At 34.3% G+C, this 57,671-nt stretch carries 49 protein-coding genes (1 of these 49 running past the window's edge); 21 read left to right on the forward strand and 28 right to left on the reverse strand.

From position 1 onward, the window contains the following. Positions 1-222: 222 nt before the first annotated feature. Both H6F32_RS02750 and H6F32_RS02755 read right to left on the reverse strand, forming a co-directional pair. Entirely contained in the window at positions 223-471 is a 249-nt protein-coding gene (locus H6F32_RS02750) for a helix-turn-helix domain-containing protein (RefSeq protein ID WP_190367814.1), read from the reverse strand. A gap of 306 nt (positions 472-777) precedes the next feature. After that, a complete protein-coding gene (locus tag H6F32_RS02755) occupies positions 778-1,908 on the reverse strand; it encodes an aldo/keto reductase (protein ID WP_190367815.1) in 1,131 nt (376 codons plus the stop codon). A 497-nt stretch (positions 1,909-2,405) separates the two neighbouring features. On the opposite strand from H6F32_RS02755, the gene H6F32_RS02760 reads away from it, so the two are divergent. The 3 genes from H6F32_RS02760 to H6F32_RS02770 are packed head-to-tail and all read left to right on the forward strand — an operon-like array spanning position 2,406 to position 9,499. Continuing rightward, positions 2,406-7,712 (forward strand): DUF4157 domain-containing protein, encoded by a 5,307-nt coding sequence (locus H6F32_RS02760; protein ID WP_190367816.1) that lies wholly within the window; start codon positions 2,406-2,408, stop codon positions 7,710-7,712. A 9-nt stretch (positions 7,713-7,721) separates the two neighbouring features. Next, positions 7,722-8,360 (forward strand): SMI1/KNR4 family protein, encoded by a 639-nt coding sequence (locus H6F32_RS02765; RefSeq protein WP_190367817.1) that lies wholly within the window; start codon positions 7,722-7,724, stop codon positions 8,358-8,360. A gap of 23 nt (positions 8,361-8,383) precedes the next feature. Further along, positions 8,384-9,499, forward strand: coding sequence for a YbjN domain-containing protein (locus tag H6F32_RS02770; RefSeq protein WP_190367818.1), 1,116 nt, complete (start codon positions 8,384-8,386; stop codon positions 9,497-9,499). Positions 9,500-9,762: 263 nt separating this feature from the next. Here H6F32_RS02770 and H6F32_RS02775 read toward each other — a convergent pair whose 3' ends face one another. Continuing rightward, on the reverse strand, positions 9,763-10,260 hold the full coding sequence (locus H6F32_RS02775) for a bifunctional nuclease family protein (protein ID WP_190367819.1): 498 nt from the start codon (positions 10,258-10,260) through the stop codon (positions 9,763-9,765). A 503-nt stretch (positions 10,261-10,763) separates the two neighbouring features. Here H6F32_RS02775 and H6F32_RS02780 point away from each other — a divergent pair. Then, positions 10,764-11,435 carry a riboflavin synthase gene (locus H6F32_RS02780; protein WP_190367820.1) on the forward strand — a complete coding sequence of 224 codons (672 nt, stop codon included), beginning with the start codon at positions 10,764-10,766 and terminating at the stop codon, positions 11,433-11,435. A gap of 79 nt (positions 11,436-11,514) precedes the next feature. Here H6F32_RS02780 and H6F32_RS20220 read toward each other — a convergent pair whose 3' ends face one another. Next, positions 11,515-13,455 carry a M23 family metallopeptidase gene (locus H6F32_RS20220; RefSeq protein WP_199294452.1) on the reverse strand — a complete coding sequence of 647 codons (1,941 nt, stop codon included), beginning with the start codon at positions 13,453-13,455 and terminating at the stop codon, positions 11,515-11,517. A gap of 145 nt (positions 13,456-13,600) precedes the next feature. Continuing rightward, entirely contained in the window at positions 13,601-14,422 is an 822-nt protein-coding gene (locus H6F32_RS02790) for a biotin--[acetyl-CoA-carboxylase] ligase (protein WP_190367821.1), read from the reverse strand. Positions 14,423-14,600: 178 nt separating this feature from the next. Between H6F32_RS02790 and pgeF the strand changes: the two genes are divergently transcribed. Continuing rightward, the gene (gene pgeF, locus H6F32_RS02795; RefSeq protein ID WP_190367822.1) at positions 14,601-15,380 is read left to right on the forward strand and encodes a peptidoglycan editing factor PgeF; all 780 of its coding nucleotides are present in this window, start codon (positions 14,601-14,603) and stop codon (positions 15,378-15,380) included. A 151-nt stretch (positions 15,381-15,531) separates the two neighbouring features. Here the strand turns inward: pgeF and H6F32_RS02800 are convergent, their stop codons facing one another. Further along, on the reverse strand, positions 15,532-15,906 hold the full coding sequence (locus H6F32_RS02800) for a cytochrome c (protein ID WP_190367972.1): 375 nt from the start codon (positions 15,904-15,906) through the stop codon (positions 15,532-15,534). Between the two features lie 218 nt (positions 15,907-16,124). Between H6F32_RS02800 and petG the strand changes: the two genes are divergently transcribed. After that, positions 16,125-16,238: a cytochrome b6-f complex subunit V gene (gene petG / locus H6F32_RS20370; RefSeq protein WP_190367823.1), complete on the forward strand. Its 114-nt coding sequence runs from the start codon at positions 16,125-16,127 to the stop codon at positions 16,236-16,238. A 416-nt stretch (positions 16,239-16,654) separates the two neighbouring features. Here petG and rsmD read toward each other — a convergent pair whose 3' ends face one another. Together rsmD and hisH are read right to left on the reverse strand one after the other, a co-directional pair. Further along, positions 16,655-17,200 carry a 16S rRNA (guanine(966)-N(2))-methyltransferase RsmD gene (gene rsmD / locus H6F32_RS02810; protein WP_190367824.1) on the reverse strand — a complete coding sequence of 182 codons (546 nt, stop codon included), beginning with the start codon at positions 17,198-17,200 and terminating at the stop codon, positions 16,655-16,657. Between the two features lie 114 nt (positions 17,201-17,314). Next, positions 17,315-17,950 (reverse strand): imidazole glycerol phosphate synthase subunit HisH, encoded by a 636-nt coding sequence (hisH, locus tag H6F32_RS02815; RefSeq protein WP_190367825.1) that lies wholly within the window; start codon positions 17,948-17,950, stop codon positions 17,315-17,317. Positions 17,951-18,086: 136 nt separating this feature from the next. Between hisH and H6F32_RS02820 the strand changes: the two genes are divergently transcribed. The 4 genes from H6F32_RS02820 (at position 18,087) to H6F32_RS02835 (ending at position 21,990) form a co-directional block, all read left to right on the forward strand. Continuing rightward, positions 18,087-18,632: a peptidase C15 gene (locus H6F32_RS02820; protein WP_190367826.1), complete on the forward strand. Its 546-nt coding sequence runs from the start codon at positions 18,087-18,089 to the stop codon at positions 18,630-18,632. 39 nt (positions 18,633-18,671) lie between these two features. Then, positions 18,672-20,039, forward strand: a complete 1,368-nt coding sequence (locus tag H6F32_RS02825) for a DUF3370 domain-containing protein (RefSeq protein ID WP_190367827.1) — start codon at positions 18,672-18,674, stop codon at positions 20,037-20,039. Between the two features lie 578 nt (positions 20,040-20,617). Next, positions 20,618-21,037, forward strand: coding sequence for a plastocyanin (gene petE / locus H6F32_RS02830; protein WP_190367828.1), 420 nt, complete (start codon positions 20,618-20,620; stop codon positions 21,035-21,037). Between the two features lie 137 nt (positions 21,038-21,174). Continuing rightward, positions 21,175-21,990: a prohibitin family protein gene (locus H6F32_RS02835; RefSeq protein ID WP_190367829.1), complete on the forward strand. Its 816-nt coding sequence runs from the start codon at positions 21,175-21,177 to the stop codon at positions 21,988-21,990. Positions 21,991-22,096: 106 nt separating this feature from the next. Here the strand turns inward: H6F32_RS02835 and H6F32_RS02840 are convergent, their stop codons facing one another. The 5 genes from H6F32_RS02840 to H6F32_RS02860 all read right to left on the reverse strand — a co-directional run bounded on the left by H6F32_RS02840 (position 22,097) and on the right by H6F32_RS02860 (position 26,303). Next, complete coding sequence (locus H6F32_RS02840) at positions 22,097-22,501, reverse strand: hypothetical protein (protein WP_190367830.1); 405 nt, start codon at positions 22,499-22,501, stop codon at positions 22,097-22,099. A 119-nt stretch (positions 22,502-22,620) separates the two neighbouring features. Further along, a complete protein-coding gene (locus tag H6F32_RS02845; RefSeq protein ID WP_190367831.1) occupies positions 22,621-23,136 on the reverse strand; it encodes a DUF1634 domain-containing protein in 516 nt (171 codons plus the stop codon). A gap of 1 nt (position 23,137) precedes the next feature. Further along, positions 23,138-23,974 carry a sulfite exporter TauE/SafE family protein gene (locus H6F32_RS02850; RefSeq protein ID WP_190367832.1) on the reverse strand — a complete coding sequence of 279 codons (837 nt, stop codon included), beginning with the start codon at positions 23,972-23,974 and terminating at the stop codon, positions 23,138-23,140. 184 nt (positions 23,975-24,158) lie between these two features. Next, a complete protein-coding gene (locus tag H6F32_RS02855; protein ID WP_190367833.1) occupies positions 24,159-24,806 on the reverse strand; it encodes a cadmium resistance transporter in 648 nt (215 codons plus the stop codon). 33 nt (positions 24,807-24,839) lie between these two features. Then, positions 24,840-26,303, reverse strand: coding sequence for an APC family permease (locus tag H6F32_RS02860; RefSeq protein WP_190367834.1), 1,464 nt, complete (start codon positions 26,301-26,303; stop codon positions 24,840-24,842). 733 nt (positions 26,304-27,036) lie between these two features. Here H6F32_RS02860 and H6F32_RS02865 point away from each other — a divergent pair. Continuing rightward, on the forward strand, positions 27,037-27,690 hold the full coding sequence (locus tag H6F32_RS02865; RefSeq protein WP_190367835.1) for a hypothetical protein: 654 nt from the start codon (positions 27,037-27,039) through the stop codon (positions 27,688-27,690). Positions 27,691-27,744: 54 nt separating this feature from the next. Here the strand turns inward: H6F32_RS02865 and H6F32_RS02870 are convergent, their stop codons facing one another. Beyond that, positions 27,745-28,413 carry a phosphatase PAP2 family protein gene (locus H6F32_RS02870; RefSeq protein ID WP_190367836.1) on the reverse strand — a complete coding sequence of 223 codons (669 nt, stop codon included), beginning with the start codon at positions 28,411-28,413 and terminating at the stop codon, positions 27,745-27,747. Between the two features lie 348 nt (positions 28,414-28,761). Here H6F32_RS02870 and H6F32_RS02875 point away from each other — a divergent pair, with 348 nt between their 5' ends. Continuing rightward, positions 28,762-29,559, forward strand: a complete 798-nt coding sequence (locus H6F32_RS02875; RefSeq protein ID WP_190367837.1) for a sulfite exporter TauE/SafE family protein — start codon at positions 28,762-28,764, stop codon at positions 29,557-29,559. Between the two features lie 15 nt (positions 29,560-29,574). Here the strand turns inward: H6F32_RS02875 and H6F32_RS02880 are convergent, their stop codons facing one another. Then, complete coding sequence (locus tag H6F32_RS02880) at positions 29,575-30,231, reverse strand: cadmium resistance transporter (RefSeq protein ID WP_190367838.1); 657 nt, start codon at positions 30,229-30,231, stop codon at positions 29,575-29,577. Positions 30,232-30,547: 316 nt separating this feature from the next. Between H6F32_RS02880 and H6F32_RS02885 the strand changes: the two genes are divergently transcribed. Further along, a complete protein-coding gene (locus H6F32_RS02885) occupies positions 30,548-31,219 on the forward strand; it encodes a cadmium resistance transporter (protein ID WP_190367839.1) in 672 nt (223 codons plus the stop codon). A 15-nt stretch (positions 31,220-31,234) separates the two neighbouring features. Here the strand turns inward: H6F32_RS02885 and cysK are convergent, their stop codons facing one another. The 3 genes from cysK to H6F32_RS02900 all read right to left on the reverse strand — a co-directional run bounded on the left by cysK (position 31,235) and on the right by H6F32_RS02900 (position 33,139). Next, complete coding sequence (gene cysK / locus H6F32_RS02890; protein WP_190367840.1) at positions 31,235-32,197, reverse strand: cysteine synthase A; 963 nt, start codon at positions 32,195-32,197, stop codon at positions 31,235-31,237. A 29-nt stretch (positions 32,198-32,226) separates the two neighbouring features. Further along, entirely contained in the window at positions 32,227-32,709 is a 483-nt protein-coding gene (locus H6F32_RS02895; RefSeq protein ID WP_190367841.1) for an Rrf2 family transcriptional regulator, read from the reverse strand. A 184-nt stretch (positions 32,710-32,893) separates the two neighbouring features. Then, positions 32,894-33,139: a hypothetical protein gene (locus H6F32_RS02900; RefSeq protein WP_190367842.1), complete on the reverse strand. Its 246-nt coding sequence runs from the start codon at positions 33,137-33,139 to the stop codon at positions 32,894-32,896. Between the two features lie 358 nt (positions 33,140-33,497). On the opposite strand from H6F32_RS02900, the gene H6F32_RS02905 reads away from it, so the two are divergent. Then, complete coding sequence (locus H6F32_RS02905; RefSeq protein ID WP_395939575.1) at positions 33,498-34,100, forward strand: Crp/Fnr family transcriptional regulator; 603 nt, start codon at positions 33,498-33,500, stop codon at positions 34,098-34,100. Between the two features lie 59 nt (positions 34,101-34,159). On the opposite strand, the gene H6F32_RS02910 is transcribed toward H6F32_RS02905, so the two are convergent. Then, complete coding sequence (locus H6F32_RS02910; protein WP_190367843.1) at positions 34,160-35,668, reverse strand: UbiD family decarboxylase; 1,509 nt, start codon at positions 35,666-35,668, stop codon at positions 34,160-34,162. 380 nt (positions 35,669-36,048) lie between these two features. Here H6F32_RS02910 and H6F32_RS02915 point away from each other — a divergent pair, with 380 nt between their 5' ends. Then, on the forward strand, positions 36,049-38,529 hold the full coding sequence (locus H6F32_RS02915) for a vWA domain-containing protein (RefSeq protein WP_190367844.1): 2,481 nt from the start codon (positions 36,049-36,051) through the stop codon (positions 38,527-38,529). A 306-nt stretch (positions 38,530-38,835) separates the two neighbouring features. Here the strand turns inward: H6F32_RS02915 and H6F32_RS02920 are convergent, their stop codons facing one another. Beyond that, the gene (locus H6F32_RS02920) at positions 38,836-39,666 is read right to left on the reverse strand and encodes a sulfurtransferase (RefSeq protein WP_190367845.1); all 831 of its coding nucleotides are present in this window, start codon (positions 39,664-39,666) and stop codon (positions 38,836-38,838) included. Between the two features lie 102 nt (positions 39,667-39,768). Here H6F32_RS02920 and H6F32_RS02925 point away from each other — a divergent pair, with 102 nt between their 5' ends. The 5 genes from H6F32_RS02925 to H6F32_RS20840 all read left to right on the forward strand — a co-directional run bounded on the left by H6F32_RS02925 (position 39,769) and on the right by H6F32_RS20840 (position 43,443). Continuing rightward, the gene (locus H6F32_RS02925; RefSeq protein WP_190367846.1) at positions 39,769-40,647 is read left to right on the forward strand and encodes a tRNA (5-methylaminomethyl-2-thiouridine)(34)-methyltransferase MnmD; all 879 of its coding nucleotides are present in this window, start codon (positions 39,769-39,771) and stop codon (positions 40,645-40,647) included. 227 nt (positions 40,648-40,874) lie between these two features. Further along, positions 40,875-41,324, forward strand: coding sequence for a DUF2214 family protein (locus H6F32_RS02930; RefSeq protein WP_190367847.1), 450 nt, complete (start codon positions 40,875-40,877; stop codon positions 41,322-41,324). A 127-nt stretch (positions 41,325-41,451) separates the two neighbouring features. Then, on the forward strand, positions 41,452-42,450 hold the full coding sequence (gene galE, locus H6F32_RS02935; RefSeq protein WP_190367848.1) for a UDP-glucose 4-epimerase GalE: 999 nt from the start codon (positions 41,452-41,454) through the stop codon (positions 42,448-42,450). A 368-nt stretch (positions 42,451-42,818) separates the two neighbouring features. Next, complete coding sequence (locus H6F32_RS02940; protein ID WP_190367849.1) at positions 42,819-43,277, forward strand: DUF29 domain-containing protein; 459 nt, start codon at positions 42,819-42,821, stop codon at positions 43,275-43,277. 34 nt (positions 43,278-43,311) lie between these two features. Beyond that, positions 43,312-43,443: a hypothetical protein gene (locus H6F32_RS20840; protein ID WP_277875028.1), complete on the forward strand. Its 132-nt coding sequence runs from the start codon at positions 43,312-43,314 to the stop codon at positions 43,441-43,443. Between the two features lie 399 nt (positions 43,444-43,842). Here H6F32_RS20840 and H6F32_RS02945 read toward each other — a convergent pair whose 3' ends face one another. The 4 genes from H6F32_RS02945 to H6F32_RS02960 form a co-directional block, all read right to left on the reverse strand. Further along, positions 43,843-44,493, reverse strand: a complete 651-nt coding sequence (locus H6F32_RS02945) for a hypothetical protein (RefSeq protein ID WP_190367850.1) — start codon at positions 44,491-44,493, stop codon at positions 43,843-43,845. After that, on the reverse strand, positions 44,468-45,706 hold the full coding sequence (locus H6F32_RS02950) for a sulfite exporter TauE/SafE family protein (RefSeq protein ID WP_190367974.1): 1,239 nt from the start codon (positions 45,704-45,706) through the stop codon (positions 44,468-44,470). Before H6F32_RS02950 ends, H6F32_RS02945 begins: the two co-directional genes overlap by 26 nt. A 689-nt stretch (positions 45,707-46,395) precedes the next feature. Then, positions 46,396-48,276, reverse strand: coding sequence for an ABC transporter ATP-binding protein (locus tag H6F32_RS02955; RefSeq protein ID WP_190367851.1), 1,881 nt, complete (start codon positions 48,274-48,276; stop codon positions 46,396-46,398). Positions 48,277-48,333: 57 nt separating this feature from the next. After that, positions 48,334-48,798 carry a hypothetical protein gene (locus H6F32_RS02960; protein WP_190367852.1) on the reverse strand — a complete coding sequence of 155 codons (465 nt, stop codon included), beginning with the start codon at positions 48,796-48,798 and terminating at the stop codon, positions 48,334-48,336. Between the two features lie 329 nt (positions 48,799-49,127). On the opposite strand from H6F32_RS02960, the gene H6F32_RS02965 reads away from it, so the two are divergent. Next, on the forward strand, positions 49,128-51,200 hold the full coding sequence (locus tag H6F32_RS02965) for a serine/threonine-protein kinase (RefSeq protein ID WP_190367853.1): 2,073 nt from the start codon (positions 49,128-49,130) through the stop codon (positions 51,198-51,200). Between the two features lie 162 nt (positions 51,201-51,362). Here H6F32_RS02965 and H6F32_RS02970 read toward each other — a convergent pair whose 3' ends face one another. The 4 genes from H6F32_RS02970 to H6F32_RS02985 form a co-directional block, all read right to left on the reverse strand. After that, positions 51,363-53,465, reverse strand: a complete 2,103-nt coding sequence (locus tag H6F32_RS02970) for a pentapeptide repeat-containing protein (RefSeq protein WP_190367854.1) — start codon at positions 53,463-53,465, stop codon at positions 51,363-51,365. A 635-nt stretch (positions 53,466-54,100) separates the two neighbouring features. Then, a complete protein-coding gene (locus H6F32_RS02975; protein WP_190367855.1) occupies positions 54,101-55,744 on the reverse strand; it encodes an acetolactate synthase large subunit in 1,644 nt (547 codons plus the stop codon). 214 nt (positions 55,745-55,958) lie between these two features. Further along, positions 55,959-57,323 (reverse strand): NAD-dependent succinate-semialdehyde dehydrogenase, encoded by a 1,365-nt coding sequence (locus H6F32_RS02980; protein ID WP_190367856.1) that lies wholly within the window; start codon positions 57,321-57,323, stop codon positions 55,959-55,961. A gap of 118 nt (positions 57,324-57,441) precedes the next feature. Continuing rightward, positions 57,442-57,671 carry the 3' end of an ABC transporter permease gene (locus tag H6F32_RS02985; protein ID WP_190367857.1) on the reverse strand. Its footprint extends 796 nt past the window's final position, so 230 of the gene's 1,026 nt are visible here — the last part of the coding sequence; the start codon falls outside the window, past its right edge; the stop codon is at positions 57,442-57,444.

The raw sequence follows: 57,671 nt of genomic DNA on the forward strand, positions 1-57,671 counted from the left end.
GACTAAAAAACTTAGCTTACAACACAGGTCAAACTATTTATCAAATTAAGCATAATTTGCTTTCTAATTATTTAATAGGACAACTAAAACGTCCAGATATTGCTATGTCAATGGTTTAGTCTTTAGGCGCTCGGTGCGGCTACGCCGCACCATCGCTTGTGCCAGTTGCGTAAGTCCTAACAGTATTGGCGGCATTAAAATCAGTAATTTTAATTAGAATAACTACCTCTCTTTGTTATATGTGAGCAAATTTTCAATAAAACTCAATGGATCTATTTCCATAACTTGAGACAATTGTAAAAATTCAATCAAGTCAAGACGACGCTCCCCACGTTCATACTTCGATACATAGGATTGTGGACGCTCTAATTTTGCTGACAACTCTGCTTGGGTAAGGTTAGCAGCTTTACGAGCTTCTATCAACATTTTGCGAAACTGATTGTATTCTTCAGTGAAAACGGATTTAGACACTTGAACCGATGGTGATCTTGATAACAGTTAGAGTATATTGTCTAACTATGTTCCATCCTAAAACCGAATATAGGATAAACCCAAAACAGGTTTTTCCTAGAGTATCAACATTTCGTTAGAACCGAAAAAATATGAATTTGCTATAGCACAGATGAAAACAGAACATTATATTTATATTTATATTTATATTTATATTTATATTTATATTTAATCATTGCCCAAATAAAAACCAAAAATCCAACCGCAACCTAATTAAACATTTACCAAATGTATTTTATGCGATCGTAAACAGAGAATCTTAATATATTATCCCCATAATCTTCTTTTTTCCTTACCTTGTAACCTCTCATGTCCATCTTTCAATAACTTAGGAATATCCAACTTTTCAGGACATTTAGGTAAACAATCTCCACATTCTGTACATCTATTGGCCTTCATTCCAGGAAACCAATGACCAGCATTTTCAAACATTCCATAACGATATTTACCATAATCGCTCATATCGTAAGCTACAGCTAAATTACGCAACCTTAAAACTTCAGGAATATGAATATTTTCAGGACAAGGTAAACAAGCATAACATTGACTACATTTATCACTTTGTAAAATATAATCTTGCTGATTTGATAATCTTTTAAAAATTTTCATTTCCTCTTCATTTAATTCTGTAACATCATCAGCAATTTTTAATGGTGCAATTAATTCCTCTGGTTTTCCCGGTCCTATACTTAAAGTAGTAATGCGTTCATCACTTAATAAAAACCGATAATTTAATGCTAATGGAGTTAAAGGTTGACAAAGTTCTATTAATGTTTCTGGAGGTGTATATAACTTTCCACCTTTATCAGCAGGAGAAATAATAAAAACTCCCATATCTTTCTGTTTTGCTAATGCAATAGCAGGCGCATTTCTTTGAAAAAAATAGTAATAGTGGAGATTCACAAATTGAAATAGATCTGTATTTATAGCTGCTAAAATTACATCTAAAGAACCATGAGTAGAAAAACCCAGATGTTTAATTTTACCCTCATTGATAGCTTTTTCCACAGCTAATATACAACCATTTTTATTTGCTATCCATTGAAAATGTTCCCAAGTATTAACACCATGAATAGCTAAACAGTCAACATAATCTATATTTAATCTTGCTAAAGACTCATCAATATATTGACTCATACTATCCATATCTGGAGTAGGGGAAATTTTTGTAGTAATATATATTTGATTTCTTGCTAATGATAAACCTTCTTTAATGACTTGACCTAAATATTTTTCACTATCACCATAACCTCTAGCAGTTTCTATGTGATTTATTCCCAAAGATAAGGCAGTTTCAATAGTATTTTTAACATTTTCTATCTCTGTTAAATAACGCATTGTTCCTAAAGAAAAAACCGAAAGAAATAAGTTTGTTTTACCAAAACGACGATATTGCATACTAAGAGTTAGAATAATTCAGGGTAACTCGATAATTTTACTACTAAACAACCAATCATTCAAGATTCGTGAAAAATAAAAAATATTAATACATATTTACTAATTAAGTGAAAACAAATGTACAATCTTGCTTATTAATTTGACTTGTACCTGTTTACTATTTAAAAGATTCCTGTACAAGTACTAAAAAATAAAAGATTAACCATTGCAGAATTTATCACCATAGCCAATTATGGCATGATTAATGGTAACTTTGAAATGGATTTTAATGATGGAGAAATTCGCTACAAAACCAGCATAGATGTAGATGGAGATAAATAGAGTCTTACCTTAATTAAACATCTAGTTTATACCAATGTCACCATGATGGATGAATATTTACCAGGAATTATTAATGTGATAGAAACATAGAATGTAAACTTTCTTATACAAACACAAAATGATTCCTCACTATGGTATAATCAGGACATTCTCCTAACGAAAACGTGGGTGTAATCATGCACAGTCGCATCTCCAATACCAGTAAAACCAGCCAAAATAGCAGTCTTCCCACAACAGCCAGCATATTGCAGCCAAGAGACTTTGGTATAGATACCCCACAACCAGAAACCTTAACAGAAGAAAGAGACTTAGACGCAGAATACGAATATGCCAAAAAAATGTCCAGATGTAGGGCAGATATTCCCACATTTCCACCAGAAACACCACCAAATATACAAGCGAAACTATCTGTAGGAAAACCTAACGATAAATATGAGCAAGAAGCGGATAATGTGGCCATAAAGGTAGTAAATGAAATTAATACACCATCATTTACAGAAAATCCTATTCATGCCTATCCTTTAATTCAAACTCCATATATTAATACTCCTAGAGAATACAACAGACCAAAATTACAAAGAGTAGAAAATCCTGCACTATTACCACAAGAAAACCGTTATCATGTAGGATTACATCCCCATACCATAGAGAATTATTTACGTAGAAAACAAGCAGAACAACAGCAATCAAAAATATCCACAAATAACCAAGATTTAGAAAACACAATTCAAAGTAAAAAAGGCAGTGGACAAGAAATAGCTCCAAATGTGAGAGAGCCGATGGAACAGGCATTTGGTGCTGATTTTAGTGGTGTGAGAGTACATACAGATGGCGAATCAGATCAATTAAATGAATCATTAAATGCTAAGGCATTTGCTACAGGAAAAGATGTATTTTTTAGGCAGGGAGCGTATAATCCTACCAGTAGAGATGGGCAACATTTATTGGCGCATGAATTAACTCATGTAGTGCAGCAGAATGGCAATACATTACAACCAAAATCATTAACTAAAATTGCCAGAAAAGAAAATAAAATTGAATCCAAAATTGCAGAAAATTCTCAAGAACAAAAAGAAGAAGATAATGAATCACAAGTAGAAAAATCAACTTTACAAACATCATCCTCCTTAGATGATAATACCGATAAAACCTCTCAGACAGTAACAGCAAAGTCAGATAAAGCCAGTTATGAAAATGTAGCAACTGCCAAAGAGAGTAATGAAACTGCTGAAAATGCGGATACCCCAGCAGATGAACAAGGAAAAGCCAGTAGCACAACAAAATCCAGCAAAAAACTAGCTGCTACTGAAGCAACAGACACCACAGACAACTCCAATAATAGCCCAACCACAAGTATCAATGAATCTGCAAATACAGCTATAGCAAGTAATCGAGCAAAAGCTCCAGCTTCAGCAGAACAAGATCCAGAATTTCAAGCAGTAGTTGGTAAATCTAAGACATTGGCTGGACAACATAAGCAACATGATCCTGCTCAGTCCAAATCTCAACAAGCCCAAGCCGCAGCTCAACCTCCCAGCAATGAAGTAGAAAGCAAAGCCCAAAGTAATCATGTTGACGACATGGGAGAAGCAGAAACACCCGCCTTTGACGCAGCAGCTTTTAAAGCTAAATTGATGGAACGCATTGCGGATATGGCTCCCAAGAGCTTACAAGAAGCTGATGAATTTAAAAATAACAACAAAATAGACTCCATGAAAGGAGAGTTAAGTGGGCAAGTTAAAGAAGAACAGAAAAAATCTCAAGGGACATTAGAAGAAAAAACCCAAGAACCACCAAATACCAATGGTATTGAAGCCAAACAAGTCACACCACTACCACCACCAGAACCAGGAACACCACCATCAAATATTGGCGCAGATAAAGCAGCACCTAAACCAAAAACACAAAGTGAAGTAGAAGCACCACTACAACAAGACAGTAAAAAACTTGACCAACAAATGGCTGATGCCAAAGTTACAGATGAGCAGTTAGCAAATTCCAACGAACCCGAATTTCAAAGTGCATTAGCCAGCAAAAAACAAGCCCAAACCAGCGCAGCACAAGCAGGACCACAATATCGTCAACAAGAGCAAAATTTAATTACCACAGCCAAAACCACGGCCGAAGCCACAGCACAACAGCATTTACAACAAATGCAAACTGTGAAAACACAAAATATCACTCAGGTATCCAGTGAACAAGTTGCCACAAAAGGTAAAGATGAAGAAGCACGAACGAAAATAGCAGGTGATATTAATAAAATTTATGAAACTACTAAAACTAAAGTAGAACAAACTCTCAGTGGTTTAGATAGTAAAGTACAGCAAGCTTTTGATACAGGTGCAGCTAACGCTAAAAAAGCCTTTGAGGATTATGTTGACAAGAAGATGAAGGCTTACAAAGATGAGCGTTATAGTGGCTTTTGGGGTCCTGGAAAATGGCTGGTTGATAAGTTGTTAGGTATGCCATCGGAGGTAAACGCATTCTATCAAGAAGGAAGACAGCTTTACATTAACCAGATGGATGGTGTAATTAATCATGTTGTAGGTATTGTCAGTGAAGGATTAACCCAAGCGAAGGCAGAAATCGCTAATGGGAAACAAGAAATTCAACAATATGTCCAAAAACTTCCCCAAGAGTTACAAGCAGTTGGACAAGAAGCCGCAACAGATATTCAAGGCAAATTTGATGAATTACAACAGAGTATTGACGATAAACAAGGGGAATTAATTGATTCTTTAGCTCAAAAATATCAAGAAAATCTGCAAGCGGTAGATGCCAAAATTGAGGAAATGAAAGCCGCAAATAAAGGTTTAATTGATAAAGCTCTGGATGCTGTCGTGGGAGTTATCAAAACCATTATTGAACTCACGAAAATGCTAATTCAAGTATTAGCAAGAGCAGCCGCAGCAGTGGGCAATATTATCAAAAATCCCATTCAATTCTTAGGTAATCTGATTGCCGCAGTAAAACAGGGATTCTTAAACTTTGTTAAGAACATTGGTAAACACCTACAAACAGGATTAATTGCTTGGTTAACAGGTACAATGGATGGAGCAGGAATTACCATACCAGAAAATTTTGATCTCCAAGGAGTATTCAGTTTAGTAACACAAATATTAGGCTTAAGTTACGACTTTATTCGTAGTCAAGCAGTAAATAGATTAGGAGAAGAAAAAGTTAGTTACCTAGAAAAAGGTGAAGAAACATTTAAAATATTAGCTACAGAAGGATTACCAGGAATTTGGCATTTACTACAAGATAAAGTTGGCGATATCAAAACAATGGTAATGGATGGAATTACGGATTTTGTCACTAATACCATTGTGCAAGCAGGCATAGAATTTGTGCTGAGTATGTTAACACCAGCATCCGCATTTGTCAAAGCCTGTAAAATGATTATTGATGTTGTCAAATTCTTTATTGAACGCGCTCAACAAATAGCTGATTTGATAAATGCTATTATAGATTCAGTAACAGCCATTGCCAGTGGAGCAACAGAACAAGCAACTCAAGCCATAGAAAATGCCCTAGCTAAGTCATTACCAGTAGCATTAGGTTTTTTAGCTAGTTTATTAGGTTTGGGAGGTATTACTCAGAAGATTCAAGCCATCATTCAAAAAGTCCGTCAACCAGTGGTTAAAGCAGTAAATTGGGTGATAGATAAGGGTGCAAAAGTTGCTAATAAAGTTGGAGGTAAGTTTAAAAATAGTAAGGTTGGGAACAAAGTAGTTAAGGCTAAAAAAGCGGCTGAGAAAAAATATCAAGCAGGTAAGAAATATATTGAAGATAAAAAAGCCGCAGGACAGAAATATTTTGATGAGAAAAAACAAGCAGTTCACCAATCAATTGAAAAGCGGAAAAATAAGTTTGCTAATACTAAGGCAGGTAAGGCATTAACTAGGGTTAATGATGCGGCAAATAAAAAATTAGATGCTTTGGAGAAAAAGCGTCAGGCGTTTAATAATAAGATTGAAAAAGTGAAGGAATGGCCAGGTAAACAGTTAGAGAAGGTGGAGAATAAGGCGGCAGAATGGAGAGCAAAGGCTAAGGATAAGTTGGTAAATAGTAAGTTAGGTAAAAATGTTAGCCAGAAGTGGGATAAAGCTAAAGATTGGGGTAGTAAAAACAAAGATGCTTTTAAGGATAAGGTTGATAAGTTAGAAGGTAAAGTTCAGGATAAATTGGGGCTTGGTAAGGATAAGGAGAAAGCAAAGGAAGATCAAAACAGTAAGGAGAATACATCACCAGATAAACGATCTGATGATGTTAAAAAGAACGATTTAGCATCTGCTGAGAAAACATTAAAGGAAATTATTTCCAAATCTGAAAGTACAAAAGAAGTCGAACGACATTTTCCTGCTATTAAGAAAGAATTTGGACTCAAGAAGCTTGAATGGGACAAGTTGGGTACACCCTCGGCTTCGATAGTCATGGAAATTAATCCTAAAGCAACCATTGATTTGACTGGAACACCTTTATTACTGAACCAAGGAGATACATCACACAGTAACAAATTTACACAAGAGGTTATTTTTAAAGAAGGTAAAATCAATGGTCACACAGTTGGAAACGTGATGGAAGCCAAAAAATTAGGACCTAATCACCCACAAGGAGGTTCACCAGGTGGAAGCAATCTCAAACAAATAATGCAACATTTACAGACAGATCCTAAATTAAGTAATGAAAACAAATATATAAAAGGTCATCTTCTAAATGATAACCTTGGGGGACCTGGAGAAGACATCAATCTTTATCCGATTACTGCTAATGCAAACAAAGTGCATGAAAATGAGGTAGAATCTCAAGTAAAAGATTGGGTTAATAATGATGGTTATTGGGTTTATTACAAAGTAGAAGTCAAGGAAAACAAAGTTGACCTCCTTAACGGAGAAATTAATGCTGATTTAATTTGTGAGGCAAATAAACTTGATGCTGATGGAAATAGAGCAAAGTCAGGCGCTTTCAAAACGATCATTCACTCGGAATATAAGGCTAACCAGATTTCAACACGTGATAAAGACGTTTATTTTGATTCAGAAGCCAAATCTCCCACACAAGACCCTAATTTTAAGAAAGATCAAGTCGAATGGTCGTCAACTCGTACAGGTACACCAATCCAAAACTTGCCGGGAGATATAAGTTTACTTATATCCACTAATAAACAAGCTCTAGATAAAATTGTACCTACCGCAAGAAGATCGCTGAGGAGATCCTCAGTCCCAGACCGTTCTGCTCACTTTTATTATAAATCAAGTTTGTCTGTAGAAGGTGAGTTGAAAAATAATCTCTTGACTATTCCAGGGTATAGCTTTGAGGAATATTATCAATCAGAGGACAAAAAACTGGAGGAAGCAAAGAGCGTGTGGAACGGACAGATTACTAAAATAAACAAAGATAAAGATGGGATTATCAATAAATTAAAAACGGCATTACAAAAAACAAATGATAAACTTAGCTCCCGTAGATACAAACCTTACTAAATAAAACTGATGAAAACTCCAAGTATTGTACAGCAATTTCATTCAATGGTAGCTAGTCTTAAAAATAATCCTGCCATTGATGTTTATCTATGTAATTTTAATTCTCCAGCAACAGAAGAGGAATTAAAAGAAGCACAAAGTAAGTTTAATCTTACCCCAGCGATGATTGATTTTTATAATGAAGCAAATGGTATCAGTATTCAATGGGAAAAGCTAGGAGAAAAGGAAGTTCCAGGAGGAGGATTAATAGCTGGAATGATTGATTTATTGCCAGTTCAGGAAGTATTTAGGGATTGGAAAGATAATATTTATTTTGAAGAAGATGATCCTTGTAAACCATTACATCCTCTAGACTACTTTATTGGTAATGCTTGTGCTGCACTTTATTTAGATGGCTCAGATAATCCCGAAGTCTATTATTATTATCGTGGAGAAAGAATGAGACCATTAGGTGTAGATTTTGAAGGTTATATTCAACTGTTACTTAAATCTCGCGGTTTTTGGTATTGGCCTCTAGCTATTGCTGGTTCTGAAGATGCTAATCCTTCTGCACCTATGTCTAGAGAAGAAAGAAATTTTAGAGAAATTATGCCACAACTTTTTCCAGATTTTGACGCTTCTGATTTTCAAAGATTGAATAATAAATAAATTTATTATATAATTAATTTTGCATGAATACAACAACAGAACATTATCAATTAGACAGCAAACTAACCCTACACAACTCCTCTCAAAAACGCCTAACCGTTTGCACCATTTCTCTAAACTTCATCAAACAAGAAGAGCAAATCATCGAGTGTCGTCTCACATTCCCGGTAAACCGAGAACTCTATCAACGCATTGACAAAGATGCTCTATTCAATCTTAAACCAGAAATACGTAGCCCTTTTATTGGCGGTAAATTCCTCTGGGAAACTGATATTACCATCGAAATTACACTTCAACCTGACTTACTCCCACAACTACTAGAAAATGCTAATAACATTGAACAAGCAGCTACATATCTTTTAAACCTTAGTCAACAATTCAGGGAAAATCAAGAAAATATCAATCCTTTATTAAATACCGAAAATTGGCTATGTTTATCAGTTAAACAAACTCAAAATAACCAAGAAATTGGTTATAATACCTTTTGGAATTACCTTAACCCTGCTACTATCAATAATCCTGATAAAATTAGTGAAGGAATAGTTAATTTTTTCCAAGAATGGACACAAGCCAATTTATCAACAACTAATCAAAATCTGACAACAGAAATTATAAATAATAGTATTAGTGATATTTTCAAGAATTTCGCTGATGAGATTTTTGGAGAAACAAATAATAATTTTACTAATCAAACTATGCTAACAACAATAATTAACTTTTTCTTAGAAGATGATTGGACATTTACCAAAATCGAAGGAGAAACTAGTTTAAGACTAGGTTTTCAAGGAGATAATGGTACATGGACTTGCTACGCTAAAGTTAGAGAGGAACAAAAACAATTTGTATTTTATTCTATTTGTCCTTTCAAAGTATCAGAAGATAAAAGATTAACCATTGCAGAATTTATTACTAGAGCAAATTATGGCATGATTAATGGTAACTTTGAAATGGATTTTAATGATGGAGAAATTCGCTACAAAACCAGCATAGATGTAGATGGAGATAAACTGAGTTTTGCCCTAATTAAAAATCTAGTTTATACCAATGTCATCATGATGGATGAATATTTACCAGGAATTATTAATGTGATAGAAAATAATCAAACACCAGAAATAGCTATTAAAGAAATAGAAATGTAAACTTTTTATCCAAATACCAAAATATGAACACACCAAGAGATCCTAAATGGTGAAAATAAATGTTCAAATTGATCAAGAACAAAGGGATTTCCAGGACAGTATATGATTTATTGTAACTCATCCCACAAAAATTCTGACTTTTACTAATACCAATTTACTCCCAAGTAAAAATATGAAAAATATGCAGGCAAAATGCCTGCACTACAACAGAATATTAATTATTTCCAGTGGTGATCTTTTTGTTCATAGCTGATAGCTAATAGTTAACTATCTCCGTTACCAAAACGCTTAATTAAGTCCTCTGGCCGCAGGTTAGAAACAAATTCACGAAATGCTTCTTGTTCGGCTTCATCCGCATCACGATCCACTGGTATGGAAGCATCAGCAACAACTTCTTCTACTACCCAAATAGGTGCATTCGTACGTAAAGCAATAGCGATCGCATCACTTGGACGAGCATCTATTTCTTTTTTTACTTCTCCCTGCTGCACAATTAACGCAGCATAAAAAGTATCCTTTTGTAAAGAATGAATAATTACCTTTTCCAAGGTCATATTCCATACTTCTAAAATATTCACAATTAAGTCATGTGTTAAAGGTCTAGGCGGCTTTTGATGCTCCATAGCGGACATAATAGCCTTAGCTTGATCCTGACTAATATAAATTGGTAAAGCTCGACGATCTAAGCCATCCTTGAGAAGTACAATAGGACTGCGACTGATCGCATCTAACGCTATACCAGCTACTTTCATTTCTATCATTGGTTTGTGCCTCTAAAATTCTCTAATTGCTTGTGTCCCATGCCGGAAATAACATGGTTTTGCGTTTTTTGGCAGAAAATAAACATATCGCTGTTCTTGTCTATAAATTTCTTCTATTAAACTCCGAAATTTTGATGAATACTAGAGTAAGTCAACCTAAGACAGAAGTTTGAAAGTTGATATTTGGCATCATCTATAAACATTCTTACTCAAGTATGCCTTAAGATTGATGCTCTCATGTTATATCAGCTAAAAGTAACATGGAACAACCACAATATCCTACGTGGAAAATATTTTATTTTTAACCTTAGTTTCCTCATTAGCTTATATCCTCAGATAGATGATTTTATGTTAATATTCATTTACAATAACGGCAAAAATGAAGAAATTACTGTTTGGCAAAATGTTTACATAATATTGACAATTTTTTTCATAATTTATGCTAAATATTAACTAATTTACGTCAAAATTAAACAACAAGTAGAGTTTATTTTACAAAAGCTGTGTTTACAGGAATAATTCAAGGTTTAGGCACAATAAAATCTTTACCAGCTGATTTTTGGCAGATTAATTTTATCAATCAGTCGACCATCATCAGTCAAGATTTAGCATTAGGTGATAGTGTAGCGGTAAATGGGATATGTTTAACAGTGGAAGAAATCCTGAAAAATGGGTTTATCGCTACAGCTTCCCCGGAAACATTAAATCGCACTACATTAGGTAAAGATGAAACTCAACAAATATATGTTAACTTAGAAACATCCTTACGAGTAGGGGGAAAAGTAGGTGGTCATTTTGTCATGGGTCATGTGGATGGAATAGGCCAGTTAGTATCGGCCGTGGAAACGGCCACATCTTGGGAAATGAGCTTTACAGCGCCAGAGGCGATCGCTCGATATATCGTTCCCAAAGGAAGTATCGCTGTCAATGGTATCAGTCTGACAGTAGCCCATTATCAACCCGATGATGCTCAATTTACCGTTGCCGTGATCCCTGTCACTTACAGAGAAACTAATTTAAGTCATTTAGTCCCAGGGAGTTGGGTAAATTTAGAAGGCGATATTTTGGGTAAATATGTGGAGAAATTGATCACTTCTCATAACACTTCTACATATCACCATCAAAAACCCGAAGAAATTACCCCTGCATTTTTAGCAGAAAACGGATATTTGTAGGCAGTCGGGAGCGGGGAGCAGGGATCACAGGTGAAAATTCTCTATTCTGACTCCTTGATCTCCCGACTCCTTGATCTCCCTAATTCTGCACCGGAGGTAAACTATCTACCACTTGACTAATAGAACTGGGATCTTTTACCTCTCGACTGATAGAACTGGGAACTCTCACCGCAGGATCAACCGCTACCCAACCATTTTGAGTTAAATGACGCACTTCAAAATGTAAATGTGAACCAGTAGAGTTTCCAGTGCTACCCACACGACCGATCACAGTTCCTGGTTCTACCCATTGTCCGGGTTGGACTAAAATCTCCGATAAATGTCCATAAAGTGTCTGTTGGGCAGAGGTATGATTAATAGTCACAGCTAAACCATAACCTCCCATCCAACTAGCACCTTCTACTTGTCCCCTAGCAGCAGCTATAACCGGTGTTCCTGTGGGCGCACCAATATCTGTACCTGCATGGAAACGTCTATCTCCCGTAATAGGATGTATCCGCCAACCAAATAAAGAAGTAATAGGTGCTGGTACAGCTAATGGAAACAGCATTCCATGACCACCACGATAAGCGATCGTACTAGTATAAGATACCTGTGGTAATACAGCAGCTAAAGCAAAATTGTATGACACCCGACTTAAACGAGGTGCTACTTGATCCTCCGTCATGGGAGATGGTAAACTACCCACACGAGGGGCGATGGGAGTATCACTCACCTTTGTACTAGCGGAAAATTCCTGGGGACTAGGAATGTAATTACCACCTTGATAACTACTCTTATCATGACTATTATTGCCAACCCTAGTATCACCTAATGTACTTCTACTAATCCTATTGATACCACGAGAAATTACTTGAGCTAGAGTCTTATTTTCATTAGTTTCCTGTTGATTATTGACACTGTTATTCTCTTTAATTAGTCTAGGAACAGGTGTAACAGTGGGTAATTTTGCAGTCGCGCTTTTCTTCAACCAACTAGGACTTGAGTTTTTACTACTATTAGCACTATTAGCGTTATGACTATTAGGCGTATTAGCTTTATTAGCACTAGTAGCAGTATTGTCTATATGGGGATTTTCAAAAGTTTGAGCGCAACCAGTCCCCACATTACCACCTACCGTTAAACTTTGTTGACAACCACTGGAACTTTCTGTAATTTCTAAAGTATTAGGAGGTTGGTAAGTACCTGTGGCTAGATTATTGTAATCTGTGGGATCAATATAGGAACTGAGATCCTCTTCCTCATCTCTCCCCATATTTCTCACCACATCATCACTATATTTAGGGTCTTTTTGTGGAGTAGTTATTTCCAGATTTTTTTCAGGTACACCATTATTTCCTTTGACATTTTCACTAACATTATTATTTGCAGGTTTAATCGTTTCTTCCTCTATTCTTGGAGGTACTTTCAATTCTATTATAGATTGAGTGTTTTGAACTTGTGGTTTTTTGATAGTAACTGTATTTTGTGAACTGTCAACTTTTGCTTCAGGTTTTGATTTTGATTGTGATATTCTTACCACAGACTGGGAACTTTTAACTTTTGCTTCAGGTTTTGATTTTGATTGTGATATTCTTACCACAGACTGGGAACTGTCAACTTTTGCTTCAGGTTTTGATTTTGATTGTGATATTCTTACCACAGACTGGGAACTTTTAACTTTTGGTTCAGACTTTGATATTGTTTGTTTTTCAGCAGTTGTAGAATTACTTTTCAGTCTTTGTCTCAACCTAACTCGACGTTCAGAAAAATCTGGCTCTGCTTTTTCTCCTTCAATTACCAAAGTTTGTTGTTTACTAGAACCAGTAGCTGTTGACTGTAGCAAATTATCAGCAGTTGGAACAATATTATCTATAGCAGAATTTTCCATTTGGGCAAGTACAAAGCCACTACCCAAAAGACTAAAACTACTTAACCAGCAGAGAGTTTGTGCTGGTAATGTAGAGGCAAATTTTTTTTTGGTTTTACCTTTTCCTTGGTTGTTTACTTCTTTATTAACTGGTTTATTTGGCTGCGTCATTTCTTTTTTTGTGTTGTGTATAATAGACTTAATAAACTTAAAGAGATGATGCTAATTATTTGGTTTAACTTTGGTTTTATCCTTAGTTTTAGCCGCAAATACTTAGCAAAATATCCCGCAGAATTTTCTGGGAAATACCAAAAGATTACCTGATTTTTGTAGAAGGTTTCTGATAACCTAAACTAATTTGACCAGGTTTAATCAGGAAATCTGTACCCAAATCTGATGTAGAATCATCGTTTGTCATTTGTAATTGTAAATTACCTTCTTGTGTTACCCCAACTACTGTACCTAAAAGATTATTCACATATACATGATCACCCATATTGGTCAGTAAATCAAGATAACCAGACAAAATGATATTTATTCCTTCTCTCTTTAGATAGTCTATACCGGACTGAATCCCTAGTAAAACCTGTGCTGCAAGTATTTCCAAATGGTTAACATAATGAAAATTATGGGAATTTTGCCAAAATTCAAGATTAATTCCCGTTTCTGGCACAGAATTTTGCCAGTTTATCCCAACTCCGATGACTGCTTGAGAAATTAACCCTTGATTAACCTTTGTTTCAGTTAAAATACCTCCTAGTTTACAGCCATCTAATATTAAATCATTAGGCCATTTGATGCCGAGGGTAATTCCCAATTTTCTTAGTTGTGTTGTAATTCCCCAGGCAGTAGCTATGGTAAGATGATAACTTGCTGACGCTGGTAATTCACAACCAATACCTAGGGAAAGATATAAACCACCCGGGTTTGATAACCATTGACGACCCCATTGTCCTTTACCTGCGGTTTGCTGGGTAGCGATAACAACAGTGCCAGGTTTTTCTCCTTGGCTAAGTAATTGCCACAAAGTTTGGTTTGTGGATGGTAAACTGTCAAAAATATGTAGAGAAAATGGTATTTGTTGATGCTGATATTCTACTTTAAGGGCATCTACCAATAATTGTTGATTAAATTCCACCGCAGTGTCTTGTAAGATAAGTTATTAGTTATTAGCCGTCAGCTATTAGCCGTCAAAATAAAGAATTTTCTTCTTGTTCGCAACTCCTGTACGGGCGAACAGCCGCCCCTACCAACTCACCACTCTCCGCTATACTATATTTGACAGTTATGAATTTTTTATTGAGGTGTGATTAAAGATGCACAGTTGGCAATGGCATACTTGGGAAGGTCTCCCTTACCTTACTTGTAGTATTCTTGAATCTTGGCCTCATGGTTTTTTTACTCAACAATGCTGGCCACGTCTTCCCCAGGCTTTAACTCTAGCTTTACATCCTCAAGCTATAGTTTACCGTTTAAAACAGGTACATGGCAATACTGTTTTAACTCCTCCAGAGGTTGATGATGATTTAACTATCAATAGTAGTAATTTAGCTCAGGCAGATGGTTTAATTAGCACAGAACCTTCACAAGCAGTTTGGGTAGCTTCTGCTGACTGTACCCCTGTTTTAATTGGAGATGTGAAAACAGGTCATGTTGCGGCTTTACACGCTGGTTGGCGTGGTACTGCTGCCCAAATTGTACCTGTTGCGGTTCAGAGAATGCAATCCCAAGGTAGTAAGATTGAAAGTTTACGAGTTGCTTTGGGTCCTGCTATTGCTGGAGAGGTTTATCAGGTAACAGAAGAGGTAGCTATAGAAGTTTGTCGCAGTATTATATCACAAAACACCACAAATAATATAGTTGATAGTTTACATTCTTTGCCAGATTCGCCTTTATTTGCAGATCCAGAACCGGGTAAGGTGCGTTTAGATGTACGTCGAGTTAATACTTTACAGTTACAAGGTTTGGGATTTAGTTTAGAACAAATTGCGATCGCTCCCTATTGTACTTATCAACATTCTGAACATTTCTTTTCCTATCGTCGTCTGCAAGAAAAAAAAGTACAATGGTCTGGTATTGTTAGCTGTAGGCTGTAGGTACAGGGCATTGACAATGGGGAGATTAAACAATTTTATTTAATTATTGTTTGATCTGAAAAAGCCACTTTATAACGAATTATAACTGATATCTTACTCTTGAGTATGCAATGGGGAGTGCTGACTACTGACTGCTGATAGCGAACAACCTTCATAAACTTTGTAAATAAGTTAATAAGTCTGCCATTTCTTGACTATTGGGTTGAAATTTGGGCATGGGAGGAGTATCTCCGCTAGTCACTTGGTGAATTATGGCGTAGGAAGATTTATATTTAGAAATGGAATGTAAACTAGGTCCAACCAGACCATTAGCTTCTAAACCATGACAACCCGCGCAGTTCGTTTGAAAAATAGCTTTTCCTTGTACTGTATTACCTTTAAGAGCTAAAACGCTCTTTACATAAGGATCAGATGCTTGTAATATCTCGATACTAAATAGGATCATAGGAATAATAATCAATATAGGTACAGCAAAAATAAGGAATTGCTGAATTAGGGTTTCTGGTTTGGTAAGCTGATTATCCAAAAGAGTCATATCAAGTATGTAGGTTTGTGAAGTGGATTTTATCGTCTACACATAGCTTAAAATTTCTTGATGGTCTCTGCAACTACAAATCAAAATTTTTAGATCATGTTTAGATTTATTAAGATATACAAGCAAGTTACTATAGGGAATTCCTGCTTTTTTTGGTAAAATCACAAACAGGAAATGTTTCTTTATTCTTTACAAACAGGAGATTTGCAGTGGTTGAACCCCTACTGTCAGGTATTGTACTTGGTTTGATTACCGTTACCCTTAGCGGTTTGTTTTATGCTGCTTACAAACAGTATAAACGTCCTACGGAATTAGGCGGCTAAGTTATTATAGAAAGTAAGCTAATGTGCAGCACTCACTGTATAATTAAAAAACCTGAAATTACAGTAGCACAAGCATCTTGCTTGTATTAATTATTCAAGTTAAAGGCACAACAGCTTAGTACAGGCATCTTGCCTGTTTTCATCAGGACTTACGCAACTGGCACATTGGTAGGCTGCATCAGACAGTATAAATCATGTAAATAACTAAATAGTTGATATCTGACGCACCCTGCAACAGATTTTTTTAGTGTGACACTTGTGTAAGTCCTATTCATCATAGAAAGTAATACAGGCATTGTGCCTGTTTTCATTACAACAAGTCATAATAAACTGTTGTGTTTTTAGTTTACATGGGAAATTCAAGCAAAATGCTTTCACTACTATAATTTGGTGCGTTACGCTATCGCTAACGCACCCTACTGGTTATTCTTATAAAATGTTATGCCTGTATTACCATACACTTTCTGGCGACAAACTTCTAAGTTAGCTATTTCTGGTGCTATCCAATTTTGATGACTATGTTCTACTCCTATTTCTCCTTCTATATCTAATAGTTCATTTTGAGCGATCGCTTGTAATATAGGTACATATAAATCACTGGCATAAGGTGGATCAAAATAGATTTTGTCAAATTTTTGACCTATTAATTTATTTATTTGCTGTGCAATATTTCCCCGCAATATCTGAAATTGTTGGTCATGATTGGCTACTTTCTGCCAATTCTCTTGTACTATTTCACAAGCATGAATAGACTTTTCAATACCTATTACTAAACTTGCACCCCTACATAAAGCCTCTGCACCCATTGAACCACTACCAGCGCACAAGTCTAACCAGCGACAACCAATAATTGTTCCCTGCCAAATATTAAACACTGCCTGTCTCACTCGCGCACTAGTAGGTCTAGTGTGTTGATTAGGTAATGTTTTTAACAGACGATTCCCGTAAATTCTCAGACTCATAATAAATTAACAGTTTGTCATTAATTGGCAAAATGATGACAACTAACTAAATTAACCTGACAAATTTTGCTCTCACTTTCATCTCAGTTTGATTACAAATTGATTAAATTTTGGTTAAGCAAATACTTTTTCTCGTACTTGAGACACAAAATTAGATAAAATTTGCAGTCCCACATTGGATGATTTTTCTGGATGGAATTGTACCGCCATAAGATTATCTTTAGCAATGGCCGCAGTCACAGTTTGATTACCATGAGTAACAGTGGCCGAGCGAATTTGGGCATCTATGGGATCAACATAATAGGAATGAACAAAATAAACCCAAGGTTCTATAGGTAAATGTTCCCATAAAATATTTTTGGGTTGGCTAAGTTGGAGTTGATTCCAACCAGTATGAGGAATGGTAAGATTAGGTTCAGGACGAAAACGACGGACTTTGCCGCGAATAATTCCTAAACCTGGTTGTGTTCCTTCGCTGCTAGATTCAAATAAAATTTGCAGTCCTAGACAAATCCCTAAAAATGGTTTACCTGAAGCAATAGCATCTTTTATAGGTTGTTCTAAATTTCGGGCTCTTAAATGTTGGACTGCGGGATCAAAAGCTCCCACTCCTGGTAAAACTATAGCATCAGCTTGAGCTAAGTCTTGAGAACAGGAGGTAATTTTCGGATTTCCACCAGCTTTTTCCAATCCTTTGCAAACAGAGTGCAAATTTCCCATATCATAATCTACAACTGCAATTACTGTCATTTACTGAACTCCTGTGAAAATAATTGAGGTTTATTTGTTGATTGAGCAAAACCATCACTAAAATAATATTGATGTTCTCATTCTACATTCTAATTGTATATTTTAATTGTCAACAATATTTTTGATCATATTTTTTATGGGAAAAACAATCTTATTAACTTATTTTGACCTATGGTTAAGTGAACAAGTGTCAAATTCATCAGATGACTTATTACTGGAACTAAGTAAAATGACTCCATTGCCAGATAACTTAATTTTTTTGCATCGTCTTCCGGTTAATAGCGAACTTGCCAGTTCTCAGGTTATTGCCAAAATCAACTTTTGCCAACCAGATTACATTATTTGTTGTGGGATGGCCGCTTGTCGTGAATACTTAAGTGTGGAAGTTATTGCAAGTAACTCAGGGATCTTGACTGCCAACTCTATAGATGATAATTGCACAACTTTACAAACCTCTGTTGATATGGACAAATTATTACAGGGAACAAAATCAGTTGAGATTAGCTATGATTGTGGTAAATTTGTCTGTGAACAGCTTTATTACCTAGTTTTGGACTATTTACGGCAGTCTCAACTCCCTATTAAGTGTGTTTTTGTCCATGTTCCCAGACTCAATGATCAAAATTTGCCAATGATACTAGAAGATTTTTTGCTGATAATTCATAACCTGACACTTCTTTAAAAATGTTCACGTCTGATGAAAAAAAAATCACTAATTCTTATGTTACCTATATTACTATCTTTAACCTTAGCTCAAGCAGCGATCGCTCCTGAGGAAATATTACAACCTCAATTAGTACGCCCTTTACCGGGACAATTAGATACAATTCCCGTATTTAATAGCAATAGTCCTGAGATCGTGTTGCAAGAGGGCATTTTACTGTCTACTTTTCCTCCGTCGGGAAAAAAAGTAACATCAGCACATTTGAATTTTCCCCTCTCAGGTCGCTTTGATATGTTTGCCCATCACATCGCTAAGGCTGATCCGCCAGAAAATTTGCGTTCTTTGTACTTGGGTATAATCTTACATAATCCTAGTGATGAACCAGTTACAGTTAATATATTGCAAGGTGCAAGTTATTCAAGTCAACCAGACGCGCCTTTTATTTCTTTAGCATCTTTAGTTCCTAATAATTTGGGTAATGTGTTTTCAGGTCCGGGAAGTCGGGCAATGTTGGATATTTTGCGGGGTAAAAGACAGGATATTTTTCCCCCACAAATTATTATTCCTCCTGGGAAAAGTCAGATGTTATTAAATTTACCCATTCCCGTTAAAGGACTACTAATACCAGAAAGTCCTCCTATAAATGGCCGTTCTACATATCTGCGACTACAAAGTAATGGTAAAGTTTATGCTGCTAGTTTAGCGATGTTTGCGAAAATTAATCGTGATGGTAGTGAGCGATCGCCTACTTTAACAGAATGGCAAGATTTACTAAATAATGGCGATTTATCCACTCCTAGAGATAAAGTACCTACACCCATTGAAAGCAATAAAAAACCTGCTATTTATGGCCGTGTAGCGGGTATTTCCCAGGGTTCACAATGGCGAGCTTATATTGTAGATGAACCACAAAGCAAATATTTAACTATTCCTCAACCTGGACAAGCGTTTTCTTATCCTTTAAGTAGTTTACATGGAGGTACATTAGGTACAAATCAAATTCAAACCGCTCCCATGTTAGTACGTTATCCTGATACGGCTTATTATGCTCATGGTAATTATGGTGTACAGTATAGTCTGAGATTACCTTTGTATAACAATACAGAAAGTGATCAAAATGTCAATATAGCGTTACAAACACCTATTAAAGAAGATCAATTGAGTAAATCAGGATTACGCTTTTTCAGCCCACCAAAACCGCAAACATTTTTCCGGGGTACAGTTAGGGTTAGATATCGGAATGATCAAGGTTCAGCAAAAACTGATTTTTTCCATTTGGTACAGAAGCGGGGAGAAATGGGACAACCCTTAGTTTCGTTAAGCATAAAACCTAAAAATACTTCTTCTGTGGAGGTAGACTTTATTTATCCTCCCGATGCTTCGCCTCCACAGGTTTTGACAGTAAGTACAGCAGCTAATAATTGAATCCATCTACTTCCAAGTAGACGTGGATACTTTCGTATATATCAACTGGCACATTAGTAGGGTGTGGTTCGACAAGCTCACCAACCACGTCACACAGTATAAATCATGTAAATCACCAAATTGTTGATATCTGACGCACCCACTCAACAGATTTTTTAGTGTGACACTTGCTTGCGTAAGTCCTAAAATATTCGGCGTTGCTGAATTGGGGTATGAAACACCAGTTTCCGTTATTATGAGGTACAGATGTTAATGATAAAACCCCTGTAACACAGGCATCTTGCTGTGTTCATAGTGTACCTCATGTAGATGGAATGTACTGTATTTACTTTGCACACCAGCGAAGCGAAGTACTTGCGTTAGACGCAAAGTTTCAGATTTTGAATTTCTCAATTTCATACCTGAGTTCAGCAACGCCAAATATTCTGTGATGGTTGATTGGTAAAAGAGATTAAATATCATAAATTTAGCTATAAGTCAATATAAATTTACAAAAATAAATATATGACAAGTTGTCATATTTAGGGTAGAGTATATGTAAAGTAAAAAAAACAAAAAATATTTCCCAGGAGAGAGGCATGAAATCTATCGTAGCCAAATTAAGACGCTTAACCATAGTAGTAGTAACAGTTTTATTGATTGCGAGTAGTTTCGTAATATTTACCCCCAGCGCGTCTGCGGAAACCTATACAATTAAATTAGGTACAGACAAAGGAACGCTGGGTTTTGAACCAAAAACTCTAACTGTAAAGCCTGGTGATACAATTGAGTGGCAAAACAACAAAGTTCCTCCCCATAACGTTGTATTCGATCCTGTTAAAAACCCCAATAAAGATAAGGCCTTAGCTGCATCTTTGTCTAACAAGAAATTATTAATGAATCCTGGACAAACTGTAACTACAGCTATTCCTGCTGATGCGCCTGCTGGTGAATATACATTCTATTGTGAACCTCACCGTGGTGCTGGAATGGTTGGTAAAATCATTGTTCAAGGTTAATTTAACCCGTAGTTGCGCTTGAGTGCTGAATTTATAGCTAAAGCTCAACTACTCACGCTATTGTAATATATTAGGTAGATAGCAGGTTCTTTCTCCTGAATTTTAAGTCCTAACTTATTGCGAATTGCCAAAACCTGATGCTAGAAAAAAAAGTTTTAAATAATGCAGGTAAATTTACAGCAATATTATGTTTATTAACTATTTTATTAACTCCTTTTGTGATAGTTAATGCAGGGGAACGCGGTGTATTAATGAAATTTGGTCAAGTACAAGATCAAATTTTAGGGGAAGGAATGCACCCCATGATTCCTATTATGAATACAGTTAAAAAAATCAATGTAAGAATACAAAAACAGGAAATATCTACAGAAGCAGCTTCTCAAGATTTACAAAATATTTTAACAGATATTGCTGTGAACTGGCATATTATTCCCGATAAGGTTAATGTGATATTTCAACAAATTGGTGATGAGAAAGCTGTAATTACAAGTATTATTAATCCAGCTATTGAAGAAATTTTAAAAGCTGTAATTTCTGAATATACGGCAGAAGAAATAATTACTAAAAGACAAAATGTCAAATCTCAATTAGATGAATTGTTAACTAAAAGATTGGCTAAATATAATCTAGCTATTGATGATATTTCTTTATTTCATATTAGGTTTTCTCCAAGATTAATAGAAGCAATAGAAGCAAAACAAATTGCTGCCCAGGAAGCAAAACGGGCTGATTTTATAGCATTAAAAGCCATTAAGGAAGGTGAAGCCAAGGTTAATTTAGCTAAGGGGGAAGCGCAAGCACAGAGTTTATTACATGATATTTTAACTCCACAATTATTACAAAGACAAGCTATAGAAAAATGGAATGGTAAGTTACCATTAATTGTGGGTAAAGATGATTTTAAAATTGGGAATATTCAGGATTTAATTACTATTAGTGAACAGCAACCATAACATTCACAACATTAGTAGGGTGCATCAAACAGCATAAATAATGTAAATAAACAGGTTGTTGATATCTGAAGCACCCTACATCTACGATAATAAGGTATCGTACTTTTTAACCATTAGTAAATAACAGAGGAGTATCAATTATTTTCAATTGAATCAGAAATATAATTACCAATGTATAAACTGTGGAAGAAACAACAGTATTAAATATTTCTTTTTTCAAATTATGCTGTTGAGATTCTTGCTTGAAAATATCTCCTGCACCAAATTGTATCATTAAAATGCCAATGACATTTGATAACCAATAACCAATAATTGTACAAGGTGCAAGTAATTTTGGTGATAAAAAACTGCACAAATATCCAAAAAAGTAAGCAATGGGTAAATTAAATAATAAGTCATTCCACCAGCATAGGGGAGATAGTAAATATCCTAAGACTATTAAAAAACCACCTCTGAGTTTTACCCAAATATTAATACTGCTATCTTGGAAGAGTTTTTCTAGTTGATTCATAATCTACATTATTTCTATCGGATTAGTGTAGTTTAACTGATAATTGCCAAAAATACAAGATCCCGGACTTCTTAAAGAAGTCAGAGATTTGCAAATATGCAAGGATATGCAAAATTTATTTAATAATACGCGCCAAGTAAACTATAAGTAAGACTAAGTAGCACTAATAAGGTAATAACCACATAAATAAATTGTCGTTGTAATGCAAAAATGCAGCAAGAAATAATTACGCGCATAATTGGTACAGCTATGAGAATTAATAATCCTAATTGAATAATACCACGATTGCTGCCTGATGCGATCGCTTGTATCACACCTATAGGGGAACAAAAAAGGGGTGATGTACCGCGAAATATTTGATATTGTGCAGGTTCTAAACCGTGATTAATTAAATATAAAATTCCGCCAAATAAGACGACAAAACTAGCAATTAAAACCCCATATTTCAGCAAATTACTGAGGATATTTGCGAGGAGTTTTTCATCAGATGATTGAAAAATTATCTCATAATGATGCTGTTGTTCTAATTGTTGAATATCGGCATCTTTTTCATCAGAAATTAATCTCAAACTCATCACTTCAGTATTTACTGCTGCTGAAGTAGTCCAACGAAAACCTGAATTTAATTTGTACATTTTACATTCCCCCTATGACATTGTTGTAAACCATTTTTAAAGCCATAATTACCAAAACCAGGCTGAAAATAATTCTGAGAATTTGGGTTTTTGCGCCGATTAAAATTCTTGCTCCTAAGAAAGCACCGGGTAAAACTCCTAACATTACTGGCATTGCTAAACCAGGATCTATATATCCACGAGTTAAATAAACACCAGCAGAAGCTGCGGCAGTAACACCTATCATAAAGTTACTAGTAGTAGTAGAAACTTTAAAAGGTAAGCGCATGGCTTGGTCCATTGCTAATACTTTAAACGCTCCCGAACCTATGCCTAATAAACCAGAAAGTACACCTGCTATTAACATAATGCTAAAGCCAGCAGGTACAGAATTTACATAATAAGGCATGACACCATTAGGAGTAGGATAAGTACCATTTAACTGTAGATATTCAGCAATAGGATCTGAAGCAATAATATCTTGATTTTCTGGTCTTGGACGTTGGGATAAATATGCAGAATAAATTAAGACAATTGCCAGAATTATTGTTAGTAATTTAACAGAAATTAAGCCAGCAATTAAAGCACCAATTATTGCACCAATAGTGGTAGATACTTCTAAAAACATTCCTAATTTAAGATTGGCAAAGCCTGTTTTAATGTAAGTAGAAGCTGATCCTAATGATGTAGCAATAACTGAGACGAGAGAAGCACCAACAGCATAGCGTATATCTACACCAAATACAGAAGTTAATAAGGGAACTATGACTACTCCTCCACCCAAACCTGTTAATGATCCAACTAAACCTGCGCTAAATGATCCCAGCCATACTAATAATGAAAATGTGAGTATATTCAACTATTATTCCTCTTTGTTTGATGATATTGGCAGTGTATATTTATGATGCTTGAGAAGTATAGAATGTCAGGAATAAATGAAGATTAATTTAGTAATTAACAATTACTAAATTAATTATTAAATTAATGATGAAATTGGATTATTTAATGTCACCTATTACCTGTGAATATTTATTAGTAATGAACTAGGGTAAATGGATGAGACTCAAACTGTGACTATCTAAGAAGATAAAAGTACCTAATCCTATTAATACATAAGGCATGAAACGATTACCATATTGGGTGAAAATTTGAGCGATCGCTTGCTGATGAGTTAACCTATAGGCCATATAACACAAAACTCCTACCAATGCAAAGAAAATACCTAAAATCACTAACAAACCTTGCCCACTACTACTAGCAAAAATAGGAACATAAATACTAATGTTATCTGTACCATTAGCAAAAGTCACTGCTGCTACGCTATAGGTTTGCAAATTAAACCAATTTCCTAACATTTTTCCTAGCATTGATGGTGGGGATGTGTCTACAGTAGTTTCCTCATCTTCGTGATCATCTGTTGGGGAACTTAATAAACTCTTGATCCCCATGATAATTGGAACTATACCAAATAGTCCAATCCAAGGACGAGGAAAAATTAAACCTCCGAAAAAACCAGGCAAACTTGCTAATACTAAAGCGGTAAAACCTGCATACTGGCCTAGAACAATATGATGACTGCGAAACTTAGCATTAACTTGGGAGAAAAATAAAGTCAAAATGACTAAATCATCAATGTTAGTAGCACCAAAAGCTACTGTACCTGTACTAATTGCTGTTAATAAACCACTCATAAAGATTTGGGATTAGAGATTGTTGATTTGTGATTAATAATGGTTTTTTCCTGCAAAACGTTCATGAATTTCTGCAACCCTTTCACGCATTCCTGTTACTAAATGTGGTGAACGTCTTTTTTGCATAAAAAACCAACCACAACTAACAATTAAATACAGCATAAATAGGTAAGGGAAGAGATTATAAGGAGCTTCTGGAGCAGGAAATAAGCTATTACCAGGAATACCTAAACTACCAATAACCGGAATGATCATAAAACCCACAGCTAAAACTGAAAACATCACATCTATAGGACGGAGTTTCTTAATTTTGTGTAAATATACAGGAGCAGCCACAGAAATTAAAATGTAAACTGTTAAAAATCCATAACTACAAATAGCTCCTAAATAGCCCATACATTCAAATAATTTAATCTGAAATAATGACATAATCATCGGAATAATAAATGTCAAAAAAGAACACATTGTCACAGCAACATGAGGCGTTCTATTAGCAGAGTGAGCATTACCTAAACAAGCATGAAATAAACCATGACGTGCCATTAAAAAAGCTATTCTTGCCGCAGGATTAATGCTACCTAAAATGCAAGCAAAGAAACTAAATAATGCGCCTAAACCTACTAATTGTCCTAAAAAGCCTACCCCTGCTTTTTCAGAAAGAAAACCTAAAGGTTCTTCAGTTTTAGCAAGAGAAACACCAGTATCGCTAAAACCTAAAACTTCTATATAAGTTGTAGAAATGAAAAATAATCCCGCTAAAATTACACTACCCATGACTGCTTTTGGGATTGTTTTTAATGGTTTTTTTGCTTCATCACCTAAACTAGTTGCACTTTCAAAACCAGAAAAACCAAACATCACTAATACAAGTCCAGTGGCTATATTACCAGGATTAACACCTGATAAAGTTAACTGGTTCATATCAATGGCAAAACCTTTATGCGCCCAAATAATAATACATAAAACTCCAATTAAAATTAGAGAAGCAGCCTCTAACCATAACATTGCTACTGCCGAAAGTTGTACATCTTTGTAAGCTGCATACCAGGAAATTCCTGCACCAATAGCTAATAATGTAATGCTAGAAGCATGAATGCCTAAATGTCCAATAAATATGCCACTAAAATTAGCAAAACCACAAAGAACGGACATTCCTGTAAATAAATAAGCTAGTACCAAACTCCAACCACAAATTACTCCGGCAGTAGCTCCTAAACCTTGGGTAATATATGAATAAAGTGAACCGGGAGAAGCAGAACGACTAGCAAATTGATTAATGTTAATACTCACTAATAATAGTCCTATCAAAGCAATTAAAAAACTTAACCAACTACCATTTCCTGATAGTGCCACAATCAAACCAACGTTAGATGCTGGTATAGTTGTAGGTGCAATTACAGCAAAAGATTGAGCTAAGACCTCTGAGAAAGAAAGACAATTTGGTTTTAAACCATGAATACTTGAATGTGATAAATGTGAATTAATTTCCCTGTTCATTTTTCAGATTCCTTTTTGGAGAATAACGCATATATAGATAGACAATGGGGAGTTATTCCTGTCATTTTCATAAATATTTCATCATCCCTTATAAAAATGGCAAATGTTCCTTTTTTGGCAATATTGATACTTCTGTGAAATCGGGATAATCTCTGGATTTAACGACAATTCCCAACTGCCATTTATAGATATAAATATATAGATATCATCTTTATATCTATGTCTGCCAGTTTCTATCATTAGTTGTATTTTCTTTAACAAATGAAATATTACCTGATATCTGGTAATTTGGCAAGTATTTTTGATTAATTTTTTATATTTTATTTATTATAAATAAATACCCATAAGTGCATCGGAATTAGTGCTAATTATTGACTATAACCGGAATAATAAAAGTATTTTTTGACTAATTTTTATCTTATAATTAAACAATAGTTAATAAAAATACACTACCTAATTGTGAGGAATATTGGTGAGAAAATAGCGGAAATATCGCCATAGTCTAGTAATATTAATTCAGTACGTATTTCATTTTGGCTAATACTGAGTATTGAATTAATCTGAAATATATTGTTGCTAATTTCCATGAAAGATGGTAGCTTAGGACTGCAAATTTAAACCATAGGATCCTCGATCGCTTTGTTTATTTTCAATAAATTATAGATTAATATAAGAAGTAGAGGATCTGGGTGTTGTAACTACATAAATCTTATTAAAATACGGAACCACTGCCATGAAAAACCTCAAATACATATTAATGGTAACAATATTGTGTATCAGTTTATTATTTTCTCAATCTGCATTAGCTGATCCACCAAGCTATGATCAAAATCCTGATTACATATCATTAAATAAAGAATTGACGGAATTAGAAAATGTGAAAAATTCACCAACACCTGTGGAGGGTTATACACCAGAACAAATTAACAAAAGAATTAGTGAATTACAACTGCGTAAAATCGCTTTTGAATCAGGAATTGATTGGGGACAATGCATTAATAATACTGGAAAAACTTTAGCTATTTATGGACCAGAACCTAATTTAGATGAAGATGAATATTCTACCGGGGCAATATTATACTTTTTAGGTGATGGCCAAGGAACAAAAAATAAATGGAATTGCAAAGGTGTATATTTGCCAACGGATGTACAAGCTGTGGTTTTAGGAGCAAATGGAGAAAATCAACAATTAACAGGGAATACAGTAATTAAGGTTTTTAATGGTACTAAATTAGTATTAAAATCTAATCCGGATACAGGTATCATTGAATTTAATCCTTCGGGAATTTATGTTACTAAACCTGGTGAAGTTAACTGGTTTATTCCTAATATTTCCCAGGCAATTGTAGACTCAAAAGTTAGTAATGCACCTGTGAAAAAAGGTTAATATTGATAGATACCCGACTTTTTTAAGAAGTCGGGTATCTGGAGGATCTGATAGTTAAATAGGTTTAATGATCAAATTCATAGTAATTGCCCAAGCGATCGCTAACATCCAACCTGCTATAATATCACTGGGATAATGAACACCTAAATAAAGTCTTGTCCAGGCAATAAGTAAAATATATAAACTGCCTAAAGTCAAGACTAACCATTTTTGGGGAAGATACCAACTTAAAATTAATAAAATTGCCACTAATGTCATACTTGTCATAGAATGACCACTAGGAAAAGCATAACTCAATTCTGGTGCTTTTGATATCCATAAATGAGGACGAATGCGATGAATTAAAACCTTTCCAGTATGACTAATAAAGGCACTTCCTAAAGCTGTAAAAATCACATAGCTAAATTTTTTCCATTGTTTTTGGATCAAGAAAATAACAGATATCAAAACACAAATTGGAAAAATATTTTCAAATTTTCCCCACTGTGTTAAAAACACTGCAATACTATCTAACCTTGAATTAGCTAGACTATGAACCGCCAATAAAACTGGTACATCCCATAATAAACCTTGATCACCTCCCCACACTAAAACAGCTAATATTCCCACAATTTGTACAGGTAAATAAATTCCCAGGAATATTAATAAAGTTTTATGGGACATGAGGATATTTTTGGTGATCCTGAAACTATCTTGATCCTTAAAAATGTTTTCTTCTGCCATAAACACCCAAATTGAAAACTAATTATACTACATAATTAACCATATCAAATAAACACTCATAACCGTAGTTTCTATACAGCTATTTTTCCTATTTATTGAGATATTTTTTGCTATGAACACTAGACTTTTAAGAAATTTTATATTAAGATGATATTATAATCCGGTAAGTCGGTCGGAATTAAGAATTATGTGCTAAATTAAGTGAAGTAGCTGTTTACTGTTGTAGGGTGTGTTAAACAGAAAAATCCCTTCTAGTCTCAGCAGTTGCTCCTGTTTGACACATCTTACTACATTTTCTTTCCGTCACAAAACTTTTCAGTAGTAACATTAACAACTTCTTGCAGAACTATGGACTTCTTATTACTACCCGTTTTCAGCTTTTTCATTGGTACAATTGTAGGTTTAACAGGTATAGGTGGAGCATCACTCATCACACCCATGTTAATTTTTGTTTTTCAAGTACCACCTTCCGTTGCTATTAGTTCTGATGTAGTAGCAGCCACATTAATGAAAGTAGTAGGAGGTATCAAACATTGGCAACAAAAAACTGTAGATTTTGCCATAGTTAAATGGTTAGCAATGGGTAGTGTATCTGGTTCATTATTAGGTGTAGCGGTTTTACATCAACTCAGAAAAAGCGGAGGAAATAACCTGGATACTCTATTATTAAAATTATTAGGAATCATGATTTTAGTAGTAACAATTACAGCATTATTTCAAATGTTGTTGTTAACATTCTTGCCAAAAATCAATTTGCCAGAACTACCAAACTTGAACGTTAATACTAATAAAGGACGTTTTTTCACCTTAGTAATTGGTGCAATTTTAGGTTTTGCGGTAGGGATGACAAGCGTATCATCCGGTTCTATGTTTGCTTTAGTTTTAATCTCATTTTTCCGATTAGATGCACGTAAACTAGTGGGTACAGATATCACTCAAGCAGCAATTTTATTAATATTTACCTCCTTGGGACATTTAACATTAGGAACTGTGAATTGGGGTTTAGTAATTCCTATTTGGTGTGGTTCAGTTCCAGGTGTAATTATTGGTGCAAAACTCTGTGAAGTTGCACCACAAAAACCACTAAAATTTATTATCTACAGTATTTTAGTGATGGTAAGTTGGAAATTAGTAGGACAAGCATAATTGACAATTGCAAGACTAATTTTTTAAAATGAGGGTAAAACTACCACGTTCATACATAATTAATAAACCCAAACCAATTAACACAAAAGGAACAAAATTTTTTCCATAATGAGTTAACATATAACCAATAGTAGCTTGACGACTTAATAAATAAGCAATAGCACACCACACAGCAACCATAGTAAAAAATACTGTGGAAATTATTGCTAAACCAGGAAAATCTTGACCTGCAAATAGAGGTATATAAATACTAATATTATCACCTCCATTAGCAATAGTAACTGCCGCAACTGTATAGGTTTTGGGATGTAAAATACTCAATAAGAAAGAGAATATTTTATTAGGATGGGATGATCCTAAAATATCAATATTAGTATTCTGAACTTCTGTATTTTCTTGTTCTCGATTTATTAACTGTTTAATACCAATAAATATGGGTAATAATCCCAATAAACCGATTAATTCTTTTGGTATTATTAACCCACCAAAAAAACCTGGTAAACTGAGGATAATAATAGCAATAAATCCCAAATATTGACCAATGAAAATATGTCTCCTGCGAAAATTATCATCTATTTGGGCAAAAAACAACAGAAGAATGATAATATCATCTATATTGGTTGCTGTAAAAGCGATAATTGCTTGTGTCAAGGTTGTGAGAAAATGATGCATGGTAATTTGTTGATTAATTTGCTGGAAAAGTAGGGGTAAATACAGCAGTTTCCGTTATTATCAAGTACAGATGTTAATGATAAAACCCTTGTAACACAAGCATCTTGCTGTGTTCATAGTGTACCTCATGTAGATGGAATGTGCTGTAATACTAAACCCCTAGAATATACTATTATGATAATATTATGAAGCGTCAAATATTGAACATCTTGTTTTTATTATAGTTGACGCAAGATGTACCTGAAAACCTGATTTTCATGTAGGGGTAATTCATGAATTACCCCTACTGTCCTTCCCTTTTGTGTAATTCCTGTTTATGAATGATTTATTGACTACTATTACTACCGGAATAGTTGCCTTTATGGGTACAAATATAGATGATCTAATAATTTTATTGTTATTTTTTTCACAAATAAATGATAATTTAAAGATTTGGGAAGTAGTTTGTGGTCAGTATTTAGGTTTTACTATTTTAGTTTTTCTCAGTTTACCTGGTTTATTTAGTGGTTTGATTTTTCCACCGCAATTAATTGGGTTATTAGGATTAATTCCCCTAGCTATTGGTATTAGTAGTTTAGTCAATGAGAATATAGATTCATCTTTAGAAGTTCCCATATCTACCACATCAATTACTACTAATAATACTAATTTTTTAAATCCACAAATTTACACTGTTGCTGTAATTACTATTGCTAATGGTAGTGATAATATTAGTATTTATATTCCTTTATTTTCTAGCACAAACTTAGAGAACTTTTTAATAATTATTACTATCTTTTTTTTACTTTTAGCTAGTTGGTGTTATCTAGGATATAAATTAACCCATCAGCAAAAAATAGCTGATTTTTTCACCAATTATGGTAATTATCTGATTCCTTTTGTACTGATAGGTTTAGGGGCTTTTATTGTTTGGAAGAGTAATGCTTTGAGTCCGATGAAAATTATTGGTAGTTGTCTTTGTTTGTGGGTTTTGATGAAGAAAAGTTAATTAGATTAGTTCAAATTAAATCTGATTTAACCATTCACTTTCTTCAGGATCTTTAAATAGGGGAGTGCTAAGATAACGTTCACCATAACTAGGTTGAATCATGACTATTAATTTATCAGCATTTTCTGAACGTTTGCCAATTTGTAAAGCCGCATATAAGGCTGCACCAGTAGAAATTCCTGATAGTAAACCTTCTTCTTTTGCTAATCTACGACTATAGGAAATTGCCTGTTCATCACTTACTTGAATCACTTCATCTACCAATTCTGGACGATAAATTGTGGGAATAAAACCAGGTCCGATACCTTGTATTTTGTGGGGTCCTTGTTTCCCTCCTGATAATACTGGACTATTAACTGGTTCAACCGCGATCGCTTGAAAACTCGGTTTACGCTGCTTAATTACTTCTGATACTCCCGTAATTGTACCTCCAGTTCCCACTCCAGCAATGAGAATATCCACTTGTCCATCAGTATCTTGCCAAATTTCCTCTGCCGTAGTGCGTGCGTGAATTTGTGGATTAGCAGGATTATTGAACTGTTGTAACATATAGGCATTAGGGGTTTTCTCTACTATTTCTGTAGCTTTAGCGATGGCTCCCCGCATTCCTGCCACACCAGGTGTTAATTCTAACTTCGCTCCATAAGCCCTTAACATTAATCGTCTTTCATAACTCATACTATCAGGCATTGTTAAGATTAAATCATAGCCTTTTGCCGCTGCAATCATAGCTAAAGCAATTCCTGTATTTCCCGAGGTTGGTTCTACTAAAATTGTTTTTCCCGGAAAAATTAAACCTTGATTTTCTGCCGCTGCTATCATACTCGCACCAATTCTATCTTTCACAGAAGCCGCAGGATTCATACTTTCTAATTTAACAACTATCCTTGCTAATGATCCTGATATTAAGGGAATCTTATTTAATTCTACTAATGGAGTTCTACCAACTAATTCACTAATATTTTTCGCTATTTTCATTGATACACCTCTTGTTAATTAATTTTCAATTAAATATAATACATGGGACTTTTTTGAGTGCGAGACTGTATTTCCTGACATAAATCTTGCAGTGTATAGCCCTGCAAAACTTCTGTAGCAGCAACATTAGCTTTTTCCCATATTTCCACAACTAAAGTTTTTTCAATTGTGGGAGTTTCTGCATTTTCTTTTTCTTTTTTTTCACCTTCTACTAAGGTAATAATTTCTAATAGAGTAATTTGCCAAGGTTCAGGTACTAGGAGAAAACCTCCTTTTGATCCCCTTTGACTTTGAACAATACCAGCACGTCTTAACTGCGTAAGAATTTGTTCTAAATACCGTTCCGGTATGGGTTGTTTTGCTGTAATTTCATTCATTGTCAAAGGCACTTTTTGATCATGATGACTAGCTAATTCTAATAACGCTAATAGGGCGTATTCTACCTTGGCAGAAAGATCCAGAAGTGTATAGCTGTGGCTATTTAAGTCTGTATTCACAATAGTGCTGGACATTGATTCACATTTTTGAAAATTATTAATTGTCAGAAATTTACTATTAGCAATCTTTAAATACCTAACTGCTCACATCAGTTTATTATTGATTGACTAGATAATAATTTTGATAAAGAAGAAGTCAGTGATCTTGGTTTTTTTGATCATGATTTAGGATTGCTACTTTATTCTTATTCACGGTTATTTACAGAATATGTAAGTTATTCTTTGTATTTTTTAACTGTTTCCATAAAAACCGAATTTGCTTGTAGGCTTCTTCACAAGAAAGTTTACCTCCTGTTTGTAGTCCACAAATATAATTTACTCGTTGCGAAAAATCCTGAAGATGGGCATTAAATAACACATATTCTGGATCAAATTCGCCATGATAAGGACTACGGGGATACAAAAAATCTGAGAGTTCAGACAATAATTGTGTATGTTCTTTCATAAATACCTTCCAATGAAATATTTTCAATCAATTACTCCAAAGATAGTAAGTAAAATATGCCTTTTTCCTAATCTGGCAAAATTAGGTTTTTGGCATATTTCCTAGCTGTAAAAATTGACTGGCAATAAAAGTACATTAACTCTATAGACAAATCGTACTATTAGAGCGATATGGAAAGTATTACACAGATCAATCCAGAAAACAATACCTTATCAAAAAATTTTTCTAGCAGTACCAACAATGCCATATTTTGTATAATAGATAACTGATTATAGATACTTGATATTTTGCATAAGTGGTAGAGATGGACAGAAATGATCTATACTACTGTTATTCTATCAATTAAAAGTAGTATTTTATGATGTCATTGTACACAGGTCAAGGTGAATCATCTATTGATAAAACCGCACATAGTTTTAAAAGGCGATCGCGCTTACCAAAAAATCAAAGTAATATCTGGCAAATTAAAAGTGGGTTTATACTGAGTTATACTTATTTAGAAGATGGTACAGTAGTAGCATTAGGGTTATGGGGACCTGGAGATAAAATTGGCACAATATTCTCCAAAGTAGAACCGTATGACATGGAATGTTTAACGGATGTGGAATTACTTATAGGTATAGAAAATGATGAAAATCAACTTACAGAAACTTTATTTAAACATCTGCAACAAGCACAGGAACTAATGATAATTCGTACTCATAAAAAAGTGGAAATTATACTGTTTAAATTACTAGTATGGTTATCAAAAAAATTTGGTTCAGAAGTAAATGATCATAATTTATCTGGTAGTTTAATAGATATGCGTTTAACTCATGAAGATTTAGCAGCCATAGTGGGTTCTACCCGTGTAACTATTACTAGAGTTATGGGACAATTAGAACAAGAAGGATTAATTAATCGGCTATCCTTAAATAGAATTATGGTCAAAGAAGAAGAGACTTGGTATTATGAAATATGAATTTGTAGTTGTGCTTTAGCACTGAACTTAGAGCCAAAGCTCAACTACGAAATGAGTTACTACTTCATATCATAACCAAATAGATTCGGATCAACTTCTCCTAATACTAAATCCGCTAAACCATATTCAGCCCAACGTCTATCTACCATCCCTGAAATTTCAGGATCAGACTCTAACGGTTCTCCCCATTCATGTTCTGTTTCAGGAGGTATTTTTGTAGTGGCATCTATACCCATTCTCCCACCTAAACCAAGTTTTTCACTAGCAAAATCTAGGGTATCAAAAGGAGTATTTGGTAATATGAAAACATCCCTAACGGGATCAACTTTAGAACTAATTGCCCATACTACTTGACGCGGATCTCTAATATTGATATCCTTATCCACAACTATCACAAACTTAGTGTAAGTAAATTGCGGTAATGCACTCCAAAAAGCTAAGGCTGCTCTTCTGGCCTGACCAGGATATGCTTTATCTATGGCAATAATGGCAGCTTTATAACTCAATGCTTCCATTGGTAGGAAGAAATCTACTATTTCTGATACCTGTTGCCGTAAAATAGGGGTGTAAATACGGTTGAGGGCGATCGCCATCATCGCTTCTTCTTTCGGTGGCCGGCCACTAAATGTAGTAAGATAAATGGGATCTTTGCGATGCGTCATACACTGAAAACGCACTAAAGGAGAATCTTCCACACCTCCGTAATATCCCATGTGATCACCAAACGGTCCATCTGGTAAAACTTCCCCAGGAGTAATTGTTCCTTCTAATACAAATTCTGAGTCTGCGGGTACTTCTAAATCTACTGTTTTACATTTGGCTAATTGCACTCCAGAACCGCCATAAAGCCCCGCAAATAACCATTCCGATAAATCTACGGGAATGGGCGTAGCAGCCGCCATAATGATTAAAGGATCAACTCCTAAAGCGATCGCTATCTCTAATTTCTTACCACATTGTGCCGCTTTGCGTAAATGTCTCGCACCTCCCCGCACTGATAACCAGTGTACAGTCATAGTATTTTTAGATTGCAGTTGTAAACGATACACCCCCACATTAGGCGTACCCGTCTCACAATCCTTAGTAATTACCAATCCTAAAGTAATAATCTTCCCTGCATCTCCGGAGTAAGGACGTATTAAAGGTAACTTATTTAAATCTACATCATCCCCTTCAATAACCACTTGTTGACAAGCGGGGAAAAAATCTCTTCCTGGTTTGGCCTTGACAACATCAAATAATACCTTACCAAAGTCTATAGCTTGAGCGATTTTTTTCGGAGGTTTAGGTTGTTGAAGCATACTTAACTTCTTACCTAAAGTTTCTAACTCCTCTGGTTTTTCCATATTCATAGCCCAGCATATTCTTTCCACCGTTCCCATTAAATTCACTGCAACGGGAAAAGATGCACCTTTGACATTTTCAAAGATTAAGCCTGGACCACCTTTTTGTAGCATTCGGTTAGAAATCTCCGCAATTTCCATATCTGGGTTAACTAAAGCCGAAATTCGCTTTAATTGTCCTCTTTCTTCTAGAATTTTAATGAATCCCCGTAAATCTCTAGCCATATTTAGTGAAAAATTAAGAAATGTAAAGTCTTCTTTATCTTAACTTGATATTTATATGTGGATGATTTTTTTTCGCGCAAAATTGCTAGAAGCAAAGACACAATAAGACACAATAGTAAAAATCATAAACTAATCAAGTTTTTCATTTCTCACTGTGTTTGTAAGCTAAAAATTAAGAAATATAAAATTTTTTCAGATTAACTTGACATTTATATAGTATTCTTGTACTATATAAATATGATTAATATGCAAAGTCGCAGAAAATGCATGAATTTTACAACATATTACAACACATTACAACATCAACTCAATTGAGGATAAATTGATTTATTTGATTTATCCTAGACAATATTCTTTGTAAAACTACCATTGGTGCAATTATGGCAAGTCACAAAACAAAGTTTGCTATTTATAACCTAGCAGGAAAAGAAAAATCATACTATTTAGCAGAAAAAATAACTGTGGAAATTAAGCCTGAAGCTATTCCTAAAAAAGCGATCGCTCATAGTATCATTATTATTGATCGTTCTGGTTCAATGTATTATGATATTGAGGCTTTAAAAGAAACTTTAATTAAACTTTTGACTCTGGATGAATACAGTAATTCACAATTAGTTGTGACTTTGATTTCCTATTCTTCTAAAGGTGATGTAACTTGTCATTTCCAGCGAGTATCTATTCAAGATGTTATGGCTAATGATTCACCTTATATAGCAGAAATCAAAGCTATTAAAACAGGTTGTTTAACTTGCATTTCTCAATCTTTAAAACTAGCTCAAGATTTGATCAAACCAGGTGAATTAACTGCCATTACTTTACATAGTGATGGTTACGCTAATGATAGCAGTTTTAATGCTGAATCTAAGACAATAGAAGCAATATGTAATGATTTACAAAATATGGATGTTTTTGTAAATACCATAGCCTATTCTCCCTATTCTGATTTTAAATTTTTAGCTAAAATCGCTAATTCTGTTTCTGGTAGTTGTTTACAAGCTGGCAATATTAAGGAAGTATATGATGCCCTTTATAATACAGGCAATATATTAAAAGAAGCTACCGGAATAGTTATAGAAGAAACTTTAGCTACTGACTACAGTTATCAAATATTTTTCTCTCCCACAGCTAAGAAAATTAATGGTACAAATCAAACTTTGAAAGTTTTTGGTTTGAAACCAGAAGATCAGGCATATATCTATAAATATAAGCAAATTACCCAGGATGCTTATAGCCAATTAACAGATATTTCTATTGCCCAAAATGATCAATCTGTGTATCTTTTTGCTAAGGCTAATTTGGCAGATGGTAACTTGAATACTGCAAAATATGCCCTTGCTAGTACCTTCAATGCCACATTAACAGAACGACATTCTAAAGCCTTAACTAATCAAGATATTGCCAGTTTTTCCCAAGATTTAGATATTGCTATTTTTTACCCTCATGTTTTAGCCGAATATGAAATATTAGATCATGTAAAAGTTAATGATAAAATTGCCATTTTAGACTTGATAGAGACTTTATCAAAACATAGTCAACATATTATTATTAACCTCAAATATCTACAAGAAACTTACCAAAGAAAAGGCGTTAAGCGTGTTAATGGTACGCGGGGAGAAAATGGGGAATTAATCAAACCTTGGTTAGAAATAGAATATATTGAACCAGGTGATTATGTCCAGATGGGTAGTTTTGACATTAACCGCAATACCGCCACAATTAATATGTTAATTCAGCGTAATATTAAGCTGGTAAAATCCGCAGATAAAACTCCAATTACAGAAGTTGCTGGTGTGTTATTAAATGATTTAAGGACTTTTAACAATTATACCATTGTCAGCGACGGAGAAATTAATGTTAAGGCTTTAAAGGTGAAAATTAGTAGCAAAAAAGCCTTTGATGAATTAAATACAGTTGGTGTTATTGATGGAGAGGAATTTGATTTTCAAAAGGAATATACTTTACAATTACAAGGTTTACCATTACTGAACTTTGCAGAGAATTATCAAAGTATTGATGGTTTATTTACTCAATTGGCAGAAATTAAGGTTTTATCTAGTATTCTTGCTGCCCATTTACGCTCAGAGTCTGATGTTTTTATTCCTGCACAAATAGACGAATTAAAGAAACATTATCTTTCCACAAATCTATATCTTAATTTTCCCACCACTAATGAATATACAGATTTAAAAATAGCTCTATCTGATGGTACAGTGGATTCCAGAATTAGCTATAAAATTGATATTGGCAGTAAGGAAATTCTCAATTTGAGTAAGTTATCATCTGCTAATCAATTTCTTGATAAAAGATATGAAGTGTATGATGCAGTTACGGGAGAAATTTTCACTAAGCCTACTTTTGAATTGGGGTTAAATCAAAATATCGCTTTTCGCGCTAAGTCTGTATCTGCAAGGACGAAAATTACTAAAGCTGATGATTTGATGAAAGTGGTTTTCAATGATTTTCTAGAACTAGAAAATAATGGTAAAGTAGCAGAAATTTTAAACCTCGTTGGTGCTGGTAGTTTAGCTGTATTATTGCAAGCAAAACACGCGGGTACATTTATCAATAAACAGGAAATTATTAACGCTATGACAACGGCAAAAAATCAGTTACAGGAGTACACAGAAACAGTTTATCGGGAAAAAATTTCACCTTTAGTGTTTTATATTGGTGCGACTGGGTTGTTACCTGATGAAATGAATGCCCAAGCAATGACTGCGGATGAATTAGGTAGTAAATATACTGATTTGCAGTTTTCTAAAAGTGAGCAGGAGGGAACATTTTTTGTATTTGGAGATACTGTAATTAGTGTTTATGCTCAAACTGAATATTTCAGTAAAATGTTAGTTTCTGCTAGTTAATAAATTAAGACTTACGCAAGTGTCACACTAAAAAATCTGTTGAGTGAGTGCGTCAGATATCAACAATTTGGTTATTTACATGATTTACAGCAGTTTCCGTTATTATGAGGTACAAATGTCAATTATCAAACCCTTGTAACACAGGCATCTTGCCTGTTGATAGTGTACCTCATTTACCTCAAATATGCTGTATACTGTCTGACGTGGTTGGCGAGCTTGTCGAACCTACCAATGTGCCAGTTGCGTAAGTCCTGTTATAATTAGAGACGTATAAGATGCTTGCACTACTGTAATATTAGCTAATAACTAATAGCTGATCCAATCACTCCAACTACCTGCATAAAGTTTACCTGTGTTAATTCCTGCTAATTCTAAAGACAGTAAATTAACACAAGCAGTAACACCTGAACCACAATAAACTAAAATTTCTTTAGCTGATTTAATATTTGACCATCTTTGAGATTGTACAGATAAGGGTATTAACACACCAGAATTATCTGTTAATTCTTGCCAAGGATAGTTAACAGCGCCAGGAATATGCCCCGCTATTTTATCAATAGGTTCACGTTCTCCTCGATAGCGATCGCTTTCTCTGGAATCTACTAAAACCACATCAGGACTATCTTTTCTCGCTTTTACATCTTCAATATTTACTAACAATTGTGGTTGTAAATTTGCTGTAAATTTCCCTAATAATATTCCTGATTTTTTTAGAGGAGTAATCTCTGTCATGGGATAACCGCCATTTTCCCAACCTTTTAAACCACCATCTAAAACAGCTACTTTTTCATGACCTAAATAACGCAGTAACCACCATAACCTAGATGCAAAAGCAAAGCGAGAATCATCATAAGCTACTACTAAAGTTTCTGAAAAATTAACACCAATTCCTGCTAACTTTGCTGTTAAAATATCAATATCAGGTAAAGGATGTCTACCTCCATGTTCTTGCACTGGACTTGATAAATCCTGATTTAAGTCTAAATAGTAAGCCCCTGGAATGTGACTAGTTTGATATTGTTGTTTTCCTAATTGCGGATCCGCTAAAGAAAAACGACAATCAACAATCACAACATCAGGATCTTCAAGATGTGCAAATAACCATTGAGGAGAAACTACAAATTTGTGATTATTCATGATTATTTCAGCATTGATTACAAAACTACACAAAGCAAAATCTAATCCTGGAGAATATTACCTGTTTATTTCCACAAATGTCAACTTCAAATAATTAATTTTATGTTAAATAATTCTACACCTAATTTCACACCTCAACCAACTGCCGATGGTTCTTTCACCTTTATTTCTCCAGAATTTGGGGAGTATTTTCATAGTCATTATGGCGCGAAACAGGAAAGTTTTCTCAAGTTTGCAGCACCCACACAACTAGCAAGTTTAGCTAAAAAAGGTAGTGTCAAAATATTAGATGTTTGCTATGGTTTAGGATACAATACCGCTGCCGCTTTAGAAACTATTTGGCAGGTAAACCCCAACTGTCATATTGAGATTATGGCCTTAGAACTTAATCCCCAAGTTCCCCAAGCTGCCATTAATCATCACATATTTCATCAGTGGGAAAAGCAATATCAAGATATTTTAAATAAAATAGCTTTTTACCATTATATTCAAACTGATTATCTACAAATAAATTTACTAATTGGTGATGCGAGAACCTCCATTTCTCAAGTTCATAAATTAGGCTTTTCCGCAGATGCTATTTTTTTCGATCCATTTTCACCTCCTAAATGTCCACAACTATGGACGGTAGAATTTATTACTCAAGTATCTCAGTGTTTACATTCAAACGGTTTATTAGCTACCTATTCCTGTGCTGCATCTGTACGTACTGCATTATTTAAGGCTGGTTTAGTTATAGGTTCTACCCCACCTGTGGGTAGACGTACCCCAGGAACAATAGCAGCTTATCCTCAACGTTTATTAGATTTACCTAAACTTTCACAAGCTGAACAAGAACATTTGCTGACTCGTGCAGCTATTCCTTATCGTGATCCTACTTTAAGTGATTGTGCTCAAGTAATATTAAATAGGAGAGAACAAGAACAACTAAATTCTAATTTAGAACCTACTTCCCAATGGCGAAAACGCTGGTATATTTAGTATTTATGCGTTACTAAATTATGGTATGATTATTACATTTATTTCGCCAATTAGCGAAGCAAAGCACTTACGTTAAGCGTAAAGTTTCAAATTTTGAATTTGTCAATTTCATACCTGAGTTCCGCAACGCGGATTTTATGATAGCAGATTAGGCTTGTAGCCTGATTTTTAGAGATGTTTAATGGTAGAATGTCAGGAAAATAACTACAAACTACAAATCAAAGAAAATGTCTGTGAATATCATAGTTGCCTATTTGCATTATCTCAGTTTAATGTTGAGCTTTACTGCTCTGACATTAGAAGCATTTATCTTAAAAATGGAACTGAGTTTACAAGATGCTTGGAAAATAGTCATTGCTGATGTTGTTTATGGTATATCCGTAGTTAGTCTTCTTGCTACTGGTGTGTTGCGTGTTCTTTACTTTGGCAAAGGTGCAGATTATTATTTACATAACCCTTTTTTCTACATCAAGTTAAGTATATTTTTAGTGGTAGGTTTGTTATCTATTTATCCTACTATCTCTTTTATTAAGTGGATAAAAGATTTGCAACAAAATCAAGCACCGCAATTAGAAGAAGTAAAATTAAATCGTCTACTTTGGTTGATTAGGGGTGAACTTATTGGTTTTGTTTTAATTCCCTTGTTAGCAGCGACTATGGCCAGATATTCACCTTAATCAGTAATCAGTAATCAGTAATCAGTAATCAGCAAACTGACTGCTGACTGCTGATAGATTAAATTAGCGGATCTTGAGTAAGATAATTGTAAATTAAATTTTAATTAGCCATAAAGGAAAAAAACAGATGTCAATAACAAAACCGACAATTTTAGTAACTGGAGGTGCGGGTTATATTGGTTCTCATGCTGTGTTGGCTTTAAAATCGGCAGGGTATGAAGTGATAATTTTAGATAATTTAGTTTATGGACATCGTGATTTAGTAGAACAGGTTTTACAAGTAGAATTGATAGTAGGAGATATTAGCGATCGCTCTTTATTAGATAATATTTTTCAAACTCGCAAAGTTGACGCTGTAATGCACTTTTCCGCCTATGCTTATGTAGGAGAATCTGTCACAAACCCAGCTAAATATTATCAAAATAACGTCGTAGGAACATTAATATTACTAGAAGCTATGACAGCAGCTTCTATTAATAAATTTGTGTTTTCTTCTACCTGTGCAACCTATGGCATACCCCAATTTATTCCTATTACCGAAGATCATCCCCAAAATCCCATTAATCCCTATGGCGCAACCAAACTAATGGTAGAAAGGATATTAGCTGATTTTGATGTAGCTTATAACTTAAAATCTGTCCGTTTCCGTTATTTTAATGCTGCTGGTGCTAACCCTGATGGATTATTAGGAGAAGATCACGATCCTGAAACTCATTTAATTCCTTTAATTTTACAAACAGCATTAGGAAAACGGGAATTTATTTCTATTTTTGGTACAGATTATCCCACTCCTGATGGTACTTGCATTCGTGATTATATCCATGTTAATGATTTAGCCGATGCCCATATTTTAGGATTAGAATATTTATTAAATGGTGGAGAAAGTGAAGTATTTAATTTAGGAAATGGTAATGGTTTTTCAGTCAAAGAAGTGATTGCTGCTGCAGAAGAAGTCACAGGAAAAGTAATAAATGTTAAAGAATGCGATCGCCGTCCTGGAGATCCTCCAGCGTTAATTGGTACTAGCGAAAAAGCCATAAAAATGTTGAATTGGCAACCACAATATTCAGGTATTAAAGAGATAGTATCTCACGCTTGGCAATGGCATCAAAAACGCCATAAGTAACATTAAGTGAACATCCCGGACTTCTTAAAGAAGTCCGGGATCTGAAATTCACTATCACTCCTTGATAGATGTTGGTTTTCCTTGTGCTATAATCTAATAGTTTGACGGTGGAAAATTCTCAGCTAGTTTCAAATCCCCACTGACTATAACTATAGAATGTTAGTCACCAATTAGAGTTATTGTCTCCTAAAACTCCAAAGCTAAATACTTTGAGAGGGTAGCGATCTCATAACCTATAGTTATAAATGTACATCCTTTCCACAAAGTCAGCTTGTTCGTGTCCGTAATTCCCTACTGGTTAAAGAAGTAGGTGATATTAAATTATAAAATACAATCCCATAATCAATATACATAACCAATATCAACTTATGAGTAAAACATCAATAAAATCAGGAGAAAATCTTTACCAACAGGATTTTTACCTCTGGATAGAAGATACAATTAACAAGTTAAAAGCGCGAGATCATGATAATTTAGATTGGGAGAACTTAATTGAAGAGGTAGAATCTTTGGGTAAAAGTCAACGTAAAGCAGTAAGGAGTTTTTTAATACGGTTACTAGAACATTTATTAAAACGGTGTTATGTACCAATGTCAGACTGTTATCGAGGTTGGGAAATAGAAATTAGAAATTTTCGACAAAGGTTAATGATAGAATTAGAAGACTCACCAAGTTTGAAAAATTTTGTTTTGGAAATTCTATCTCAAAGCTATGAAATGGCCTTAGAAAATGTCAGAGATAGTTATCCTGAAGTTTACTTTTCTGATATTTGTCCCTTTCCCCAGAATGTAGACAGTTTGTTAACTAAAAAGTTTTGGGAAGAATAATCACTAACTACAAACATTTTTATTAAATTCCAAAATGGTTTATATTTTATCCATTGTTTTAAACTTATCAGGAAAATATTGGGGAGTTACACCCACCATTAATGTTGATTCATCATATATATTTAATTCTATATCCCGTGAGCGATCGCTGAATAAATTTGCTTGATGTAAATGTCTAAGCTAATGTGCAGCACTCACTGTATAATTAAAAAACCTGAAGTTACAGTAGCACAAGCATCTTGCTTGTATTAATTATTCAAGTTAAAGGCACAACAGCTTATTAGCGAGAAAATGTACCACTTGATTACTAGAACCACCACAACCTTTACATTTCACCTTACTAACTGGTATATCTTTTTGATCTCTAAATTTAAAATGTCTAAATCTACCCCTTTGTAAGCCATAAAAATCTTAAATTGGCAACCGCAATATTCAGGTATTAAATACATAGTATCTCACGCTTAGTAATGGCATCAAAAACACCCTAAGTAATATTAATATTATATTAAGATCCCCGACTTCTTGAAGAAGTCGGGGATCTAAGGGGATCTAAGTTTACTGATTACTACCCTCTTTTATCTGCTTGCATCATAAATAAAACAATACCTAAAATGATAAAAATTCCTACCAATAAACTGGATAATAAGCCAATAATACTGGGACTTTCTTGAGGTTCAATTATATTATCTAATAATTGTTTTGTATTGGCTTTTATATTTGGATTGATACTTGGTTTTGTATTAGTTATGTTCACAGATTTTCCTGTTGCCACCGTCACCGAAAAATGCAAATTAAAATATTCAAAATCTCCTGATTTTATAGGTTTACCTGTTAATTGTAATAGATAATTCCCCGGTTTAGGAAAAGTAACATCTGCCCCAGGTATTCCCTCATATCTTTCAGCCTGAATAGGTTTTAAAGTTGGTTGTAATAATGGTGTTTTTTGATTATTATGAGGTTCATTATAAATAGATAATTGACAATTACAATCTTCTAAAGGAATAACTTTACCACCTTGCCGAGTTAAAGCCAACCAAACTTGAGATACTTCTCCAGCAGTGGGAGTATCATTAGGTTCAATGTGCAAAGTGGCACCAACATTTTTATCAATTTTAATTGTATGGCCTACAACCACATTATTAGTAGTCAGGATAAAACTCAAAATTACTAATACAATATGAGTAGTAAATTTAGCGTGATTTTTGCGGAGGAACATAAAATTTTTTCCAGTTAAATTGTAACCAAAATAAGCGAGAACGTAATAATAAAACCATGAAAAGTATCATCAATAAAATAATAGATGCCAACCTATTCGTCCAATTTAATTTTAAAGCACCCAGGTAATGAGAACCAATTAAAATTGTATGAATAGCAGTTAAAAGTAAAGCTGGTAAACTCAGAAGATGGATTTTTCTCCAAAGATTACCTAATGATTTTTGCAGAAAATCAAAACTTGTACAAGCCGCAGGAGTTATCAATATTAATGCTATCAATCCTGCCATTATTCCTAATTGAAATTCTACAGGAAAAAAGGAAATAGCGGCTAAATTCCATTGTAAAGAATGTTCAATACTATGAATACTATGTACAATTGCCAATATAAATGATCCTACTCCTAAACCACGACGATAACGTAAAAGCGCAGGAAAAAAATAGTTGAGAGGACGGGCAATTAAAGAGAGTATTAAACAAATTAAAGCTATATGTCCTGTATAATCTGTCATGGTATTACCTGTTCTCAACAGAGTAATTACACCAATAATTAATGTTACCCATCCACCCAAGCTAAATAACTGACTACGTTTATCTTTACTCATTAAAGCAGTGGAAACTCCTACTCCTAACATACTGGGTAAAGTACCAATTCCAAAAGCTAACATAGTTATTGTTCCATCCCATATATTACCTGTAGCAGCAGCTTTAATTTGAGCAACGTATAAAAAACCACAAGGCATTAAACCCCAGGTCATACCTAAAAGTATTGGTATCCACCATTGTTTATTAATAGATAATGCAATCATGCTTTTACTAAGACGATCATGTAAATTACTTTTTAAAATAGGATGTAATAGGGGAATAGCAGGTAATAAATTTGGTTTAATTTGTACTATACCGAACCAAATTAACATTATTCCTGTAACAATTGCAATGACACGACGAAAATCACTACCTACACCTGCAATTTGTCCACCTTCCACTAATACTGAGCCTACTACGCCAATAATAGTACCCACCAAACTATAGCTTAATATACGTCCTAAATTAAGTAGTATATGAAATTTTAATTGTGTTTGTAATTGTTTTTGCCAGATAGAATTTTCTTGCTGCTGGGAAAGGGAAAATGCAACGGTTAAAGGTCCACACATCCCAAAACAATGGCCAAAACTACCGAGAAACCCTAATAGTGTGATCAGAGATAAGTCAAGTATGTTCATGGATGATGGATATAGTATAATGGTTCACCAATGATAATCTGGTGATGTGAGTTTATTTTACTGGGGTAATTTTGTCAAAAGACAAGTTATAAAACATTATTTTAAAATAACTTTTCAATAACTTTAAAAAATACAGGACTTACGCAACTGGTACATTAGTAGGGTGCGTCAGATATCAACAATCTGTTTACTTACATAACTTATGCTGTCTGACGTGATTGGTGATCTTGTCGAACCACACCCTACATCAGTTAGATATCAAGAATTTATTGACATGATTTATACTCTTTGACTAACCCTACTAATGTACTAGTTGCGTAGCGTCAGTCCTGATTTTAATTAATGATTTTCATAATTTATTCACAATAATCTTCTATTGTAAATTATTTACAGCAGTTTCCGTTATTATGAGGTACAAATGTTAATAATAAAACCTTTGTAACACAGGCATCTTGCTGTGTTCATAGTATACCTCATGTAGATGGAATGTACTGTATTAATAAAAAAAGACCCCCGGTTATAATGGCCGAGGGATTCTGCAAGTCGGAATTATCGCACAAAGACATTCGCATTCCTACAATAGCAATATCATTATTTAAAAAACTGCCAAAATGCCAAAATTAAACGTAAGTTAAGTTTATTCAACATTATTTAATATGAATAAGCAGTTTAATAAATATTATCTAAGCTCCTAACATTTGTAAACTGTGTAAAGTGGCATAAAATCCACCATTTTGTAATAATTCCTCGTGACTACCTTGTTCAATTAATTCTCCTCTTTTCAACACAAAAATTCTATCTACATTACGAATTGTTGATAATCTATGGGCAATAATAATGGCTGTACGCTGTACTAAAAGACGATTTAAAGCCTCTTGTACCATAGCTTCCGTTCCCAGATCCAAACTTGCAGTAGCCTCGTCAAGTACCAAAATTTGCGGGTTACGAATAGCAGCACGGGCAAAAGCTAAAAGTTGTTTTTGTCCACTAGAAAGATTTGTACCTCGTTCTCTTAATTTAGTATCATAACCATGAGAAAGTTGCTGAATAAATTCAGCAATATGGGTTTTTTCTGCCGCTTGTTCTACTTCTGCAAAGGTGTAACTATCACCTAAAGTAATATTACTTTTTACGTCTCCAGCAAACAAAAACGCCTCTTGTAAAATCACCGTCATGTACCGTCTTAATTCTACTTGAGGAATATGTTTAATATCTATGCCATCAATTAAAATACGTCCTTCTGTGGGATCATAAAGTCGACATAAAAGGCGAATAATAGAACTTTTTCCTGCACCTGTGGGACCGACTAAAGCTATTTTTTCTCCTGGATGAATAATGAAATCTAAATTTTTCAAAACATAATCATCATCTTGATATGCAAAGGAAACATTTTCAAATCTAATTTCTCCTAATTCCGGTACAGTAGTAAAATCTTGAGATTCTAATTTAGGAACTATGTCATTAAGATAATTAGCAGCATTATTGAGAATTGAAGTTTGTGTTTGAGGATAATCTCGAATTTCTATGGGTTCATCTAAAATATCAACCACTCTTTCTACCGCAGTAAAACCAGATTGAATAGTAGTAAATTTTTCTGCAAAATTTCGCAATGGTTCAAATAATTGTTGGGCATATAAAATAAAGGTTGATAGGATACCAAATGTAATATATTGCCCTAACAATAACCAACCTCCAATCCATAAAACTCCTGCAACCGCAACTAACGCAATCCATTCTAAGGTAGCAGAAACAGCCGAATCATACCAAATTGTAGTATCAACTTCTTTGATATAATTTTGATTAGTTTTTCTAAATAATTCAGCATTAAATTTTTCTCTGCGGAATAATTGCACTACATTAATACCGACAATATTTTCTTGCAATTGGGAATTAAGTCGAGAAAGTTCTTCTCTAGTTTTATAATTAGCATATCGAAATTTTTTCTGAAAATACACAATTAACCAAGTAATGGGAATCAATATCAAGATTAACAAACTAGCTAATTGCCATTGAATTAAAAACATTAAACCAATGATAATTAACATCGAAACTAAATCAGAAACAATACCAACTGCCCCAGTGGAAAACACATCTCCTAAACTTTCTACATCACCTGTTAATCTAGTAATTAGTTTACCCACAGAGGTGCGATCAAAAAATCTCACAGCTAAGGATGTGATATGAACAAATAAGTCCTGCCGAATATCAGCAGTAATTTTTTGCCCTAATTTTTGCACTAAATAACCTTGGATACTCGTTAATACTAAACGAATAGTAATTGAGAATATTAATAATCCCAAAAGAATATTTAAGCCTTGCCATAAACTAAGATTTTTTAAGAAGAAATATGTCCCTGGTTCCTGGCGAATTACAGATATTACTTGTCCTATTAACATTGGTTTTACAGAACCAGCGATCGCTATAGGAATTAGTAATAACATAGATACCCCTAATAATCCAATTCTCCGTCGTGCATAAGGTACTAACCGTAAAAATAACCACCAGTCATTATTACGAGAACGGCCTTTTTTATTAGATTCATTTTTCCCTGGATAGATGCTCATAAACACTGTGCTTTTGATGTTAAATAAAGTTAGTTAAAGTTAGGAAATAAAGTTTATTTAATTGGTTTCAGAATTTAAACCATTAACTTCTCGACATTTAGCTTCTGCTGCTTGATAAGCTGTTAAATATTCTTCACCTCCCAACATTACATCACCATAATATTCATAAGGTGCTGATCCATAAATCGGTAAGGGATCATCTTCAGGATAATCTTCTTTTGCTTCTTCAATCAACGCTTTTAATTTCTTAACTGTCAAAATTTGCGCTGGAAAATACCAAAGATTTTGCGGATTTTTATGTAAATGTGGTATCGTGGGATCAATAATCACATCATCAACTTCTATCCAACTATGTTCCATCGGTTTATATGGCCTACCCACAAATACTAAAAACCCTTGCACATACTTGGCATTTTCCGTAATTAAAACAGCTTTATAAGCATTATCAAAAGGTTTTTTGGCTTTACTTTTAATAGTTTTGGCAATTTCTTGAGATAGATTTTCATCTAATGTTTTATTCATATTCTTTCATTTTAACTCATTGTGATTAATTTATAAATAACAACAATTGACAAGTTTTACTTATACTTGTTCCTGCACAGTACAACATACTTATATTTTTTACTGCTTCAACAAGTCAGGTATGTGTTTGTTTAATATATCACCAGTCGCCAAACTGTCATATAAATCAATATCCTGAATAACTCCTTACAATAAACTGTAATTTATTTACTAAATCTTTGCATTCAATCGCACTAATGTCAAGGAAAATAGTAAATGATAACAGAATATATGAATAATCTTAGCCAGATTCTACATTTTATAAATCATGCAGATGCAACTTATAAATTATGATCTGCTGTTTAAATCCTGACTGCAAAAAACCAGAAAATCCCAATCATAACCAGATTTGTCAAAGTTGCCATACCCCTTTAGTGCAATTATTGAGAAATCGCTTTCGCGTGATCCATTTACTTTCTGACGAAGGAGGTTTTGGTAGAACTTATCTATCTGAAGATACTGATAAATTAAATGAGTTATGCGTTATTAAACAATTAGCCCCAAAATTTAATGGTACTTGGTCACATCGGAAAGCAATTCAGTTATTTTCTGAAGAAGCTAAACGATTGCAAGAATTAGGAGAACATCCACAAATTCCCACTTTATTAGCTTATTTTGAACAAGATAATTGTTTATATTTAGTTCAACAATTTATTGATGGATATAATTTGTTGACTGAGTTAAATTCTCGGAAAATTTATCGAGATTGGGATATTCAATCTATCTTAATAGATTTATTACCAGTCATTAAATTTATTCATCAACGTGGAGTAATTCACAGAGACATTAAACCAGAAAATATTATTAGAAGAAAAGCTGATGGTAGACTAACTTTAATTGATTTTGGTTCAGCTAAACAATTTAGTGCTAAAGTGCAGCGAAAACATGGTACTTCTATTGGTTCTCATGGTTATTCCCCTATTGAACAAATTAGAGATGGCAAGGCTTATCCAGCTAGTGATCTATTCAGTTTAGGTGCAACTTGTTTTCATTTATTAACAGGAGTTTCTCCGTTTCAATTATGGTTAGAATATGGTTATAGTTGGGTGAATAACTGGCAAGATTATTTACCATTTATTTTGAGTCCAGAATTAACAGAAGTCATGGATAAGTTGTTACAAAAAGAGATCCAGCACCGTTATCAAGCTGCGGATGAAGTTCTCAAGGTTTTTATGAAAAAACATACTCATCTTCTTCCCAGTTCCACTAATGAAATTATCCCTATACCTGCAAAAATTCCCCAAAAATCACCACATCAATATTTGTGGTTACTCAATTTATTTATTATGTTTGGTGTGATTACATTTTTTGCTGTGGGAGAATTTAGTTATCGAGAATTTCGCAAATTACCAATAGATGTTATTTCTTTATTAAAAAAGTCTAATAATCAAAAAGTTGCTGCTAATCAATCTGCTCAAATTTTAGATAAAAACCTATTTTTATTAAACACTATTTCTAGTGATCAAAACAAAGTTTTATCTTTAGCTATTAGTCCAGATAATAAAATGATTGTTAGTGGTGAAGATGTCAATGGTAATATCAATAATATCAAATTATGGGATGTGATGACAGGTAGAAAAATTACTAGTTTATCAGGACATTTGCAAAATGTAAATAAGGTAGTAATTTCTGATGATGGGGAAACTTTAGTTAGTGCTAGTGATGATCAAACTATTAAAGTTTGGAATTTAACTAATAATAAATTAGTTTATACTTTAAATGGTCATACTGATGCTGTACATGGTTTAGCTATTAGTGCTGATGGAAAAACTTTAGTTAGTGCTAGTGATGATCAAACTATTAAAGTTTGGAATTTAATTACAGGTAAATTAATCAGCACTTTATCAGGTCATAATGATTGGATACGTTCGGTAGATATTCATGGTACAATTTTAGCTAGTGCTAGTTTTGATAAAACTCTGAAATTATGGCATATTGATCAACAAAATACCACTCAAGAGATCAAGCAAGATATTAGCCAAACTTTAGCTACTAGTACCCAAACATTTATAAATGTGGCTTTTAGTCCTGATGGTAAAATATTAGCTGGTGTTAGCCGCGATCGCACAATTAAATTATGGGAAGTTACCACTAGAAAACAAATTTTAACAATTAAAGCAGAAAATAATATTAATACCATCGCTTTTAGTCCTGACGGTAAAATATTAGCCAGTGGTGGACGGGAACGCACAATTAAACTATGGGAAGTTACCACTGGTAAACAAATTCTCAGTTTTCCCGCACATAATCATACTATTACTTCTCTAGTATTTACCAGCGATGGTAAGTTATTAATTAGTGGTAGTGAAGATCACTTAATTAAAATTTGGCAAATTTCTCAATATTCACAAGTTAATAACTGATACAGCAGTTTCCGTTATGATGAGGTACAGATGTTAATGATAAAACCCTTGTAACACAGGTATCTTGCTATGTTCATAGTGTACCTCATGTAGATGGAATGTGCTGTAATTGACAATTGATCATTGAAAATTATCAATTACCCACCCTACCAATTAAAACTGTCACCTATCACCTGTTACACTTGGTTTCTCATCATCTGTTCCTAGTTTATGATCAGAATTATTTAACAAACGATGTGGAATCAAATAATACTGATATCCTATATTTTCTCTGCAGAAAACTTCTAAAACCCTTTCTGCTGCTTTTTTACCAGCTATTTTTGGTGATTGATCAATAATTGATTGTAAAGGATTGTTAGGATCTGCCAACATTTTAGCCTTTTGTGCAGTTAAATCCATAATTCCAAACACTTTAACTTTACGGCCTAATCCTAATTCTTGAACGGCTGTTACTGCTGCGCTTGTGGTACTATCAGAACCAGACCAAATTACATTAATTTGTGGGTAATTAGTCAGCATTTCCTTAATCTTACTAATATCTATTTGATCAATAGCATCTGTAGAGGCTATTTCATGCCATTCTACTCCAGAATTTTCCATAGTCTCCTTGAATCCTCGATAATAAGGATAGACTCTACCTATTCTTGTACCATCCACCATACCAATATTGATAGGCTTATTAGGATAGTTATGTTTCATATAATCAAGCATTACTAGAGTTGCATCACTTCCCATCTTGATAGAATCACCTTCATAGCAACCAAAAACACCAGTATTGCTAACTAATTCATCAATGCAATCACCAATATTAATAATAATAATACCCTGATCAAAAGCCTTTTTAATTGCTGCTACTGAATCATCTGGATCTTCAGGTCTAAAAATAATAGCATCTACTCCTGCATTGATAAACTTATCAACAGTTTGCGCTTCTTCTGCTACAGTTGGACCAGAGGATATAGTAATTACTTCCACTCCTTTTACAGATTTGATCCCTTCTAAATAAGATTGAAAAATAGTATCTGATGGCGATAAAATAACACCAATTTTAGGTACTTTCTGCTGTTGAGTAATTTTTTGTTGCCAGTTTTTATCTATTAATGCTTGTTGCCAATTCAAACCTCTTTGTAGTTGCGATATGGAGGAAAAGTAAGCATTATACAGATTTGTTCCTTTAAGTTTTGCTTGACGTAAATTTGTTTCTCTTCTTAAATCTGCATAGGTTAAAGAACTATATTCTAAATTTGCACCATATAAATCAGCCCCTTGTAAATTAACCCGACTCATTAAAGTACGGGAAAGATTGACTTTATATAATTGACTCTTGCTAAGATCAGCCCAGGTTAAATTACTACCAAATAAATTAGCTTCTGAGAAATCAGTATTTTTAAAATTAGCCCGATTCATGAGTGCATATTGCAGATTAGCAATTTTGAGGTTAGCACCTTGTAAATTTGCACCTGATAAATTGGCGTTTTTGAGGTTAGCGCCTTGTAAATTTGCACCTGCTAAATTGGCATTTTTGAGGTTAGCACCTTGTAAATTTGCACCTGCTAAATTGGCATTTTTGAGGTTAGCACCTTGTAAATTTGCACCTGCTAAATTAGCATACCTGATTTCTGCACCTTGGTAATGAAATAATCTTGGTTTCTGGAAAAATGTTTGCCAATCTATTTTCAATTCATAACATTTATTTAACTGTAAATTTGGCATATAGGCTTTTGGTGCTTCAATACCAACTAAGGTTGTACAATTTTTGTTTAAAAATTCAAAAGCATCAATTCTTTGACTATTAAATTCGAGTGAACTACTATCTAAAATTAGTTTTTTGGCATCGTTTAATGCTTGTTCTTTTCTCTGTGGTCCGTCTATAAAATAAGAACCCATTGCTAATAACAATGTGCCTTGACCTAAAACTACTGTTAATTTATATAGAGAAATATTTTCACACCATTGGACAAAATCTCCTAAACAGCGATCCATGAATTTTACTGGCTTGAGCAGTGTAGAATTAAATAATGAGGTTTCATTAGATGCAATATAGGCTTCTAACAATCTCCGATAACTGTCTGGAGGAATATCTAAACGTTTTGCTTCTTTTATTATTTCATATTCTCGTTTTATATGGTTATGAATGGATTTAATATAATTAAAACTTTCATTAACCTCTGTAAGGGTAAGTTCCACTGGAGAATTAGAAGCTGATGTTTGGTTTTCGTTATTACTATCAGTAGAAATATTATTTTGTGGTGATTGGGATGTCATAGCTTGTATGGTGTATAATATCATTCATGAAATTGTAACCAGTCGCGCAAAATAAAACAAAATAAATTTTATATTTGGGATATAAAACAGGGAACAGATAGGGAATACAGAGATTTCTCTTGGTAATAAAAATGTTAAGTTAATTTTGCTCAGGTACTTACAGCACTTCCCGATATAATGCCCACATTCCGCACCCTGGGGTGTCACATGGTATTATCACTTAATTTTCTCTTAATTTTTGGATATAAATTATGCCTTTCTGGCATCCTACCTCCGTTAACTTTCTGAGAATTAGTATACAATACAACCTCAGTTTCCATTATTATGAGGTACAGATATTAATGATAAAACCCTTGTAACACAGGCATCTTGCCTGTTCCTAGTGTACCTCATGTAGATGGAATGTGCTGTAACAAAAAACCCTTGTAACACAGGCATCTTGCCTGTTCCTAGTGTACCTCATGTAGATGGAATGTGCTGTAACAAAAAAACCCTTGTAACACAGGCATCTTGCCTGTTCCTAGTGTACCTCATGTAGATGGAATGTGCTGTAACAAAAAACCCTTGTAACACAGGCATCTTGCTGTGTTACAAGTGTACCTCATGTAGATGGAATGTGCTGTAACAAAAAACCCTTAAATATTACAACTTAATTCTCCTGCTTTTTGACTAAATCTCCTATTTTCTCGATAATCTACCCGACAATCTATAATAGCAGGAACATTTTGATTTAACGCATCTTTTAACATAGGAATCAAATCACTTGTAGCTTCCACACGATAACCTTTTAATCCCATACTTTCCGCTAATTTGACGAAATCAGGATTACCAAAATGCACAAAAGATGAATTTCCTACTCCAAACTGATTTTCCTGTTTCCACTCAATTAAACCATAACCACCATCATTAAAAATTAATGTTACATAAGGTGTTCCCACACGCAAAGCTGTTTCTAATTCTTGACAATTCATCATAAAACCTCCATCTCCTGTAACAGCCACAACTTTACGATCTGGATATACTAATTTAGCAGCTAAAGCACCAGGAATAGCTATTCCCATAGCCGCAAAACCATTAGAAATTAAGCAGGTATTCGGACTATAACAATGATAATGTCTAGCCATCCACATTTTATGTGCGCCAACATCAGAAATTACTATATCATCTGGTCGCATCACTTGTCGCAAATCATAAATTAGTTTTTGTGGTTTAATGGGAAAACCATCATCATGGGCGTAATCTTCATAATCTGCGCGAATATTTGCCCTTAAACTAATAGCATAGGGGTTAGCTTTTCCCTGTCTATCTGCCACTTTTAAAATCTCATTCACAGAATCAGAAATATCACCAATGACTTCTACTTTGGCAATATAACTACTATCTATTTCGGCTGGGTTTGCTGCTATGTGAACAATGGGAATATTGCCTTCAGGATTCCATTTTTTCGGGGAAAATTCAATTAAATCATATCCAATGGCAATAACTAAATCCGTGTTATCAAAACCACAAGTGATAAAATCTCTTTGTTGTAAACCTACAGACCATAATGCTAAAGGATGAGTGTAGGGAATGACTCCTTTACCCATGAAAGTGTTCACAACGGGAATATTTAATTGCGTAGCAAATTGAGTTACTGCATCACTAGCATGGGCGCGAATTGCCCCATTTCCTACTAATATTATCGGATTTATTGCTTGGGAAATTAGGGCAGCAGCAGCGCGAATACTAGCAAAAGAAGCATAGGTTTTTTGAATGTTATCTTTTTGTAATGGTCTACCTTCTACAGCCATGGCCGCAATATTTTCTGGTAAGTCTATGTGAACCGCACCGGGTTTTTCCGCTTGCGATCGCTTAAAGGCTTTTCTCACTAATTCTGGTGTAATACTAGGTCTAACTATTTGTTTATTCCACTTAGTAACTGGGGCAAACATAGCCACTAAATCTAAATATTGATGGGATTCAATGTGCATTCTATCTGTTCCTACTTGTCCGGTAATAGCTACCAATGGCGCACCATCTAAGTTAGCATCTGCTACTCCCGTCATTAAATTTGTTGCCCCAGGTCCTAAGGTAGAAAGACAAACTCCGGCTTTTCCTGTGAGTCTTCCATAGACATCAGCCATGAATGCTGCACCTTGTTCATGGCGAGTGGTAATAAATTTAATTGATGATTTCTTTAAGGCTTCTAAAACGTGCAAGTTTTCTTCTCCAGGAAGTCCAAATACATATTCCACTCCCTCGTTTTCTAAACATTTTACTAATAATTCGGCAGTGTTCATAATTTTGGTGATTGATAATTGGCAATTGGTGATTAATTTACAGATAGCTTATTTGTTGGCTTTTACACCCGCCTAGAACTGAAGTTCCTAGCTAATAGCTCAAGTCCACTAAAGTTTACTAAGTAATTCAAAAAGTTTTTCCGGTTATTTTCAGTCATCTAAAGATGACTTTTGCTATGACACAGGGAATTCATTCCCTGGTGGGATATGATTTTTACCTCATCCAAACTGTTTTAATGTTCACAAATTCATGTATTCCTTGAATGCTTAATTCTCTACCGTAACCCGAACGTTTAATACCTCCAAATGGTAAACGGGGATCTGATTTTACCATGCCATTAATAAATACTGCACCAGCTTCTATTTCATTAATTAATCGTTGTTTTTCTTGTTCGTTATTTGTCCAACCACTGGCACCTAGTCCAAAGGGTGTATCATTAGCTAGTTTAATAGCTTGATCCACATTTTTTACTCTAAATAATAAGGCCACTGGTCCAAAAAATTCTTCTTTGGCTATGGGTTGATCCGTCGGAATATCTTTGATAATTGTTGGTTGATAAAAGTTCCCTGGTATTTCTAATGGTTTTCCTCCCGTGATTATTTTACCTCCACTATTAGCGGCTGTTTTTACTTGTTGATCTAATTCTTGTAATATATCTACTGTAGCTAGTGGTCCTAGTTCTGTGTCTAATTCTAAAGGATCTCCTATTTTTATTTTCTGGAATTTTTCTAACAGCATTTTTTCAAATTCATCTGCTATTTGCTCCTGAATAATAAACCTTTTGGCCGCTATACAAGACTGTCCATTATTTAACATTCTCGCGGTAACAGCAGTGTTTACTGCTAATTCTAAATCAGCACTTGCTAATACTATAAATGGATCACTTCCTCCTAATTCTAAAACGGTTTTTTTGATGTTTTTACTAGCTGCAATGGCTAATGATATTCCCGCATTTTCACTTCCTGTTAATGTAGCAGCTTTTACTCGATCATCATTAATTACATTAGCTACTTGACTAGCACTTATTAATAAGGTTTGAAAAACACCATCAGGAAAACCAGCTTTTTGCATGATATTTTCTATGGCTAAGGCACATTGTGGAACATTAGAAGCGTGTTTTAATAATCCCACGTTTCCGGCCATTAATGCTGGTGCTGCAAAGCGAAATACTTGCCAAAAGGGAAAATTCCAAGGCATTACCGCCAGAATTATTCCTAATGGTTGATATTTGATAAAACTAGAATTAGCATCAGTAGGAATGTGAACATCTGCCAGGAAATTGGCGGAATTTTCACTATAATAACGACAAACTACAGCACATTTTTCGATTTCAGCGATCGCTGATTTTAATGGTTTACCCATTTCTAGTGTCATTAATTTTGCTAATTCTATTTTTTCGGTTTCTAGAATCTTAGCAGTATTTTCTAACAATTGCGATCGCTTTACAAAACTAGTCTGACTATAATCTAAAAAGGCCCTTTCTCCTAGATTTAACTTATCCTTAATTTCCGTATCATTTAAAGGCGTAAAAGTTTTAATTGTTATTCCCGTACTAGGATTAATACTAGCAATAGCCATTATTTTAACTCCTGTGATAATTTAGAGTGGTTGGTTTATTTACGCCGTTTTCTACTAGTAATTGTGCTTTACCACCTTATGGGCTAAAGTGCAACTACTAAATTAAATAATATCTCCATCAATATCTAATTCTGGGATCTACATAAGCATTAAGAATATCAATTAAAATACTAGCAGTAACTACAATTGCACCAAAAAATACTAAAATACCTTGTACTGTAGGATAATCTCGATCAGCGATCGCTTGATATAACCTATTTGCTAAACCTGGCCACGAAAAAGTCACTTCGGTTAAAATAGCCCCTCCTAATAACGATGCAAATGTTAATCCTAACACCGTAATTACAG

The sequence above is a fragment of the Anabaena sp. FACHB-1237 genome (assembly GCF_014696225.1).
Taxonomy (GTDB): Bacteria; Cyanobacteriota; Cyanobacteriia; order Cyanobacteriales; family Nostocaceae; genus FACHB-1237.

What these genes read in the sequence shown, in the direction of transcription:
- H6F32_RS02845 (WP_190367831.1), bottom strand. Translation starts at nt 23,136, where the DNA reads ATGTACAAATTAAATTCAGGTTTTCGTTGGACTACTTCAGCAGCAGTA.
- H6F32_RS02865 (WP_190367835.1), top strand. Translation starts at nt 27,037, where the DNA reads ATGAAAAACCTCAAATACATATTAATGGTAACAATATTGTGTATCAGT.
- H6F32_RS02860 (WP_190367834.1), bottom strand. Translation starts at nt 26,303, where the DNA reads ATGAACAGGGAAATTAATTCACATTTATCACATTCAAGTATTCATGGT.
- H6F32_RS02855 (WP_190367833.1), bottom strand. Translation starts at nt 24,806, where the DNA reads ATGAGTGGTTTATTAACAGCAATTAGTACAGGTACAGTAGCTTTTGGT.
- galE (WP_190367848.1), top strand. Translation starts at nt 41,452, where the DNA reads ATGTCAATAACAAAACCGACAATTTTAGTAACTGGAGGTGCGGGTTAT.
- H6F32_RS02775 (WP_190367819.1), bottom strand. Translation starts at nt 10,260, where the DNA reads ATGATAGAAATGAAAGTAGCTGGTATAGCGTTAGATGCGATCAGTCGC.
- H6F32_RS02955 (WP_190367851.1), bottom strand. Translation starts at nt 48,276, where the DNA reads ATGAGCATCTATCCAGGGAAAAATGAATCTAATAAAAAAGGCCGTTCT.
- H6F32_RS02825 (WP_190367827.1), top strand. Translation starts at nt 18,672, where the DNA reads ATGTTACCTATATTACTATCTTTAACCTTAGCTCAAGCAGCGATCGCT.
- H6F32_RS02940 (WP_190367849.1), top strand. Translation starts at nt 42,819, where the DNA reads ATGAGTAAAACATCAATAAAATCAGGAGAAAATCTTTACCAACAGGAT.
- H6F32_RS02970 (WP_190367854.1), bottom strand. Translation starts at nt 53,465, where the DNA reads ATGACATCCCAATCACCACAAAATAATATTTCTACTGATAGTAATAAC.
- H6F32_RS02835 (WP_190367829.1), top strand. Translation starts at nt 21,175, where the DNA reads ATGCTAGAAAAAAAAGTTTTAAATAATGCAGGTAAATTTACAGCAATA.
- H6F32_RS02930 (WP_190367847.1), top strand. Translation starts at nt 40,875, where the DNA reads ATGTCTGTGAATATCATAGTTGCCTATTTGCATTATCTCAGTTTAATG.
- petE (WP_190367828.1), top strand. Translation starts at nt 20,618, where the DNA reads ATGAAATCTATCGTAGCCAAATTAAGACGCTTAACCATAGTAGTAGTA.
- H6F32_RS02885 (WP_190367839.1), top strand. Translation starts at nt 30,548, where the DNA reads ATGAATGATTTATTGACTACTATTACTACCGGAATAGTTGCCTTTATG.
- H6F32_RS02870 (WP_190367836.1), bottom strand. Translation starts at nt 28,413, where the DNA reads ATGGCAGAAGAAAACATTTTTAAGGATCAAGATAGTTTCAGGATCACC.
- H6F32_RS02905 (WP_395939575.1), top strand. Translation starts at nt 33,498, where the DNA reads ATGATGTCATTGTACACAGGTCAAGGTGAATCATCTATTGATAAAACC.
- H6F32_RS02880 (WP_190367838.1), bottom strand. Translation starts at nt 30,231, where the DNA reads ATGCATCATTTTCTCACAACCTTGACACAAGCAATTATCGCTTTTACA.
- H6F32_RS02980 (WP_190367856.1), bottom strand. Translation starts at nt 57,323, where the DNA reads ATGGCTATTGCTAGTATTAATCCTAGTACGGGAATAACAATTAAAACT.
- H6F32_RS02915 (WP_190367844.1), top strand. Translation starts at nt 36,049, where the DNA reads ATGGCAAGTCACAAAACAAAGTTTGCTATTTATAACCTAGCAGGAAAA.
- H6F32_RS02910 (WP_190367843.1), bottom strand. Translation starts at nt 35,668, where the DNA reads ATGGCTAGAGATTTACGGGGATTCATTAAAATTCTAGAAGAAAGAGGA.
- H6F32_RS20220 (WP_199294452.1), bottom strand. Translation starts at nt 13,455, where the DNA reads ATGACGCAGCCAAATAAACCAGTTAATAAAGAAGTAAACAACCAAGGA.
- rsmD (WP_190367824.1), bottom strand. Translation starts at nt 17,200, where the DNA reads ATGAGTCTGAGAATTTACGGGAATCGTCTGTTAAAAACATTACCTAAT.
- H6F32_RS02820 (WP_190367826.1), top strand. Translation starts at nt 18,087, where the DNA reads ATGGGAAAAACAATCTTATTAACTTATTTTGACCTATGGTTAAGTGAA.
- H6F32_RS02765 (WP_190367817.1), top strand. Translation starts at nt 7,722, where the DNA reads ATGAAAACTCCAAGTATTGTACAGCAATTTCATTCAATGGTAGCTAGT.
- H6F32_RS02760 (WP_190367816.1), top strand. Translation starts at nt 2,406, where the DNA reads ATGCACAGTCGCATCTCCAATACCAGTAAAACCAGCCAAAATAGCAGT.
- H6F32_RS02945 (WP_190367850.1), bottom strand. Translation starts at nt 44,493, where the DNA reads ATGTTCCTCCGCAAAAATCACGCTAAATTTACTACTCATATTGTATTA.
- H6F32_RS20840 (WP_277875028.1), top strand. Translation starts at nt 43,312, where the DNA reads ATGGTTTATATTTTATCCATTGTTTTAAACTTATCAGGAAAATATTGG.
- H6F32_RS02755 (WP_190367815.1), bottom strand. Translation starts at nt 1,908, where the DNA reads ATGCAATATCGTCGTTTTGGTAAAACAAACTTATTTCTTTCGGTTTTT.
- H6F32_RS02895 (WP_190367841.1), bottom strand. Translation starts at nt 32,709, where the DNA reads ATGTCCAGCACTATTGTGAATACAGACTTAAATAGCCACAGCTATACA.
- H6F32_RS02770 (WP_190367818.1), top strand. Translation starts at nt 8,384, where the DNA reads ATGAATACAACAACAGAACATTATCAATTAGACAGCAAACTAACCCTA.
- pgeF (WP_190367822.1), top strand. Translation starts at nt 14,601, where the DNA reads ATGCACAGTTGGCAATGGCATACTTGGGAAGGTCTCCCTTACCTTACT.
- H6F32_RS02925 (WP_190367846.1), top strand. Translation starts at nt 39,769, where the DNA reads ATGTTAAATAATTCTACACCTAATTTCACACCTCAACCAACTGCCGAT.
- hisH (WP_190367825.1), bottom strand. Translation starts at nt 17,950, where the DNA reads ATGACAGTAATTGCAGTTGTAGATTATGATATGGGAAATTTGCACTCT.
- H6F32_RS02960 (WP_190367852.1), bottom strand. Translation starts at nt 48,798, where the DNA reads ATGAATAAAACATTAGATGAAAATCTATCTCAAGAAATTGCCAAAACT.
- cysK (WP_190367840.1), bottom strand. Translation starts at nt 32,197, where the DNA reads ATGAAAATAGCGAAAAATATTAGTGAATTAGTTGGTAGAACTCCATTA.
- H6F32_RS02875 (WP_190367837.1), top strand. Translation starts at nt 28,762, where the DNA reads ATGGACTTCTTATTACTACCCGTTTTCAGCTTTTTCATTGGTACAATT.
- H6F32_RS02840 (WP_190367830.1), bottom strand. Translation starts at nt 22,501, where the DNA reads ATGAATCAACTAGAAAAACTCTTCCAAGATAGCAGTATTAATATTTGG.
- H6F32_RS02920 (WP_190367845.1), bottom strand. Translation starts at nt 39,666, where the DNA reads ATGAATAATCACAAATTTGTAGTTTCTCCTCAATGGTTATTTGCACAT.
- H6F32_RS02975 (WP_190367855.1), bottom strand. Translation starts at nt 55,744, where the DNA reads ATGAACACTGCCGAATTATTAGTAAAATGTTTAGAAAACGAGGGAGTG.
- H6F32_RS02965 (WP_190367853.1), top strand. Translation starts at nt 49,128, where the DNA reads ATGATCTGCTGTTTAAATCCTGACTGCAAAAAACCAGAAAATCCCAAT.
- H6F32_RS02900 (WP_190367842.1), bottom strand. Translation starts at nt 33,139, where the DNA reads ATGAAAGAACATACACAATTATTGTCTGAACTCTCAGATTTTTTGTAT.